Raw genomic sequence first — 56,174 nt, 5'->3', positions numbered from 1 at the left:
TGTATCAGGTCTTCCGCTTCCGAGACTGCACCACGGATCTCTGCCAGTGCGCCGTCTTCGGTGCCGCCGTTCTCTTCGAGATGGCTGTCCAGCCATTGCACCGATTTCAGGGCGGTGCGGATCAGCTGCTTTCTGTCGCTGCCCGAGCCGCCCTGCAAGGCCTGCCCCATATTGCGGCCCTGCGCGGCCAGGTACTCCAGCGCCTGATCGAAGGCCTGTCGGGTTTCCGGGCTGAGACCGGCGTCCTGCGGTTGTGCAGTGTGTACAAGAACCGCAGCGGGGGCCGCTGGTGCCTGCGGTTGTGCGGGGGCAGTACGTGCCGGTGCAGGGGGTTTTTCTTCTTCAAGCCGAGCATTCGGCTCTAAGACATGGGGCACGACCGGAGAGAGCGGTGCGGCCGTGTCCTCTGCAGTGGCAGGAGCAGTGGCGTATTTTGCCAGCAGCATTCCGGCCTGGTCCAGCGCCCCTTGCCGACGCAGCTTCACTTCATGCATGATGGCCGAAATCAGCGCCTGCCCACCTGAGCGGCGCAGCCGGTCGCGGTCCACAGCGCCATCCGGCTGCCGGGCGGCCTGCGCCTCTATCGTGGCCAGCGGCAGGATACTGTTGAAATCCTCAGATGCGCTGTCCTGCATATCGGTCAGCGTGGACGCAAGCCGGTCCTGCGCCGACAGTTGATCTGCCTTGGTCACCAAAAGGAAGGCACCATCCTTCATCTTCTCTGGTGCGCGCGCCCATGCGGCTTTTTCTGAGGCCGTGAAGTCTTGGGTACACCACAGGGCAATGCCTGTCCGCTGAGCCGCCCAAGGCACTGCTCGTTCCAGAGAGGTGGCATCCGGCGCGGAAATCTCCAGGATACTGATCTGGTTGAGCGCGGGCAGTGGCAGATGCGCCTCTGCAAAGACCGCGCCCCGTGCTGTCAGCGCTCCGGTGTCGAAACCGGACAGGCCGAAGGCGCTGCCATCTGCCAGCACCCCGCTGCAGGCTGCGGTCTCGCCGCCGCTGATCTGCAGGGTGGGCAATGAGACGCCTGTCGGTATCACCGGGCTGCCCAGCAACAGGTTGGCGACGCTGGACTTTCCAGAACCGGGTAGGCCGAACAGCGTGACCGTTACCGGCTGTTCCAGCTGCTCCAGCAAAGTCCCGGTGCTGCCTTGCAGGCGTGAGGGGATCCTGCCCTCTGCCAGGGCGCGCCGCAGTGAAGCGACCGTTTCCGCTTGGGTCATGCCTAACGCCCCTTCCCTGCTAGCCGAACCACTTTCACATCCTGCTCCGGTAAGGGCGGGCCGTCATAAGAGCCTTTGTCAATGGCCACCACGCGGGTTGCGCTGGCGGATTGATCGCCTACCAGATCGACCGGCTTGCGGTGCATCTTGCGGGTGACCGGTTTGTTATGATTGAGCTTGATCACAGCAAAGGAAATGTTGTCCTGATCCGGATCCGCCAAGTTATCCAGCGCAGAAAGCAACCGTTCGACGATTTCCGCGCTCTTGCGACGGCGGTACTTGTGCAGGATCTTCTCGATCCGCTCATCCTCAAGGAACTGCAACCCGTCGCTGGACACAATCACAAGGTCGCCGACTTCCAGGCGGAACGGGGTCTTGGGGCAGTCCGTCCGGGTAACCCGGTCGCCCAGAATTACAGAGGTCAGGCAGTTGCGGTCGGGATGGTTGCGGCCGGCTTCGGCGTCTAAAAGACCCGCCTTGACCATCATATCGATTTGCGGCGCCATCGAGTGGTCCTCGTTCAGCTGCTGCAGCTTGCCGCCGCGCATCAGATACAGCGGCGAGTCGCCGATCGACAGCCAGTACATCCGGTCCTCGATCATCACCAGCGACACAAGTGTCGCGCCCATGCCGCGGACGCTGGGATTGTCCTGGACATACTCCTGAACACAGATGTTGGCCTCTGCTGCGGAGTGGGTCAGGTGATAGGGGATCTGCTTTTCGTGTTCTGCGAAGTTGACGCTTTCGAACTTCAATTTGCTGAAGGCCTCTGTCACCACCATCTTTGAGGCGACATCCCCGGCCGCGTGGCCGCCCATGCCGTCCGCGAGGATGGCCATACCGATGTCGGTGCCTGCTGGAAAGTCGGTGATAATGGCGTCTTCCTGGTAGTCGCGCGCGCCCTGACAGATCGCTGCGGCAACGTCAAAGCGCGGTTCAGGCGATTTCCACATGTTCCGCCTCCTGCCCGCCAGAGCTGTTCCAGTTGAAGTCTTCACCGCACAAGGCCATGAAGCGCAGGGTGGTTTCGCCCATACGGATCTCGTCGCCGCTTTTCAGAACCTCGTTGCTGATCAGGGGCTGGCCGTTCAGGCGAACGATATTGCTTTTGCCGCCGTGGCCCAGAAAGAACTGCGAGGTTTCGGGATCAAAGACAATGGCAGCATGGTTGCTGCGGGAGATTGCGGTGTCGCCGAAGTCCAGTGTAACGGCCTGATCCTCGCCGCGGCCAATGGCCGACATGCCGGCTTTGAGAGCGAAGCTCTCGCCGTAGCCGGGACCTTCTGCGACCACGATCCAGCCGACCGGGAATTTGGCGTCGCGGGCCGGGGCGCCGACACCAGAGCTGTCGAACAGGTTAACGATATCGCCTTCAGAGGTTTCAAAACCCAGGAGACGTGTCTTTGCTCGGCGCTTACGGGCGGGTGCGGCGCTGATATGTGCGGTTAGATCGGGCAGTTCGCCGCCAGGCTGCGGCATCTGAGCAGCGGTCCCTGTGGGCGGGGCAGCAGCGGCCGCCGCGGCGGCGGCAACCGGGTCCAAATCCCAAATACCGGCGGCCGGATCTGCGGCGGGCGCAGTGGTGGTGTCCAGCTGCGTGTCTGCAGTTTGATCCGCCTGCGTATCCAGATCCAGTTCCACAGAACGCGCTTGCTGCGCGACGGCCTTCAGCACATCCTGCTGCATCGCCCCTTCTTCAGCTTGCAGCTTTTCCATCGGGGCGGGTTCAGAAAGCTGGCCCTGCCGTCCGATAAGTTTTCCGAAAAATCCCATGTCGTCTGCCTTTTTGTTGTACGGGCGTTCGTGCGGTCTCGGCAAGCGCCCGGTTGTCCCTATCTATGAAGTGTCGGCCCTTCGCGGCACGTGTGGCCCGCGATGCCCTCGGATCAGGGCATCGCAGAAGCGTGAATTAGCTACCGATCTTATTGAAAGCGGCCAGGCTGTCAGCGATGATCGCGTACCATTCGCCGCTTTCACGCATCTCATTCAGGCCCTTGTTCAGCAGAGTCAGATAGACACGGCCGCGGGGATTGGTCTTATGGGCCACGAAATGCATCGACTGCAGCTGCGACAAGTTGGGGTTCAGCTGTACCTTGTCTTCTGCGCCCGCAACTTCGCGTACTGCGGCATTGCTTCCTTCGAGGTCCAGCAGAGCCATGTCGACCTCGCCGTTCATCAGTTTTTGGACGCATTCTACCGTGGTTGATGGATAGACTATGGTAACCACTGGATCAACGAGACCTGCGTTTGACAGTTCGAACACGGACCAGCCTTCGGGGCGGCAGATCTTGGCACCGGCGTAGTCTGCATAATCCTTGATGTCCGCATAGGGATTGTCGGCCATGGTCAAGTGGGCAGATACTGATTCATAGACCGGCAGAGAGAAGTCCAGCTGGGTGCAGCGGTATTTGGTATCCGCGTCGAGGTTTTCGAGGTCGGAGCAATCGCTAGGCTTGTACCATGCGATTGATATGTCGAAGGCACCGAGCGGCAGCAGCGTATCGAAATGGGACTGCCAGTCGTTTACAAAGCTGAGGTTGTATTCGCGGTTGTTGCCGCCGCGGTTCAGCGCAGTGGTCGCAAGGCGCACCAGCATGCCGCCGCCCTTGAGGTTTTCTCCGGTGAAAGGCTCCCAGCCGTTGCCCGAAACCATTTTGATCGGGGGTTCGTAGATGTTGGATTTGGCCTGATTTGTTTGCCGTGCCTCTTCCCGGGCGATAACATCGGTGACACTGCTGTCTGCGGTCAGACGGCCGTCCTCGCAGGGGATCTGCAGTACGGTGCCAGCTTCCAGGCTGTTGGGGTTGGCAATGGCGTTGCGGTTTGCGTTGAAGATCATCTGATAGTCAAACGAGCCATAGGCGGCCTGGGCGATTGAGCCGAGGCTGTCGCCATCCTGTACGGTGTAGGGGGCACATGCCTCCTGTGCGGCTGCTGAGGTGGAGACGAGCAGGGCGGCGGTAACGGTGGCTGCGCTGTATTGAACCAGGGATTTGATCATAGACATGAAAGTTAGTTCCTTTTCAATGGGGCACCGCCGTTGCGCAGGGGACTGCTGGCAGTGGGTCAAGGTTTCAGTTGAGGGTGGGTCAGTTGGTTAGGGTTCTGATTTCGCGTTGCAGGGCCTTTGAGACGATGGCGTACCACTCGCCTGAGACGGACATGTCCTTCAGCCCTTTGTTGAACAGGTCCAGGGCTTCCTGGGCCCGGGGGTGATCTTTGTGAACGATGACGTGCAGGGATTTCACTTCGCCAAGGTTCGGGTTCTCCGTGATCTGGCCAGCCAGGCCCATGGTGGCGAGCGTGTCGCTGGCAACCAGGGTGTCGAGGGCGACCACATCCACCGCGCCGGCTACCAGGGCGCTAAAACACTCTGCAATCTGGACCGGTTGGTAGAATTTTACGGTTTCCGCTGTAAGGCCCGCAGTATCCAAATGCGCCATCGAATAGCCTTCGGGCCGGCAGATCCGGGCGCCCTTCAGCTCGCTATAATCATAGGCTACGGCATAGGGGCTACCGGTTGCGGCAAAAAAGCCGTCGACAACTTCGTAAAAGGGATCGGAGAACCGATAGTTGTCGCAGCGGAACCTGTCGACGGCGGACAGCAGGTCGTAATCGCCGCAGTTGGGCTTCAGCCACGGGAAGGAGCCTTCGAACGCCATTGCCGGCAGCAAGGTTTCCAGATGCGATTCCCAATCGTTTACAAAGGTCACCGAGACCTCGGTCTCCGGTGCGGCGCGCTGTGCGGCGGTTTCGACCAACTGGGTGAACATACCGCGGCCGGGCAAATCCTCGCCGGTAAACGGTGGAAAATCATTGCCGGTGATCAGAACCATCGGTTCTGCGGTGGCTGGGGTCGTCGGGGTTTCTGCGGATAGGGTTGCTTCTGCAGCGGTTTCCCCGACGGATGTGTCCTGAACGTTGGCAACCGCGCCATTGGCTTCTTGTATACTGGTTGCCTGTTCATCGGCGTCCTGGGCTTCGGTGTCCTGGGCCTCAGCCGTTACTTGCGGCAGGCTGCCATCGGCGCAAGGCAGGGCCAGCTGCATGCCAATTTCGATGATGTTTGGGTTACGACCGATCACAGCCCTGTTGGCGTCATAGATTACGCGGTACTTGGAGTGACCGTACACTTTCTCGGTGATTTCGCGCAGGTTGTCGCCGGACTGGACCTCGTATACCTGGCAGGCTTCCTGAGCCTGGGCAGATTGCCCGGCAGCCGCAATGGCGATCAGGGAAGCACCCATAAATTTAGCTGTATTGCGCATTCATTCTGTCCTTGTGGGTCAGAGAGGCAAAGCTCTCCCGGGAGCGGCCACCGGTTGGGGCTGACCGCCTGATGTCTGAGTTTGGATGAAAGGGTGGCGGGGTTAGTTACTTCCCGCCAGTTCCAGGCTGGCTGAGGCCGGCGCTCCGTCGCGCAGTAGGTCAAAGGTTGCAGTTGCAGCGCCTTTTTCCTGTAGCGCTTGTATGATTTCCGCCAGAGAGTCTGCTTCGGTCAGGCTGGTGCCTGTCGAGGTTTCGCGCAACACTACGTCACCGAGCCGAAGATCCGCGGATCCCTGATCAGTCTGCTGAATGACGGAGGTGACCCAGACGCCGTCTTGCATCCGTGCTTCGAAGTGCAGGCCACTGTTCAGGCCAATGCGGCGCACAACCGGAACCGCCAGGAGGCCCATCTCAAACTGCTTGGTTTCAGTGTCTTTGTAGCGGATAGAGGCGCGGGTGTAGCCGTCCGGGTCGATCTGCATCTCGGTCAGCAGCTGTGACGCAAACTGCGCGGCCGAGGACAGCGAGTGATTGTTGACTGTCAGGATTTCGACTCCCGGTGCAATCCAGCTGCCTGTCTTGCTGAGGTCAGTGTTTTCCCCGGTCCCGGTGATGGACACCACCTGCGCCTTGCGGACGGTGATTTCCTCGTACTCGAAAGGGATTGAGACATCCCAGAGTGCGTAGCTGACTTCATGGCCTGCAAAAGGCGCGGGCTCAGCTACTGCCGGTTCAGCTTGCGCGGTTGCGGTAACTTCTGCAGTTGCAGCACCCTCTTCTGCGACTGTTGCAGGCGCTGGCTCAACGGTCTGCGCTGCGGGTTTTGCAGGTGCCGGCTCATCGGTTTGCGATGCGGGTTCTGCCGGTGTCAGCTCAACGGTTTGCGCTGCGGGTTCTGAAAGTTCGGCGGGTACTGTCGCCTTTGGAGCTACAGCTTCGGTGCTGGCCGACGCAACTGTCGCGCTGTCTGCTGTTTCTCTCTTCGCTGGATCCGGTTCCGCAGCTGCTGGGGCCGCGTCCGCAAGAGCCGCAGTTTCAACCGCCGAAGGGAGCTGTTCAGCCGCCGCATTTGTCTGGGGGTTGCCAAAGTAGATATAGCCGCCTGCACCCAAACTTGCCAGAATAGCCAGAGCAGAGACCGAGGGCAGACGGCGGCGCTTCTTTTCCTCATGGGGGACGGGTGCTGCAATCTTTTCGGGCGCTTTCTCCGGCTGCTGCTCTGCGGCTGTCTTTCTGTCCAGTATCGCCAACCATTCCTCAGCGGACTGCAGGCGCATGGAGGGCTTGGTGTTCATCGCAATGTCAATGGCTTCCAAGAAGCCTTCGGGGTAGCCGTCAACTGAACCGGCCAAGGGCACATAGGGGTCGCTGCGTTGTTCCGCGATGGCGACCAGGCGGGCCTGGCTATTCACAGGCGCTTCACCCTTGATCACATGGTAAAGGGAGGCCGCCAGCGCATAGAGGTCACTCCACGGGCCCTGATTGCTACCGGCAATATAGAATTCCTGCGGTGAGTAGCCGTCCTTGACCACCCGCAGCGCGGAATGCTTGCGACCGTCATTGCTTGTGTCTTCGCGGGCGGCACCAAAATCGATCAACACCGGCTCGCCCTCGGCGGTCAGCAGGATATTGTCCGGGGAAATGTCGCGGTGCAGCAGTTTGGCACCATGTACATACCCGATGGCGTCCAACAGTTTGCAGGTCATGCTGGTGATCCGCTCTGGTGTCAGAACGGCTTTCTCATCATCAATGATGTCCTGCAGGTCGCGGCCGTCAACAAAGTCGATCGCCATATAGGCGGTGTCGTTGTCCTCGAACACCTGATGAACGCCGACGATGTTCGGGTGCTTCAGCTTGGACAGGCTTTGGGCTTCTCGGATGAAGTGGCGGATAATCGACTTCAACTCGCCCTGATGCGCCCGGGACCTGGCGCTGACCAGGGCGTTTGTCCGGCGGCAAAAGGCATCCGCAAAACATTCCTTGATCACCACTGTCCGGTCCAGGCTGTCCTTGGCAAGATAAGTAATGCCAAAACCGCCATTGTTCAGAAAGCGTGTGATTGTGTACTGGCCATGAAGGAGAGTCGTGCCCGGCTGCAGATCATCCTGTTGATCCGCGTCAACTGAAGTCTCAACAAGCGAATTGAGTGCCATTTTGTTGTTCCCGTCTCAATGTTGTCTGGCCGCCGCGTCTGCCGCTGCCCGGTTTGTGCGTTAATTCTTTGTTAATTTGATCTGTTGAGAAACCGGCAACAATAAGGCGCAAAGAGGGAATATTGGCGAAACGGGATTTTTCGAATTTCTTAAACGGACAGGGAAACCTGAGGTTTGCAAAAAACTGATTAAATCATACATGCTTTCAATATCTTATCGAGGAGACCAGCTTTTGACCATTGCGTCACATTGACGGTTAATGTGTTCCCGAACCCAGCAGCGGAGCAGTTAGGACATGTGTTTTGGGGCCTGAATCGGGCGCAATTTGACGCAGAAACAGCTCGCTGCCATTCTATCTGAATCGTAAGCGATGCATGAAATCAGCGCTTTTAGTTAACGCAACCGCAACAATATCCGGCTGGCGTTAGTCCCATTACGTGTTGGGCTGCACCCGCTAGGGGAGCACTTGATCAGCGCCATAACAAAGCCCGAACGCGTGCTGTCACTTGAATGCCTGACGCTATTTGACAGATTGAACCATGAGGCTCAGTGTGCGGGCAGCAGGATGCCGTCGAAGAAGGCTGACAGCGCGTCTGTCGCACCCAGTGGCAGGACATTTGCAATATACTGATCCGGGCGCACGACAATCATGCACCCCTGATCCCTGTCGATGCCGCGCATCTCGTAGATGTCACCGCACCCCTTATGATCGAGACAGAAAACCTTTTCAAAGTCGATGAGCCCGAGTTTGCCGGTTTTGGGTTTCAGCAGTGACGGTATATTGCCATAGTCCACCAGGTCAAAGGTGCGCGGGAAGACTGCGCGCAGGTCGATCACCGCGTCGATGTCCTCTTCGGTGCGGGTATGCTTTACAACGGGCGAGTTTGCGTCCTTTTCCAACCAGTCGGCCAGATTTCGCAGGTCGGTATCATCCTTGCCAGCAAAGGCATAGATGCGCCAGCGACCGTCGGCCTCGGCAATATGTCCCAGCTGCATTTGTTTGGCGTCGCTCACGCGTACAACTGGAGCCGAATGAAAACGGCGGCCAATCTCTTCTCCGCGCGCAAGGGCTTGGTGCTTTGGCGAAGCAATCAAATTGCTCTCGCCATATTGCACTGCCAATCCGCCTGTGAAATCCAGGTTTTCTTTGAACAGGCGCATGAAGCGCGGTTCGTCGCCTTTGTCGAGATCCGAGGAGCCTGGAGGGGCGGACATGATACGTGCCCATTCATGGTCGGTTTCGATCAGCCGTTTGGCTTCTGCCCGACGCTCGGTCGAGTAGCTGCGCAAAAGGCTTGCGTGGGCACGCCCCTGCAGCACATGCGCCAGTTTCCAGCCTAGGTTGAATGTGTCCTGCATAGAGACATTCATGCCCTGCCCGGCCTTCGGGCTGTGGGTGTGACAGGCGTCACCAGCGGTAAAGACACGCGGATTGCGGTCCTCGCTTTCGTCGGCATCGTCGAAACGATCTGTCAGTCGGTGCCCGATTTCATAGATCGACCACCAAACAACCTCTTTTACGTCGATCGTATATGGGTTCATGATCCGGTTGGCTGCTGCAATCATGTCTTCCTGGGTAAAGCCGCGTTCAGCAACCCGCTCACCTTCCTTGAGTTTGTCGAGTTCGACATACATGCGAAACAGGTAGCCCCCTTCGCGCGGAAGGATCAGGATGTTGCCCTCCTTGGCCGAAGTGATCAGGCATTTCTGCCGCACATCAGGGAAATCGGTATTGGCCAGAATGTCCATCACCCCCCAGGCCTGATGAGCGGCATCGCCTTCCAGCTTGCCACCGATTGCCTGTCGCACTTTGGACCGGGCGCCGTCGCAACCGACCACATATTTGGCGCGGATCGCTGTGGTTTCTCCCCAATTCACGCCGGTATCTTCCAATATCACGGTTACCGGATAGTCGTGGTTGGCCTGATCCACGGTCAGCTCTTTCAGGGCGAGGTTATAGTCAGGTGCAAGACGCGTTGGTGCGTTTTCCATAACCTCAAGGAACAGCTGGTGCATGCGGCCCTGGTTGATCAGAACATGTGGCATTTCCGAACTGTCATCGGTCACGTCCTGCACCCGACCGATGCGTTTGATGTTTTCGGGCCGGTCAGGGTCGGGCATCCAGAAGGTGGTCTGGTTGACCCAATAGGTTTCGCGCTTCACTTTGTCAGCGAAGCCGAAGGCCTGGAACATCTCCATCGTGCGCGTGTTGATGCCGTCGGCTTTTCCTTTGACGATATTGCAGGGGCTGGCTTCCACAATCATGGTGTCGATCTCCGGAAACTGCGCCAGTTGCGCAGCCAGACACAGGCCCGCCGGGCCAGTGCCGACGATCAACACGTCGACTTGCTCGGGGAGTGGCGCATTCAGATGCCGATCCCGCCGGTTCGGCGCGGCGTTCTTGATGTCAGGGTTCCCCCCGCGAAATCCATCTTTGTAGAACTGCATTGCATATCTCCCATGTTTCGCCGCGCATAAAAGTAATACCTATACGTATTACTTTGCGTCAATAAAAATGTGTATACAGTTTAACCTCTGGAACCTATTGTTATTCATGAATTTATTGTGCGAAAGAACGAAACAGAGGCCAAATATGAACATTACCAAGATGGCTGGGCATTTGATTAGGCGTATGAATCAGGTCTCAACACATGTCTTCACAAGGCGCATTCAGGAAGTTGGTATTGATCTCACGCCGGTTCAGTTTGCAGCGTTGGATGCAATTTCGGCCCATCCGGGGATCGACCAGGCGGGTGTCGCGGCCAAGATCGCATATGACAGGGCCACGATTGGTGGGGTCATCGACCGGCTTGAGCAGAAAGGCTATGTGGTTCGGACTGTGTGCAAACATGATCGCCGCGCGCGGGAGGTTCGGCTCACCCAGAAAGGACAGGACATGTATGGTGAAATCCTGCCCGTGGTCACGGCGCTGCAAGACGAAATTCTGTCAGGGCTTGATGCTGGAGAGCGGGTCAGGTTTCTGGAACTTGCTCATAAAGCCATTGGAACCTTGAGCGATCCGAAGATGTCGGACACCCCCTGACCCAGAGGCAGAGCGCCTTGCCACGCAAGACCCGTAACGTGTGGGAACTGCGTGACACACTCTTTTTGTTTTCGATGCGTTCTTTGGCGTTCCGAAACCTCGAAAAAGAGGTTTGTTTTAGGACGCGGGGATCAAAAGCCCTCTGGATCTGGCAAACCCAACGCACGGTGGCACGCCGTTAGTGTATTGGACAAAAGGCAGGCAATTGTCATAGGGCCTACGCCACCGGGAACGGGGGTGATGGCGCCTGCAACCTCTGCACAGCTTGGGAAATGGCAATCCCCGACCAGTTTTGATTTGCCCTCGCCCCTGTCCGGCGCTGGAACCCGATTGATGCCCACGTCAATAACGGTTGCGCCAGGTTTGATCCAATCTCCGGGAACCATCTCTGGTCGCCCCACTGCGGCAACCACAATGTCGGCACGTCGCACGGTTTCTGCAATATTGCGGGTACGGGAATGGGCAATTGTGACCGAACAGCTGTCGCCCAGCAAAAGCTGAGCCATGGGTTTTCCAACGATATTGGACCGCCCCACAACCACTGCGTCCAACCCGGAGAGCGATCCCAGATGCTCACGCAGCATCAACAGGCAGCCCAAAGGCGTGCAGGGAACCAAGCTCTTTTGTCCGGTTCCCAAGAGACCCACGTTTGAAATGTGAAACCCATCCACATCCTTGGCAGGATCAATCGCATTGATCACCAGATCCGAGTTCAGATGATCCGGCAATGGGAGCTGCACCAGGATGCCATGCACCTTTGGGTCCTGATTGAGCTTTGCGATCAGAGCCAACAGATCGCCTTCGGTTGTGGTGGCATCCAACCGGTGCTCAAAGCTAGCCATGCCAACCTCGACCGTCTGTTTGCCTTTGGACCGGACGTAAACTTGGCTGGCAGGGTCTTCACCCACCAAAACCACTGCCAAACCGGGGGTAACCCCATGTTCGGTCTGCAGGGACTGCACATAACCCGCAACTTGTCCCCGGATTTTTGCGGCAAAAGCCTTCCCATCGATGAGCGTTGCACTCATGCGTTTCTCCTTCCAGATTTTTGGTTGGCCACATTCTTGGTTGGTTGAGGCTGCCCGCTTAGAACAGCCCCTCGACCAGACCATCCGCATTCAGATGAATGGCCTCGGCAGACGGCTGTCTGGGCAGGCCGGGCATAGTCATGATGGATCCGCAGATGGCGACAATGAAACCGGCACCTGCGCTCAACCTCACTTCACGCACCGGAATGTCAAAACCGGTTGGAGCCCCCCGTTGACTGGGATCGGTTGAGAACGAATACTGCGTCTTTGCCATGCAAACCGGTAAATGCCCGTATCCCTGATCTTCCCACAGGGTCAGTTGGTCCTTTACCTTCTTGTCCAGAACGGCCCCGTTTGCGCGGTAGATCTGCTTGCAAATGGTGTCAATTTTCCGCGCCAGTGGCATATCGTCGGGATAAAGTGTCTGGAACTGGCTTGCACCGGCCTCGATCACCTCAACCACTTTTTCAGCCAGCGGCGCAGAGCCTTCCGACCCCAGTTCCCAATGGCGAGACAACACCGCTTCGGCCCCTTGGCCCGCGACATAGTCTTTGACCGCCTGAACCTCGGCCTCGGTATCGGTCACAAAATGGTTGATCGCTACCACCACAGGAACACCAAAAGATTTGACGTTTTCGATATGGCGACCGAGATTGGCGCAGCCTGCCTGTACAGCCGCTACATTTTCAGTGCCCAGATCCGCCTTGGCGACACCACCGTTCATCTTCATGGCCCGCACCGTTGCCACAACCACAACAGCCGAAGGTGCAATCCCTGCCTTGCGGCATTTGATATTCATGAATTTTTCGGCCCCAAGATCAGCGCCAAAGCCCGCTTCGGTCACCACATAATCCGCAAGTTTCAGCGCGGTCTTGGTTGCGATGACCGAATTGCAGCCATGGGCGATATTTGCAAAAGGGCCGCCATGTACAAAGGCCGGGTTGTTCTCGAGCGTTTGCACCAGATTGGGTTGCATCGCGTCTTTCAGAAGAACGGTCATTGCTCCGTCGGCCTTGATGTCCCGGCAATAGACTGGCGAACGGTCCCTGCGATAAGCTACGATCATATCGCCAAGACGCTTTTGCAGGTCCTCCAGATCCGTTGCGAGACACAGGATTGCCATCACCTCGGACGCCACAGTAATGTCAAACCCGCCTTCCCTCGGGAAGCCATTGGCCACCCCACCAAGGCTGAGCGTTACATTCCGCAGCGCTCGGTCGTTCATGTCGACAACCCGACGCCAGGTCACCCGACGCAGATCAATGTCCAGTTCGTTGCCCCAGTAGATATGATTGTCGATCATCGCAGCCAACAGCGAATGGGCCGAGGTGATGGCATGGAAGTCACCCGTAAAATGCAGGTTCATCTCTTCCATGGGCACAACCTGAGCATAACCACCACCGGCGGCGCCGCCCTTCATGCCGAAATTCGGACCCAACGATGCTTCGCGAATACAGATCATCGCGTTTTTACCAATCCGGTTCAGCCCGTCGCCCAAACCCACAGTGGTGGTTGTCTTGCCCTCGCCCGCCGGGGTTGGGTTGATCGCGGTAACCAGGATCAACTTGCCATCAGGTCGGTCAGCGAGTCCGTTGATGAAACTTTGACCCACCTTTGCCTTGTCATGGCCATAGGGCAGAAGATCCGCAACCGGAATGCCAAGGCGTTCCCCGATTTCCTGGATCGGCTTCTTCTGCGCTTCGCGGGCGATTTCAATGTCCGATTTGTAGGACATGGTATTCCCTCCCTCTGTTCAATCGTCTTTTTCTTGCCAGCGGGTCGCTGACAAAATTGGCCAGATCAAAGGCCGGGATACATGGGGAAACGGGCGCAAAGCTCGGCGACTTCGGCCTTCACCTTGGCCTCGATGGCATAGTTGCCGTCTTCACCATTTTCGGCCAACCCGTCGACCACTTCGTTGATCCAGCGGCCAATCTGGCGGAACTCGGCTTCGCCAAATCCGCGGGTGGTCCCGGCCGGTGATCCCAAACGGATACCAGAGGTCACGGTTGGCTTTTCCGGATCAAAGGGAACGCCGTTTTTGTTGCAGGTGATATGTGCGCGGCCAAGCGCTTTTTCGGTGGCGTTTCCTTTCACGCCCTTTGGCCGTAGATCCAACAGGACCACATGGGTGTCGGTCCCATGGGTCACCGTGTCCAGCCCGCCTTTCATCAGCTCATCCGCCAAAGCCTGAGCGTTGGAAATGACGTTTTGAGCATAGGTCTTGAACGAGGGTTGCAGGGCCTCGCCAAAGGCAACCGCCTTGGCTGCGATCACATGCATCAATGGTCCACCTTGAATGCCGGGAAAGATGGAAGAGTTGAACTTTTTCGCCAGCGCTTCATCATTGGTCAAGATCATGCCACCACGAGGTCCACGTAGGGTTTTGTGGGTTGTAGTGGTGACAACATGGGCATGCGGAAACGGCGAAGGGTGTTCGCCAGCGGCCACCAGACCGGCAAAATGCGCCATATCAACCATCAGATAGGCCCCGACACGATCCGCAATCTCACGCATTTTGGCGAAATCGATCCGTCTGGGAATGGCTGAACCGCCCGCAATGATCAACTGGGGCTTATGCTCCTCGGCCAGCTGGGCAACCTGTTCATAGTCCAAAAGGTTATTCAGCTTCCGCACGCCATATTGAACCGCATTGAACCATTTGCCCGATTGATTGGGGCGCGCACCGTGGGTCAAATGTCCTCCCGCGTCCAAGCTCATCCCCAAAATCGTATCGCCGGGTTTCAACAAGGCCTGAAACACACCTTGGTTGGCCTGGCTGCCGGAATTTGGCTGAACATTGGCGAACGCGCAGCCAAACAACTGACAGGCCCGCTCAATCGCCAGGTTTTCGGCGACATCGACATATTGGCACCCACCATAGTAGCGCCGACCAGGATAACCTTCGGCATATTTGTTTGTCATGACAGAGCCTTGGGCAGCCAACACGGCCCGGGACACGATGTTTTCTGACGCGATCAGCTCGATCTCGTCGCGTTGACGTCCCAGCTCATCGCCAATTGCCGCAAAGATTGCCGGATCAGACTCAGCCAATGAAGCCGTGAAGAAACTGGCTTGGGGGTCGTGTTTGTTCATGTTTTCCTCCATGTATTTTGGGGCGGACCTTGGTGTTAGCCGGTCCAGCCCAGAGCCGCTGAGATCGAATTGATCGATTGCAAGAGCGGCACAGAAACGGGATCCGCGCTTTTGCCGCGCGACATCCTCAACAGCGAAATCTGAAGCGCGTTGATCCGGTCCAGATCACTGCGACGTGCATCAAACCGGGCACAGAATTCGGGTGCGCCAACGCCAATCGGATGGCCTGTCAGCAGCGTTACCTCATCGCAGGTGGTCTCATATTCCCGTCGGATCTTGTCAAAGATCTGTTGCCCCACCCGCGTGTCGACCACCAAGGACGCATAGGCTTTGGCGATTTCCATATCTGCCTGATAAAGCGTCTTTTCGATTTCAGTAATTGCCAGTTGAAACAGGGGCGAACTTGCAAACATGGCCTCCAGAACCTCGGCTCCGGCTTGCCCGCGGAACCGGCGAAACGCGGACAGGGCAGAACCGACACCATACCATCCGGTAATCAGGTGGCGGTTTTGAGACCAGGCAAAGACCCAAGGGATCGCGCGCAGATCGTCCAGGCTGGCCGCCCCAAAACGACGCGCAGGGCGGGATCCGATTTTGAGGTTAGCCAGTTCCTCCACCGGGCTTGCCTCTTGAAAGTAGGACACAAACCCCGGTGTTTGCAGCAGCGATGCATAGGTCGTCTGAGAGAGCGCCGACAGGGTTTCAAAGGCATCTTCGAATTCTGTCGACGTCACCGAACGTTGTTCCATTGCGGCATGCGCCAATGCGCTGGCTGCAAGCCGTTCCAGATGTGTGGCAGCGGTCCCGCGATTTGCATAGCGCGCCGAGACGACCTCACCCTGTTCCGTGACCCGCATCTGGCCGCCAACTGTTCCCGGCGGCTGACATGCAATGGCGCGCCCTGTCGGAGCGCCGCCACGGCTGACCGATCCGCCTCGTCCATGGAAGAACACCGGGCGCAGATCCAGTTCGGCAAGAGTACGATGAATCTTGCGCTGCGCCTGATTCAGTTCCCAGATTGAGCACAGGAACCCACCGTCCTTGTTGCTGTCAGAATAACCCAGCATTATTTCGACACGACCCCGACGCGCGGCTTTGTTTCGACGTGTCAGACTTTGATCCAGATATTGCGCCAGGATCTGAGGGGCATTGCGCAAATCCTCGATTGTTTCGAGCAAAGGCACCACGGTCAGATCTGCGGCGTCGCGGCCGTCATTGGCATATTTTGCCAACAAATGAACCGCCAACAGGTCATCGGCTGACCGGGTCATCGACAGGATAAAAGGCCCCATCCGATCCGGGTCCGCCCCCTGCCGGTTTTCCTCCATCAGGCGCATCAGGGCCAAAAGCTCACGGGTGTCGTCCGAAAGGCGCTCCTCTTGCGGCAGGTGCAGCTTGGCCTCGGCCAGATCGCTGCGCAAACGCTGGGACCATTCTGCGCTGCCAAATACCGGGCAGCCACCCGTGCTTTGTGTCCAGATATCGGCCAGGACATCAGTTGTGACAGTGGAGTTCTGCCGCACATCCAACGTCATGGTTCGAAAGCCAAACACCGAAGCCTTCCAGCGCAGGGTGCGCACATAGCGGCGTGCCAATCCTTCGGCGTTGATTGCGCACAGCGCGCCGTCCACAATGTCCAGATCCCGCAGGAAATCGGACAATTGGGTGTATTCTTCTTCTGCAACCCGTCTGCGGATCGCGGATAAGGCACGTCGAAACAGCTCGTTCGGGTTGCGGGCCTGCGTGTCCGCACCACCGGCAATAGGTTCCAACGCCTGAACCTGCTGAACGGGCAAGTCCACAATCAGATCGCTGATGCTCAGCCGGGCGGCTGCCTGATCAAGACCTTCCACATAAAGGGCTTTTGCAGTATCCGCATTGCGTTCCAATGCGGTCCGGGTGCGGTCAACGGTTACATTCGGGTTGCCGTCACGGTCGCCTCCTATCCAACTGTGAAAGCGTAGGAAGGGTTTGATCTCCGCTTTGCCACCATGGTCCTGAGCTGCGCGTTCATAGCTTTCGATGACCTGAGGAACTGCGTCAAACAGACCGTCACGAAAGAATTGCAGACCCCATTCGATCTCATCCTCGATTGTGGGGCGCGCCAAACGCAATTCGCCCGTCATCCACAACAGATCGATTTCACCTTCGATCTCATCCAGGATCGCCTGTCGTTCCCGCGGGGTCCAGCGCTCTGTCTCAAGCCGTGTTAACGCGCGATAGATGCGGCGGTGAATCTCCAACACCGTGACCCGCTTTGCTTCGGTGGGATGCGCTGTCAGCGTCGGCCCGATGGACAGATCCCGACCCGCCTCTGCCAGAAGGGAGCCGTATTTTTCGAAGATTTCTGCAAAGCTCCCCGAAAGTGCAGCCGGGCCTGCTTCGGTTTCCGTCTGTCGCCGGTCGCGGATCGCGACGTTTTCATCCACGATCCGCGACAATTGAAACCGGATCGTTAAGGCCTGAAGAAAGGGGACAGCTTCACGCCCCTCAGGGATCGGAGCGCACTGCGGCGCTTCGGCCCAACGCGCCACATGGGGGGCGCGTCGCTGGATCACCTTGTACCACAGCTCAGCAACATCCTGGCGCAACTCGTCAGAATAATCCTGGCCATAGGAGGCGATTGGTTTCACGGTGTTCAACATGGTTAGATCACGCGATCACGTGGTTCGCGCCCTGCAAAAAAGTCTTCGAGATTATCAAGAACCCGGAAGCCCATGGCCTCTCGGGCCTCACGCGTGGCAGACCCCAGATGTGGCAAGGTCACCAGATTGTCGCATTGCAAGAGGTCCGGATTGATCCTCGGCTCCCCGTCATAGACATCCAGAGCGGCCCCACCGATTGTATTGAACATCAGGCCCTGGATCAGCGCTGCCTCATCAATCACCTCACCCCGTGCGGTATTGATCAGGAAAGCACCAGGGCGCATCAGATCCATACGGGCTGAATTTATCAGATGCCGATTTGCTGCGCCGCCAGGACAATGGAGCGAGACAAAATCACAGTGCGGCAGAAGATCGTCGACTGTTCCGACCTGCTCTGCCCGGCATTCTGCCAGCACTTTTGGATCCACGGCGCTGCGGTTCTGAACGAGAATCTTCATCCCGAACCCATGATGCGCACGTTTGGCCATTTCCTGACCAATCCGCCCATATCCGATGATGCCAAGGGTTTTGCCTGAAACCTTGGTGCCCACCAGATGCGTGGGCCGCCAGCCGGTCCACCGGCCTTCGCGCACCTCACGTTCGCCTTCACCGGCGCGACGGGCCACCATCAACAAAAGCGTCATCGCGATGTCAGCCGTGCATTCCGACAAGACATCGGGCGTATTGGTCACGGTCAGCCCCAGACTGCGCGCCGAGGACTCGCAAATATGACTGTAGCCGACACCGTAGTTGCCCAGAATTTTGGTCTGCGGGGCCGAAACATCCAATGCTTCGGGCCCGATGGCATCCGTCACCGTTGGCAGAACCGCATCAAAACGGGCCACGGCATCACGGATTTCTGCAGGGCGCAGTGGTGTATCACCCGTGTTGAGCGTCAGCTCATAGCGTTCGGCCAGTTGCGCCTCGACCGCTGGCGGCCAACGGCGTGTTACAAATACTGAAGGTTTAGCCATTTCATGACGCCTTTCCCATCACATCCGCAATCGTCTGGCCGATCAGGGATGGGTTTTCTGCCACATGCACTCCGGCTGCGGACAGGATCTCAACCTTTTCGGACGCGCTTTCGCCAAAGGCCGAGATAATCGCCCCCGCATGCCCCATGGTCCGCCCTTTGGGTGCGGTCAGACCCGCAACATAGGCCACCACCGGTTTGCTGATGTGATCCTTGATATACTGTGCCGCTTCCGCTTCCTGGGGGCCGCCGATCTCACCAATCATGGCAATCACTTCAGTGTCTTCATCCTGTTCAAAAAGCTGCAGAATGTCTTTGAATGAGGATCCGTTGATCGGATCGCCGCCAATCCCGACAGAGGTTGAAACACCTATTCCCAGTTCTTTTAACTGCGATGCGGCCTCATACCCCAAGGTACCGGAACGGCCGATAATGCCAACTGTGCCCTTCAGGTAGATATGGTCGGGCATAATTCCCAAAAGCGCCTTGCCCGGGCTGATCGTGCCTGCGCAGTTCGGTCCTGTCAGAACCATCCGGCGTTCGCGGGGGTAACGCATCATATAGCGCTTTACCGCAATCATGTCCTGCGCGGGGATACCGTCAGTGATACAGACACAGTACCGAATGCCACCGTCCGCAGCCTCCATAATACTGTCCGCTGCAAAGGGCGGGGGTACAAAGACCAGACTTGCTTCTGCTCCGGTTGCGGCCACGGCGTCCTTTACGGTGTCATAAACCGGTACGCCTTCGACTTCATCTCCGCCGCGTCCCGGCACCACACCGGCGACGACCTTGGTTCCGTAATCCAACATCTCGCGGGTGTGAAACCGAGCCATCTTGCCGGTGATGCCCTGCACGATAACCTTGGTGTCTTCGTTCAACAGAATGCTCATGATACAACCCTCACGTTTACGCCCTGGGCTTGGTCATTTTTCCACGAGGTCACAGCGCGTTCCGCCGCCTCGCTCAATGTGGTGGCACGGATGATCGGCAGCCCGGATTGGGCAAGGATCTTTTGTCCCTCGGCCACGTTGGTACCGGCCAAACGCACGACCACCGGGACGTCCACGGGCTGCTCTTTCAGAACCTGAACGACACCCTGTGCCACCCAATCACACCGGTTGATCCCGGCGAAGATATTGACCAGAACCGCCTGTACCTTTTTGTCTGACATCACCAGACGGAAGGCTTTGGCCACGCGCTCGGGAGAGGCTCCCCCACCGATATCGAGGAAATTCGCAGGCTCCCCTCCGGCCAGTTTGATGGTATCCATCGTGGCCATAGCAAGACCTGCCCCATTCACGATGCAGCCGATATTGCCATCCAGCCCGACATAGGACAGTCCGCGATCTGCTGCCCGGCTTTCGCGCGGGTCTTCCTGGCTTTTGTCGCGCAGCTCAGAGATCTGAGGATGACGGAACAAAGCATTGTCATCAAAGGTGATTTTGGCATCCACAGCCAGCGCGCGACCATCGCCGGTAATAACAAGCGGGTTGATCTCGACCATCGTTGCGTCAAGCTCGGTAAAGGCGCGGTAGCAGCCCAGAAGCGTGCGTACGATCTGCTGTGTCAACTCCGGTTCAATGCCAAGGGTAAAGGCGATCTCCCGCGCTTGGAATTCCCGCAACCCCACCGCTGGTTCGACGGTTGAGCGTACGATACTGTCGGGGCGTTCGGCCGAGATATCCTCGATCTCCATCCCACCTTCGCGGGAGGCAACAATCATGACCCGTTGGCTGGAGCGGTCCAGTACAAAACCCAAATAGATCTCTCGGTCGATCTGCAAGGCGGATTCGACGTAAACGCGATAGACGCCTTTGCCTTCGGGGCCGGTCTGGTGAGTCACCAGCTTGTGGCCAAACATCTCTTCGCAGACTTCCTGAATCTCCTGATCACTGGAACAGACTTTCACGCCGCCCGCTTTACCGCGGCCGCCGGCATGCACCTGCGCTTTGACCACCCATTTATTTCCACCCAGCTCACGCGCCCTATAGGCCGCTTGTTCAGGGCTATAGGCCAACGCCCCCTGGGGTACCTCCACGCCAAATTTCGACAGGACTTCCTTGGCCTGATACTCATGAATATCCATTTTCTTCCTCCTCCCCTTTATGCCTGGCTATTGTGCTGCAATCGCCTGAGCAAAATGGTCTTCCAAAGCAGCGTCCAACGCGCCCTGATCCACGTCCAAACCAGCCTTGCGCAAGACAGCGGCAAAACGGTTTGCGATGTCTGTGATATGCGCGGCGCTCAGCAGGTTCAGGATGCCGATGCGGATCTGCACCGGCTCTGACAATGTGGGCCAGATACCAAAATTCTCCGCCCGGCAGGTCTGCACGATCTCCATTTCGCGCCCCGCCAATGCGGGCGGCAGGTTCAGCACAACAAGCGACGTCATATTTGACGTGATGTCGCAGCCCATAACCTCCAATGCTTTGCGCAACCCGGCTTCGTGGAAACGATAGCTTTCGGCACGTTTGGCAACAGTGTCTTGCAATGCGATCCGCAATGCCTCGTGAAAGGCGGCCACGGCATAGGCTGAATGGGTCCGGTGATAGGTTCCCTTTTCTACATCCTGACCGTCGATAATCCCCCAATGGCGCGCTTCCATGATCGCGTGATGGGCAAAGCTGCGGGTCCCCGTGGCCTTGAGCGAGTCAATATAGCGATCCGAAAGCGACACGGGCGCATAGGTCAGCGGCAAGCAGCAGATGCCTTTTTGCGGACAGGAGGCCCAGCCGACGATGCCTGGATAGTCATCAATCGAAAAGTCCTCGACCCCGAGTGATGAGACCGCATCAACAAGCCCCATCGCACCATGCGCTTCACAGGAACGGGACAAGGCCTCGACATCATTGATCCGCCCGGAACCGGTCTCCCAATGCGCCATTACTGCCCATTTCGGCTTGTGCTCGGACAAGGCGCTTTCGATCACATCAGCCGTAACCGATTGGCCATGCGGGACATTGATTGTCACAACGCTTTCTGCCTGGGGATCTGTGGAGTTCGCGGCCAGCTCAGCTGCCGTTGCGGCCTTCATCCGCACGGTCAACCCGTCAATGCCGGAGAAGGTACCATTGACGAAAACAACCACTTTGTCACCGGCCTGAATAGCGTTGAGCAGCACATCAAGCCCGCTCCAACCGGTTCCGGCCACACCAAACGTATGGATATTCTGGGTTCCCATGATCGCACGCAACATCTGTTTGCACTCGATCATGCCTTGCAAAACGCTGGGGTGCATATGGTCCGCAATCCCAGCACTAGAGAACGCGTGAAGCACCCTCTTGTCTGTGTTTCCGGGGCCCGGACCCGCGGCTATAGTTTCGGGAATTGAAAGCGGTGGAAATACATTGGCGACCATAAAGCTGCCTCCCTCTTCAGCCAAATTATCGGATTTGACTAGAGAAGCGGCGTTTTGAGAATCGCGCAACCTACGATACTCCTGCTTTTGGGCATCCATTTGGGTGGGGGATCGCCCACCCGTTTGGGTAAGTATCCCGGTGTATACCGCATATGACCCTACCTATATGGGTAGGTTTCTGTGATTTATGGCTTGTTGACAGGGGGTTAACGAAAATGGACAAACCGATTGGGATCATTCTAGCCGACAGCAACCCGCTGGTTCTGTCCGCCATGTCTGAGATTTTTGAAAAGGATCCGCGCTTCTCGGTCCTGGCCACCAGCGCTACGGCCGAGGGGTTTCTCTCTGCCTTCCTGCGCATGCCCGCAGAGGTCGGCGTGGTCGAATGGAACTTGCCCGCGTTGGGTGCCGCCAAGCTGGTGGATGTTCTGCGCGAACAGGAAGCCGCGCCCAGACTGGTGGTGTTTGATGATCACACTGGCGACTACCCTCGCCTTGCGATGGCCGCTGGTGCGGCCGGCTTTGCGCCGCGCTCGGGTGAGGTGAACGGGCTTTTGACCACCTGCATCGATGTTCATGCGGGCAAGATGGTTTTCCCTTTTGTCGACATCCGCGACCTGCAAACCGACCCGATCCAATCGCTGTCTCGAAAGGAGCGCGTGATCCTTGAAGCGTTGTCCAAAGGGCTCACCAATCGGGAGCTCTCCAAGGAGCTGGGGATATCCACCAACACGGTGAAATTTCACCTCTCGAATCTCTTCGAAAAACTGTCGGTTCGAAACCGTGCCCAAGCCATCGCGTTTTACTATGCGTCACGCCTGCCGCTGGAGCGCAAAACGAACCGATAGATCGCGCAATTTTCAGTCTTTTGCATACCGTAGTGCGCAATAAAATTTCTTGACTTTTGAAGAATCTCTTCCCCTGTCTGGGGGCGAGTGGCAGCCCGATCTGGGCGCCACAAGACCCTCAAAACTCATCTGCAGGAGGAGCAATCAATATGAGTTTTCACGTCATCGAACAGGCCCCCGGTCGTCTGAATCGCAGCGAGCTGGCCGTTCCCGGATCGCAACCTCAAATGTTTGAAAAAGCAGCACAATCTGATGTCGATGTTATTTTTCTTGACCTTGAGGACTCTGTTGCGCCGGATGAAAAAGAACAGGCGCGCAAGAACATCATCGAAGGGCTGAACACCATCGACTGGAACACAAAAACCATGTCGATCCGGATCAACGGTTTGGACACGCATTACATGTATCGCGATGTGGTTGACGTCCTTGAACAAGCGGGAGAACGGCTGGATCTGATAATGATCCCGAAGGTTGGAACGGCCGCTGATGTCTATGCCGTGGACATGCTGGCGACACAGGTTGAAGACGCGACCGGACTGACCTCGCGGGTGGGGTTTGAGCACATCATTGAAACCGCTTTGGGCATGCAGAATGTCAGCGAAATTGCAGCCGCCTCCAAGCGCAATGAAAGCCTGCATTTCGGGGTCGCGGACTATGCCGCGTCCATGCGCGCACGGACCACTGTCATCGGGGGTGTAAACCAGCATTACTCAGTTCTCACGGATCCAGATGCCACAGGTGCGCGTGAGGTACATTGGGGGGATATGTGGCACTCTGCTTTGGCCATGATGGTGGTTGCGGCCAGGGCAAATGGCTTGCGTCCAATCGACGGTCCTTTTGGTGATTTTTCCGACCCTGACGGCTATCGCGCAGCGGCCCATCGGGCGGCTGTTCTGGGGTGCGAGGGCAAGTGGGCCATTCACCCCTCGCAGGTGGCATTGGCCAATGAAGTCATGAGCCCCTCGGACGAGGAAATCACCAAGGCAAACCGCATCCTAAAAGCCATGGCAGAGGCCGAAGCGGCCGGCAAAGGCGCTGTGTCTCTGGACGGCCGTCTGATCGATTATGCCTCTATCCGCCAAGCCGAAGTCCTGGTGGAAAAAGCCAAACAGATTTCGGGCGCATAAAAACATCCACGCCCCTGAGCCATCTGTGTTTCAGGGGCGTGCCAGCGTGGCGGGAGACCCTTCAAGGGTCAGAATCCGGTCCGCCAGATACTCTGCTTCGGTCCGGGCATGGGTGACAAACACGGTAGAAGGCCGCACTTCGGCGATCAGCCCCTGTGTCAGATCCATCATGTCTTCCGCCATGTCCTGATCCAACGAGACAAAGGGTTCATCCAGTATCAGCACCTCAGGGCGTCCGACAAAGGCCCTGGCCAGCGCCAGTCTCCGCTGCTGCCCCAGGGACAATTGCCCAGGAAACCGCGCGCCTTTTCCCGCCAGCCCAACCCGTTCGAGCATCGCCAGCAACTGCTGCTGTGGCACATTTGGGTGGACCAGTCGCAGATTGTCCAAAGCAGAGCGCCAGGGCAGCAGGGTTGGCTCCTGAAACACGACCGCAAGGTTGTCAGGGCGCCGGACTGCCCCGTCAAAGGTCCCGTCAATCCCCGCAATGATCCGCAGCAAAGTGCTCTTCCCGACGCCGGAGGGCCCAAGAATTGCAACTGTCTCCCCATCCGCGACGTCAAACGTCAGCTGCGACAAAACCGGCGTCGCTCCATAGGATTTGGACTTTATGTCAACTGCGATCATGCGCTGCGCCACCGCCGGACCCGGCGCTCAAACGGTTGCAAGCACAGCCATTCCACGGCCAGCATAACCGCAATAAAGCTGAGCGCGTAAACCAGCACCATCGCCACATCAAATAACTGGAAATAAAGGTGAATTTGGAAGCCAATGCCAGACGATCGACCCAGAAATTCCACCACCAGAACGATCTTCCAGATCACCGCAATCCCGGTACGGGCCGACCCGGCGATATAGGGGGCCAGCTGGGGCAACATCACATGACGTATTCGCGTTCCCAAAGGCATCCGATAGACCCGCGCCATGGCGTCAATTTGCGGATCCAGCGCACGCGCGCCTTCGCGGATGACGGTGGCCACATTGGGGATCTTGTTCAAAGTTACGGCCAAAATTGCGGCTGTCTCTGTCAGGCCAATCCAGAGGTAACACAGGACGATCAGCACCAGCGCCGGAAGGTTCAGAAAGATTACAAGCCAGGGATCCAGCCAGCGATTGATATGCTCATACCGCCCCATTATCACACCCAGCGTAGTGCCAACAAACATCGCAAGCCCAAAGGCCCAGACAACCCGGACCAACGTTGCCAGCAGATGTGTGACCAACTCACCCGAGGCGAGTTCTTGTTGCCACAAAGGGATCAACGCCCAAGGTTGCGGCAGCACTTGCGGATCTCCCCCAAAATACGCCGCCACAATCCAAAGCATCAACAACCCAAACACCGATAAAACCGGCACATACCGCTGGGCAGCGCCGGTTTCCCTTTGGCCTTTGGTGTTCTGCACCTCAGTCAAGCGTGGCAAAGAGGCCCTCCGGCACAGAAGTCGCCTCACCTACAAGCTCGCTTCCACCCAGCTCATACATCAGGCCCAGCATCTTGTTTGCCCCATCCAGATCAACCGCGCCGCGCGCGGGGATGCCAGCCACCCAATCTTTGCGCAGCTGTTCGAACTGGGCGTCGGTCTTGGCATTCATCCGTGGCCGAACAGCATCCCAGGCGGCGTCAGACTGGGCCAGCATCTCCTTGGCCTCACGACTTGCGTCATAGAAAGACTGCGCCAGATCCGGATGTTCCGCCAGAAAGCTCTCTTTGAAATAATACCCCAGCAAGGGCGTGTCCGTATTGAGCCCCAAGGCCTGCCCTGCGGTTTCAACCGAAATCAGCTCGCGCATGCCGCTGGCTTTCATCTTGGCCAGGAAATGCCAGAAATTGATGGCCCCCCCTAGGTCACCGCCCAAACCCGATTTGAAAATCAGCGGAGGGGCGCCAAAGACCTGTTCGGTTTCGGCCTTGAGGTCAAAGCCATATTCCTGTTGCGCATAAGCCCGCAGGATCAGCCAGCTTTTGTCCAAAGGGCCGCCGGCTATTCCAATTTTGCTCCCTGCCAGATCAGGAAGTGTCACCGCGTCACTGTCTTTGGGCACCACGATACTGCCCACCGCCTTGGAATAGGGAACAAAGACGTAATCCTTGCCCGCCGCGCGTTGACGCGCCACCCAGATCCAGTCGGCAACGGCCATATCGGCCTCATCTCCCTCTACTGCAATCCGGGTGGCCCCATTATCCGCATAGGGCTGTATATCCAGGGTAAAGCCGTATTTCGCGTCCAGCCCGTTTTCGGTAATCGTGGCCAATTCCCAATTGACCGTTCCGATTTTCAGCACAGCCGCGCGTATGATCGGCGTCTCCGCCAGCGCGGCACCGGCTGCAACAACCGCTGCCAATGTCAGTGACAATAGCTTCATGGCATCCTCCCAAATGCAGCGGTATGACCGCTTGTCCTATTCAGCCCGGCGTCTCACTTCGTTCAGGTCTTTATCCAGTTCAATATCGAACTGTTTGCCGCCCTTGCAGATCACGTCGTCCAATTCATAACCGTCCTCTTCGACCTCGATGTCATCAGGGTCCATCTGACACTCCATCGCGGCCAGCATGGCTTCGATCTTTTTCACAGTCTCGGCGTCTACATGACCATCCGCCAGAGCCGGACTTGCCGTTAAAGCCAATATCGCAAACCATTTTTTCATATTCTATACTCCTTTTAGCCTAGTCATCACTGGATATTAAAGGTCACCTGCTGCGATGCGCCGCTGGTGCCCGGAATGCGCAGCACATGGCTGCCGGGTTTGATCGCGATAAACGACAGCTCCACCACGCCAGCCTTGTCGAACTCGATTGAATCCACGGCCATGGGGCGGATCTCGATCTTGTTGATGACGATTTCGTTCATCCAGATCGCGCGAAAGAAGTCTGCGCCTGAAACCGCCAGTTCAGCCGAGCCATCCGCCGTGATCTGCAATTTGTAATAGGCTCCGGACTGCAACATAACGGACCCGGTTTCATGCAGTGGCTGACCTGAGGCCAGCGTCAGCTCTATTGTGTCGCCCCGGTTGCACTTTGCCAGAAGCCCGGCAAATCCCAGATCGTCACATAAAGGCGCTGCTGCCAAAGGCGCGGCCAGAGTGCTTGCAAACACAGCCGCCAAAAACGTTCTCATTTCAGGTTTCCTCCCCTAGTTCGGCTGGGTGACAACGCCCCAAGGCTGATCGCCCACCTGCACCGATTTGATGGCCTTTTCCCGGGCCACGTCGATGATTGTGATGTCGTTTGAATTGCCGTTGGTGGTCAGCAGGTATTTCTCATCCGGTGTGAAATCCAACTGCCAAACCCGCTGCCCCACGATGATATAGTCCAGAACTTCCAAAGTGTTGCCATCCACCACAGCAACCCGGTTTGCAGGCCCAAGGGCAACAAAGACCCGGCTGCCGTCTTTGGTGACCTTGACACCAACGGGCTGTAGCCATTCGGGCAAGACACCCGGCACCTCGAAACCGATTTTCTTGATCAATGTGGGCGCGCCATCAGGTGCAATATCCATCACACTGACGGTGCCCCCGATCTCTGAACTTACATAAAGCCGTGTCCCATCCGCCGTATATTGCGCATAGCGGGGACGCTGATCGACCAGCACATTGTGTTTTATTTTGTAATCCTCGGTCGAAATGAAATGCGCCATATTTGTGGTCTCGGAGGTATTGACCACCCATTTTGCGTCCGGGCTCATCCCCATGCCTTCGGGCTCCACACCAACCGGCACCTCGGCCAGAACCGTGCGGGTTTCCGTATCGGTCACGGTCACCAGATTGTCGTCTTCGTTTGCAATGTAAAGCCGGGTGCCGGAGGGTTCGATAATGAACAGTTCAGGATCCGGGCCAGAGGGCAGCGACGGCAGCTCCTCATAGGTTTCCGCATCAAAAACACGCACAAGATTATCATCCGAGGCGCAGACATATAACTTGCTGCCATCCGGACTCATGGTAATGCCCCGTGGGCGGTTGCCTCCGAAAAATTCCGCCGTGACTTCCCATGTGTTGGTGTCAACCACGGTGATGGTATTTCCACGCTCGTTTGAGACAAACGCCTTCCCGGCCCATGCTGCGCTGCCCAAGAGGACCAGTGCAGTTGTCAGTACTAATGATTTCATGATCATCCTCGTATCAGTTGAAAGCAGTGCATTTGGATTCCGGTTCATCTAGCCCCAGCGTGTCTTGGGGGCTGCGGCGGTGCAGAAAACCGTCCTGCGGGCTGACACTTACGGTGATGCGATCATCAAACAGGATCACCTGCTGACGCATCTGCCCATTCCAGGGGCGAAACGACATGCCATGCCCTTTGAAACCGGCCAGTTCGAATTCATCCGATAATAGATATGCCTTCACGCCGTCAGGCTCTGCCGTATTTGCGCGTGTCACCGCTTCGCCCACAGCGCGCAGTGCAATCCAGCTGTTGTAATCCTCGTCCTGCATGTACCGGCCTGCGATTTTCTCAAACCGGTTCTGAAACTGCGTCGCACCATAGGCTTCGTGACCTCCATGCATCTGAACCGGGCGCAGCCCCGCCGAGCCCATCACAGGGCGCGGCGTCCACAGATGATAAGGAAGATAAGCCGCGAAATAGTCATTGCCATCCGCCGCAATCACCACGTCATGTTCTGCCGTATCCTGCATAAAAACCGGCAATTGGCGCTGCACCAGAACGTGACCTGAATCCGTACGTCGCGCGCCGCCGGTGTCCTCGAACACGCGCTCTTCGACGATTTTTGCCCCGAACTTGCGCGCCGCGTGGCGATAGGCTTCGGCAATCGCGAGATCTTCGGGGTTGGAGCCAGAGACCAACAGCCAGCGGTTCCATTTCTTCCAAAGGGCAAATTGGGCAATCGCATCCGCCTGCTGACCGTTGCTGGTCGCTGTGTGCAGCAGATTTGCCCGACACTGGGAACTGCGCAGATCGTTTTCCGGCGCCATTGCGTTGAACACCAGCGCTCCTTGTTCAGCGGCCTGATCGGTGAGACGCAGCAGATCATCACGCCGCGCGATCACCACGATCAGGCGGATGCCATCGGTCAGGATCTTCTCCATCGCTGCGGATGCCTGATCCGGCGCAGAGGCCATGGTCACGGTGGAAAACTGATGCCCCAGAAAAGAGCCGGTTGTGTTGTTGTCCGCCTCCGCAAGCGCCGCCCCGGCAAAGCCAAGATCCTTGGCTTGGTAGTCAAACCGTGAAATGGGCAGCTGCGTTTGATAATCCACCCGCAATACTGCAGCCCGCACCTCCAAGGCGTGGACGGATCCCGCAAGGGCAATGCCTTGGAGAATCGCAAAAAAACTCAGCACAAGCTGTCGCACGTTCCCTCCCATCGCGGCGCTTACCTTCAGTTCGGAAAAACCCAAACCGTCCTCTCCATCAGCACGCGCCACACATAAAACCGTAGCAAGTGACGGAGCTCTTACGATTCTTATTTCTTAAGAATGGACAGTTGTGGCCGGACGTCCTTTGCTGGTGCCAAGGAGAGAGACACCTTTATTCGCGCGCGCGAGGCGGGTGGAAAAACAACATGGGAGGAATTATGCACCGTCGTATATTCATTGGAAGCTTGGCCTTGGCCGCGGCAATTCCTGGGCTTGCACTGGCCCACGGGCCGACACGGCAAAAAGTCACCGAAACAGTAGAAGTCGCGGCAGATCCTGCAGAGGTCTGGGCAGCCGTTGGCAATTTCCAGGATATGTCCTGGCACCCGGCCGTTCACAGTTCGACCGGCGAAAACGGTAACGAAATTGACGCAACCCGTGTGCTGACACTGGGTCAGGAAGGTGGACCAACCATCGCCGAAGTGCTGTATAAATACAGCGCCGAAAAGATGAGCTATTCCTATCGGATCACTGATGTGGCCGTGGAAACATTGCCGGTGACCAACTACTCATCCCATCTCACGGTCAAGCCCCGCGACGGCGGCGGATCTCTGATTGAATGGCGCGGCGCGTTTTATCGGGGCTACCCAAACAATGATCCGCCAGAAAACCTGAATGACGAGGCCGCAAAAGCAGCGGTCACCGGCGTTTATCAATTGGGTCTTCAGGCGCTTCAGGAACGTTTTGGTGCACCGGGGTCTTAATCCATTTGGAACCATTGCTGCGGCCTTCGCCCTTTGGGGCGGGCCGCTTCTTGCGGATGTGGCATTTGTCACCTGTCAAAGCGGGGATAGGCTGACAGTTATCGATCTGGACAGCGGCCAAACCCGCGACTGGGCCTTGCCCGGAAAGCCAGCTGGTATCGCAGTCAGTTCTGGCGGCGTCTTTGTTGTATCACCTGACACGGCCACGATCACCCGTCTTGATCCGCAGTCCGGAGAGATCCTGGCACAGGTCAAGCTGGAGGGAGGCCCAAACGGCATTGCCCTTGATCAAACCCGCAACCACGTCTTTGTCTCGGATTGGTACAACGCTCGGATCTGGGTGTTGGCGGCAGAAACACTTGAGCCCGTCGCCGAGCTGACCACTGGTGCCGCACCCGCCGGGCTAGCGCTTTCTGATGACAACCGTTTCCTTGCCTCGGCTGACCGTGACGCTGATCAGGTCTCAATCTTTGATGCAAACACCTTTGAACTGGTCGCGCGATACCCCACGGGTATGCGTCCCTATGGTCTGCGGTTTGCACCGGATGGGCGACTGTTTGTCGGCAATGTCGGCTCCGACGATCTGACTGTTTTATCGCCACAGACCGGCCCAATTGCGACGGTTGAGGTTGGAGATCGACCCTATGGTGTGGCCTTTGCCCAAGGGCGGGCCTTTGTCACCAACCAATATGAAAACACCCTCAGCGTGATTGACCTTGAAACCCTTGAAAGCCTGGCCACGATAGAGGTCGGAGAATACCCGGAAGGGATCGACACCACCAGCGACGGCAGCGCTATTCTGGTTGCCCATTGGTTCGACAACACTCTGGCGCGGGTTGATGCGCTGACCTTTGAAATAACACAGGCGTGGGACACCGGAGATGGACCGCGCGCCTTTGGGACTTTCCTTTTGGAAAGCCCCTAACTGGCTTAGGCCCGATCACTCTGCGCAGAGATAGCTGAAAGTCGCGGCGCCATCGTCGATCTCTTCAACCTGGACTCCGCAGGTTTCGGATGTTGGGAACAGATCACGGACTTCGCCAGAAACCACCTTCTGTCCATTGATCGCCACGCGCAAAGCGCTGTCATCCTGGATCGAGGCCACAAACACGCGCGCCGCGCCATCGCCCAGAACCACGGTTGATCCCGGCGCAACCGGTTCAGACAGGGCCAAAGACGCATCGCAAACCGCGCTGACTGTCATGTGACCACGATCCACCGCCTCAAGACTCACCCGGCAGGGGCCATCCTTTCCTGTAACCGGAACGGACCGGCCCACATCCAGCGTCATGAGATTGCCGCTTACAGAGATCTGCGCGGCATCTTCCTCTACCCGCGATGCAAAAACCCGCAGCGCCCCATCCAGTAAGACCGCCGTCTCCCCGGCGCGCACCCCTGCCGGCGCGGGTAAGTCATCACCGCATAGGGCCGTCAGAACTGCACCCTCAGCATTGAACCCATCCAGGGTGACCCCGCAATATTCCTCACCTACCGCAAAAATCTGCCGTTGTCCCAGGCTCAGCTCTTTCATCTCGCGGGCGACGCTGACCCGTATGGCCTCATCTTCGGGCATCAGTCGCGAGATGAAAATTCGTAGTCCACCATCTGCAAACACAGCCGTTTCCCCCGGAGACACGCCAGCAGCATCCACGTTTATGACTGCGCCCTTCGGAGCGCCGCCGGAACTTTCGGCACCTGACACAACAGGGGCTGCGCGTTTTGCGACTTCTTCAACTGAGGCAACCGCAGTTTCCGCCGCCGCTTCCGCTCCAGCCAGCCTGCTTTCCATGGCAGACAGTTGGCTTGCCAGATCCGCAGTCCCGGCGCTGGCTTGTGTCAGATCTTGCAACCGGGATTGCGCGTCTGCCAGCTCGCCCTCAAGAGCAGAAACCTGCGCCGAAAGTTCAGCCGATCCTGCCTCTACACTGTCCAGCCGCGCCTCCAGCGCCTGAACCTGGGTCGCTGTATCGGCAACGGCTGCGTCTGCCAGCTCTTTGACCGCATCCATATTGCGGCCCGGCGTAAACAAGCCAATCAGTGCCAGAACAGAGACCCCCGCCAGCATCCCGCCAAAAACAACTGTCTTTCCCATGACTTCCCCCCAATGAAATGTGAACCATGTCCAGGTTCGAAATTAGCATGAATCTGTGACAGCCAAGCACCGCGGCTGCATCAACGTTGCGGCAAACCTGCCAGCGGTTGGAGTTCCTCGGTTGGCAACCCTTGCTCTGCCCATCCGTCCGTTCCAGCCGGAAACCAATGCACGTTGGAATAGCCCAGTTCGACCGCCCGTTTGGCCGCATTCCAGCTCATCCAGCACTGCGCCTGGCAAAAAATCACCAAAGCCTGCGTGTGATCCCCTGCCGTGATCAGGGTCAAGCCGTCCTCGAAATAGGTCTGATAGACAGGTGCAAGTGTCCCATAACCGGTATTTGGCATCCACGCGGCCCCCGGAATGGAGTAACGGGGCTTGTCCCGCCACACCGTTCCATCGGGCAAATTTTCAGGGCGTGGCGGACGTGGCAGAACATCCACAAAAAAGGCCGCCTTCTCTTGCCAGAGAACAGCGGCCTGTTCGGCGGAGACAACGCGGCTTCCTGCCAGCGTGTCCGGGACCGGTGCCCGGTATTCCCCCTGCCGGTAGCCCTCTGGTTCAGGCACTGGTTGGCTGACCCCAACCACAGGAGGTGCCAGAAGGATTGCAGCCAGAGCAAGTCTTTTCAGATGTCGCCCTGCCCGCCCCCTCATGGGTTGACCTCCAGAACCGCATCGCCCAGATCAGAGACCAAAGGCACGCCCGCCTCGATCAATAGGGCGTTGATCTCACCCTGATTACGGCGAATGATCGAATTGAGCCGCCGCTGCCAGACTTTCTCTCCGTGGCGTACACCCATTGTGATCCGATAGAACAGGCGCGGCGGCAAGGTTTCCTGGATCAGCGGAACCACTTCCATTTCCGGATAATCCGCCTTGACCATCGGGCCACCCAAAGGCCCCCAAAGGATCGCCGCGTCGATATCGCCTGCTTTCAGATCCTCCAGCATATCCACCGCCGGGCTTTCGACACGTCGGTCCACAAACAGGTTATAGCCTTTGGCATTTGCGATCAGCCCGTTGCGCGCCATATGAGTGGCCGGAGGGCTGCCGGCTACGATTCCGATCCGTGCTCCCTTTAACCGTGCATCACCGAGCGATGCTACTCCGGACAGCGCAGAGCCTTCGGGCAGGATTAAAGTGTAAACGGAGGTAAAATAGTGATTGGTGTTCTGCACCAGCTCATGTCCCTGGGCATAGGCCATGATCACATCGCATTTCTTGACCCGTAGGGTCTGACGAACAAAGCCGGTCGCCTGTGGAAACCAGGTGTATTGCACCGGCAGCTCCAGTTTTTCGGCCACCAGATCAGCCATTTTGTTTTCCCATCCCGAGCCGTCTTCCATCGACATTGGATAGTTGGCCGGATCGGCGCAGACACGGAGTGCGGTGCTGGACACCAAATCCGAAGTCTGCGCCGAGAGTGCCCCGCCCAGCACGCAAAAAATAAGGGCGAAGGCAAATCGATAGACTGAGTTAAGTCCCGGATCAGATCCCAAGGCAGGCATTTTCATCCTCGCGGATCACGTCGGATTTGGCCTCTTTCTTGCCCGGTCGTCCTCGTGGAACGTCACCAGCGCCGCGCGCCTTGAGATACACATAAATATCATCGAGATAGCACATCACGTTCGCATTATCGCCAAAGTGCGGCATGACAGAGTCCTGACCACCCGGTGTCACAACCTTGCGCCCGTTGGTTACCACATCGACAAAATCGTAATAATCCATGTTGTTGGCAGAAACCTTCAGCGCGGGCGCATAGGTCGACCCTTCGCCTTCCGGCCCGTGGCACACGTGGCATTCAGAGTGATAACGGCGGAACCCGGAATAGGTCAGCCAATCCACCGCGCCTTCGTCATTTATGTTGTATGTTGGAATATCGTCCGCCGTGTAATACCGACCGTCTTCGGAATAGGCGGCCTCCAGATTTGCCGGGTCCAGTTTTACGTCTTCCGCCTGTACTGGCAGAGTAAGGCTGCTCAATAGGCATAGTCCAACAAAGGCATGACCTGTCTTGCGCATAGTGTGTCACCTGTTTTTCCTAGAAGCGGCGGGCGCAGCTGGCGCCCGCCAGTGAGTTCAGTTTTGGTTAGTTCGGCAGTTTGAACACGGTCAGCTGACCACCCAGCGCGGTATAGTCGCTCAGCGCAGCATAGCCGCCCACAGCACCCAAACCATCGTTGGGGTTGGTCAGACCAGCCGCCAGACCAATACCGGCCCAGCCACCAATGCCCGACAGAACCGATACATACTGGTTGCCGTCATGTTCATAGGTCATCACGTTGCCGATGATGCCGGACGGCGTTTTGAACCTGTAAAGCTCTTCACCGGTTTCGGCATGGATCGCTTTCAGATAGCCCTCAAGCGTGCCATAGAACACAACGTCTCCCGCAGTGGCCAGTGCACCGGACCAGACAGAGAACTGCTCGGGGATCGACCATTCGATTTCACCGGTCACGTTGTTCCAGGCAATGAAGTTACCCATACCACCATGGCTGTCCGCCGGCGGGTACATCGCCAGGGTCGCACCGACATAGGGCTGGCCGGCCGTGTAAGACACGCGGAACGGCTCATAGTCCATGCAGACGTGGTTGGTCGGAACATAGAAGATCTCGGTCTTGGGTGAATAGGCCGCAGGCTGTTGATCCTTGGTTCCAAGCGCCGCCGGGCAGATACCGGTCGAGTTCACGTCTTCGCCGTTCTGCTCGGTTGAATACTGGGACACCACATAGGGGCGGCCATAGTTTTCGTTCGTCGGATCCATTTCAACACCGGTGGTCCAGTTCACAACCGGATCGAATTTCTCGGCGACCAGAAGTTCACCGGATACGCGGTCCATCGTATAAGCCAGACCGTTGCGGTCAAAGTGGGTCAGAAGCTTGCGCATCTGGCCATCAATTTCCTGCTCCGTCAGGATCATTTCATTGATGCCGTCATAATCCCACTCATCATGAGGGGTCATCTGATAGAACCACTTGGCAACGCCAGTGTCGATGTCGCGCGCCATGATGGTCATGGACCAGCGGTTGTCACCAGGACGCTGCGCCGGGTTCCAGGTGGACGGGTTGCCCGTGCCATAGTACATCAGGTTCTCTTCAAGATCCGCGGAATACCAGCCCCATGTGGTGCCGCCACCGATCATCCACTGATCGCCTTCCCAGGTATTGGTTCCGGAATCCACGCCCACCGGGGTCCCCAGGTGTGTGGTGTTTTCAGGATCAACCAGAATATCGCTGTCCGGTCCCATGGAATAGGCCCGCCAGGCCTGTTCACCGGTATTGATGTCATAGGCCGTTACAGACCCGCGCACCCCAAATTCACCGCCCGAGATACCAACAATCACTTTGTCTTTTACTGGCAGGACGGTCGCGGTATTGGTTTCACCTTTGGACGGGTCACCGTTTACAACCTCCCAGACAACAGCACCGGTTTTGGCATCAAGCGCCACAACCTTGGTGTCTGCCTGATGCAGGAAGATTTTGCCTTCTGCATAGGCCACGCCACGGTTAACCGTGTCACAACACATGACCGGGATAACATCCGGATCTTGCTTGGGCTCATACTTCCAGATGATGCGCCCGTCTTCATTCAGATCCAGCGCATAGACGATGTTCGGAAACGGCGTGTGCACATACATCACATCGTCAATCACCAGCGGTGAACCCTCGTGACCGCGCAGAACACCGGTCGAGAACGTCCAAGCGACCTGAAGGTCTCCGACGTTATCCGCATTGATCTGGTCAAGCTGCGAATAACGCTGGTTCTTATAGTCGCCAGTTTGAATGGCCCATTGGCTTGGGTCTGCGATTTCGCTGACAAGATTGTCGTTTGCAAAGGCAGCCGTCCCGGATGCCAAAGCAATCCCAGACGCCAAAAGCAAAAGCTTCTTCATCTCTTCCTCCCAAAGATTGCGGTTCCTCGTCCCGCAGTTTCGCATCCCCCTCCTGCGAAGGATGCTTACAAGTCCGGGGCTTTTCCCTCTCTCCTTGAAAAAGCCCCGGATCACTCCGATCTCACTCGTCTGTGAACGTCGCGAGATAGGCAATTACGTTGGCGCGCTCTTCCTCTTTGCGCAGGCCAGCAAATGTCATTTTAGTGCCTTTGGCGTAGGTTTTGGGCTTCTCCAAAAACGCGGCCAGCTCTTCTTCGGTCCAAACTGTCCCTGCGGCGCCCAATTCATTAAGCGCATCGGAATATTCAAAACCGTCATGTCCCGCGATCTGGCGGCCAACAATGCCATTCAACACCGGGCCTGCCTTGTTCTCAGCACCATCCCCGACTTCATGGCAGGCTTTGCACTTGCGAAACACCTTTTCCCCTTTGGCGGCGTCGCCTTCAGCCAAGGCCGCCATCGGGACCAAGATCATGCCGATTACGCCGAGTAGTCTCATCTTCATTCCTTTTCCTCTCCCTTGCGTCTACCGCACGCTCCATTCCATGCGCCAAAAACGCAGCCCAAGTCGTGCAACAGAAAGAAACTCATACAAAACGTTCTGACCGGTTTAACCAGTTCAGTGTACATCCTCACGCCAAACGAGCGGCGTGCCATGCTACGTGATCTCCAGCAAAAGAGTTCACAAAGAAATACGAATGGTCATACCCGGGCTGTATCCGCAGAACCGCAGGCTGGCGCCGTTTGGCAATGGCACTTGCAAGCGCCTCCGGCTTCAGCAGGTCCAAAAACTGGTCACTGGCCCCCTGGTCGATCAAAATGTCGCCCTTCCAGCCATTTTCGGCCATCAGAACAGAGCTGTCATGAACTGCCCAACCTGCTTCGTCGTCCCCGAGATAGGCGCTCAGCTGTTTACGCCCCCAATCTGACTGGCTTGGGTTTGCAATTGGCGCGAAGGCCGACAGGGACGTGAACTTTTCCGGATTGCGCAGCGCCAGTGTAATCGCACCATGCCCGCCCATGGAATGTCCCGTGATGCCGTGGTTGTCCGCGATCGGTAGCTTCGCGAGTATCAGATCCCGCAGCTCTTCCAGCACATAGTCATACATGTTGAAATGCGCCGCCCAGGGTTCCCGCGTGGCGTTCACATAAAACCCTGCGCCTTGTCCCAGATCATAGGCCTCGTCATCAGCGACTCCTTCACCACGCGGTGATGTGTCGGGATAGATGATCGCCAGCCCGTGCTGCGCCGCATGCTCCTGCAAACCCGCCTTGGTCATCGCGTTTTCATGGGTGCAGGTGAGCCCCGACAGATACCACAACGCCGGAACTTTTGACTGAGCAGCCTGAGGCGGCAGATAGACCGAAAAGACCATATCGCAGTTACAGACATGCGAAGTGTGGCGGTAAACGGTCTGGTTGCCCCCAAAGCTGACGTTTTCAGAGATCACCTCAAGGGTCATGGCTCAGAACTCCACGACGGCGCGGATGGATTGGCCCTTGTGCATGAGGTCGAAGCCCTCGTTGATCTGATCCAGGGTGAGCTTGTGGGTGATCATCGGGTCGATCTCGATCTTTCCATCCATGTACCAATCGACAAAATGCGGCACATCGGTGCGGCCCTTGGCGCCGCCAAATGCGGTGCCTTTCCAGACGCGGCCGGTGACCAGCTGGAAGGGGCGGGTGGAAATTTCGGCTCCTGCAGGGGCCACGCCGATGATCACCGACACGCCCCAGCCCCGGTGCGAACATTCCAGCGCATCGCGCATCACCTTCACATTGCCGGTGGCGTCAAAGGAATAATCCACGCCGCCAAACTGGTCCTGCTCGGTTTTGGTGAGCGCGATGATCGCCTCGGTCACAGTCTGACCGTCCAGCTTGGACGGGTTCACAAAATCGGTCATGCCGAATTTTGTGGCCATCTCTGCCTTGTCGTCGTTCAGATCCACACCGATGATCTGACCCGCGCCCGCCATCCGCAGACCCTGGATCACATTCAGCCCGATGCCGCCGAGGCCAAAGACCGCCGCCGTTGCGCCTTTTTCTACTCCGGCCGTGTTGATCACCGCACCGATGCCGGTGGTGACGCCGCAACCGATGTAGCAGATCTTGTCAAAGGGCGCGTCCTCGCGCACTTTCGCCAGTGCAATCTCGGGCAGGACCGTGTGGTTGGCAAAGGTCGAACAGCCCATGTAGTGATAGATCGGCGTGCCATCCAGCATCGAAAACCGGGTGGTGCCATCGGGCATCAGACCCTGACCCTGCGTGGCGCGGATCGCCGTGCACAGGTTGGTCTTGCCCGATTTGCAGGCATGACAGGTGCCACATTCCGGTGTGTAGAGCGGGATCACGTGATCGCCCGGCTTCAGCGTGGTGACGCCTTCGCCCACTTCCAGCACAACCCCCGCGCCTTCGTGACCCAGAATACAGGGAAAGATCCCCTCGGGGTCATCGCCCGACCGGGTGAATTCATCCGTGTGGCACAGGCCCGTGGCTTTTACCTCGATCAGAACCTCGCCCTGTTTCGGGCCCTCAAGGTTCACTTCCATGACTTCCAACGGTTTACCGGCCTCAAGGGCAACGGCCGCGCGTGTCTTCATTCTATATTCCTCCCTCGCTGGACAGTGAGCTGTCTTGGCGTTGGACTAAAGTATCGACTTCCCAGCCAAACCGGACAACTAATACAATGGTGGGTGTTCCGTGGTCGACAGTGTCAACGGTAGGTCTGTTCCATCAGAAGTTGCGGCCCAACAGGGAGGGAATGTCGAATGTTTCAAAGGATGAAGACACCGATTCGCGGCTTAGGTTTCGGGGTCATTCTGGCTCTCGGCGCAGGAACCTCCTGGGCAGCGGATTTTTCTGACCCGACCTGGCCCTGCGTCCAGCGTAAGGTAGAGCGCCTGTCGCCGGCGCTCATGTGGCCACATCCGTTGGCCGAGGATCTGGACCTTGCGCCCGAGGTCGAAACCGCCGTCCGCGCCTTGGCTGAAAAGGCAGCCCTGCGGCGCCTTGACCCCGCCAGCCTGCAACCAGATGTTGCAACATTTACCGCGACCTATGGTCATGACGTTGAATTATTGGGACATGTTTTTGAACGCAGTTTCAACACCTTATCCAGCCGTCGAACCAAAGTCATTGGCGGCATCGGACGTTTCTCCCTGAGCCAGATTGAACTGGCCAAAAAGATCGACGGGATGCGTAATCAGATGACCGCCGAAATGGCAAAAGACGCGCCTGATTTCGATCTGGTAGATGATCTGGAAGAAAAACTTGACTGGGATCAGCTGATCTATACCGACCGGCAGCAGTCGATCACATATCTATGCGAAACGCCGGTCCTTTTGGAAAAACGCCTGCACGCGATTGCACGTCTGCTGATCCAGGAGGTTGAAGGATAGGTCTGCCTCAGTCCCATTCCATCTCGGTATAGGCAACGGTGGCATTGCGCGGGTTAAATGCGTCAAACAACTCCCAATTGGGTGCTTCTTCTGCTGCGATATGGTCCACGGCTTCTCCTAACCGTTGCCCCGATTGTATCGCGGCGGTCGTGTCACGGCTCAGAACATTCAAATAGCGTTGAACGGGTGTGCCCCCATCCGGCCAGGGCACCGTAGCGGCCCCATGGCCGGGCACCACTTGGGCTACAGGTCTTTCAGACAGCTCCGCCAATACCGCCTGCCACCCCCTCAAGGATCCATCCAGCGCAGGTAAATGCCGGTCAAACACCAGATCCCCGGCAAAGAGTGTCCCTGTAAAGGTATCAAATACCGTCAGATCATTGCCGCTGTGTGCTGTGGGCCAGCTTTGAAGGGTGATCACCCGGTGACCCAGATCAATCTCCAGCTGGCCATCCACCTCGAGTGTCACCTCCGGCGCTGTCGTGCCCAGCAGGGACATTGGGCCAATCAGCTCGGCAAGGGACTGCAGGTAATTGGCCTGTCGATCCGCAATTGCCCGCGCAAGCCGCGTGTGACCCACAACCGTGGCCCCGGACTGCTCCAGAACCGAGGCCCCAAAGATGTGATCCGGGTGCATATGGGTCAGAATCACATGGCTGACCGGCAAATCTGTTGTGGCTCGGATTGACCGCCACAAAGCCTCCCCCAGCCAGGCCGCGCCACCGCTGTCGATGACGGCCACGCTTTGCTGACCGACGACAAAGCCAAAGTTTGATATATCGCCCCGATTGCTCCGGTTGGCCTCGGCGATTTTGCCCGTGTGCACAAAAACCCCAGGCGCGACTTCGGTGACGGTCAGGACCTCTCCCACCCTTTGGCAGCCGGCGGCCTTTAAACGTGCCGTCTCCAAAGATGCGGTGCAGCCCGCCAGCGTTTCTGCTTCGTGACCGGGGACCAGAGCCGCCCGGCAGACCTCGGCGTCTTCTTCCAAAATAGCACACAGCATAATCACAGCTTCAAACATGTCGCCCTCCTGTCCAATGCAGACTATCGGAAAACCCCAAGATGTGATGACCGATACCTTTGGATGATCTGGCCAAAAAGCCGCCAATATGGCACCCTCTGGGAGCTGGCCGCGCTCCTGAACTGATGACCCCCACGATCCCACGTATCGGAGGATGAATTATGACGTTCAAAATCATTGCAGCCCTGACCGCGGCCCTGTTGTGCAGCACGGCTGCTCCACCCCGAGCGGTTGCGGACGAGCGCCCAGACAATCCGCTGCAACAGGGTCTGACCTGGCCAGAATTGCGTGCGGATGTGGTTGGCGATGCGCAGATACAGGATGGCCGCGCAGTGTTTGATGTGACCGCACCGTTTCGCGCCCATGATGCGGCCACCGTTCCGGTTATCATCCGCCAAACCGATGACAGTGTATTTATCAATGCTGCCACCGTGGTGGTGGATGAAAACCCCGCACCGGTTGCGGCAGAGTTTGACTTTTCCAAAGCCATGGCCCCTCTGGATTTTGAGTTGCGGGTCCGTGTGAACGCCTATTCCAACGTCCGGGTGATTGCCGAGACAGAGGCAGGCTTGCATATGACGGGTCGCTTTGTGCGCGCATCCGGGGGGTGTTCTGCCCCTGCGTCCCGCGACCCCGAGCTCGCGCTGGCCAGTATGGGCAAGATGAAGCTGCGCCTGTTTGGAGAGCCTCCGCAGATCTCGGGCACCCGGCGCGAGGCCCAGATCATGATCCGCCATCCGAATTACTCCGGGCTGCAACGAGACCAGATCTCACAGCTGTTTATCCCCGCGCATTTCATCGACACAATCGAAGTCTGGCAGGGCGAAGAGAGCCTGTTCACCATGAGCGGCGGCATCTCGATCTCTGAGAACCCGGTGTTTCGCTTCAGCTATCAGGACAATGGCGCGTCGAATTTGCGGGTGCGTGCCACCGACACCGACGGCAATGTGTTTGAACAGCTGCTGCCCAAGGGGCTTCCAAGCTGAGAACGCCCCCTATTTCAAAATCCGATCGGCGTTCTTGGCGATGGAAAGCGTCGCGTCATCCAGACCAGTGGCACGATTCACTCGGGTTGAGGTCAGGTCGGCGTCCTGCAGATTGCTATTCGTAAAATCCGCCCCGCTCAGATCTGCTCCGCCCAAGGTCGACATGCTGAGGTCCGCCCCGGTGAAAAGGGCTCCGGGCAGTTTGGCAAATTCCAGATCGGCCCGGTTCATCATGGCACCTGTGAAATCCGCACCCGTGCCCCTGGCGGATTTCAGCACACCCCGCATCAGACCCATGGATTGGTTGCGCATATCCGCTGAAAAATCCGCGCCGCGAAATATTGTACCGTCTACCCTTGCCTTGGTGAAATCCGCCGCCAGCCGCGCATCGGTAAAATCCGCCTCGCTCAGATCGGCACCAATCAACTGGGTCTGAAACAGCTCGGCACCAATCAGGGTTGCACCGCTCAAATCGGCCTCTACCATCCAGGCCTGGCTCAGCACACTGTCATCCAGATTGGCCCCGGACAGGTCGGCATTGTTGAGCGACGCCGCGCGTAACACGGCACCGCTGAAATCAAGCCCCGACAGATCCAGCCCATTCAGCCACATGCGGGTGAAATCTGCGGGCATATCGGGTGTTGCCGAGGCCAGACGCGCCTCTACCTCTGCGCGGGTCATCTGGGCTTCGGTCATCTTTGGCAGTGCCATATTGATACCTGCCATGCCTTGAGCCCGGGCGGGATCCGTCGCGAACAGGCAGCACAGTCCCGCCATTCCCCATGCGAGTCTCTTCATAATGTGATCCCCAGCTTGCCCGACAGTCCGTTCCCCAATTGAACTTCGGGTGGTGATTTCTAGTTAAAGCAAACCAACTCTGCCTCGGCCTGGGCACGACGCAGATCCGCCACAAAGTTCGACGCCTGCGCGGCAGAGCGAAAAACCGCCATGCGCTCGCCCCCGACACGCCGCATGGACAAGACGGTTTCTCCCTCCACATAGGCCTCATAGGGCAGGATCGCGGCGATCTCATCGATGGAGCAGGCGCATTGTTCCAGTACCCGCCTGGATTGGCCATTGGCCGCCATACAGCCAAAGATGTAATCCGCCCGCGCCACCGTCGGGTAATCATTCAACCGGTCAGCCAAGCTTTGAGCCTCTGCGCCGGCGGTCAGCATCATGGAAACACAGATCGACGCCAGAGCCCGTTTCATTGCAAAACCTCTGCTCCGTCAAACCGTAGCTCCGAGCGATAGACACCTTCGGCTTCGGCCACCAGGCTCAGATACCAGCCCGGCACGTCTTCGGACATGGTGACACGCAGCTCAAGATCACCAAACCCCTGCATCCGGGCGCGGTTTGGATCATCGGCAAAGGGGCGGATACGCACCACCTGGGTTTCGATTGTTTCGCCAGCAAACAGAGCCGACCCGATTTCTACCTCATTGGGCTTTATCAACGCTTCTTTCACACGGTTGCGGATGTAAAACGGGCTGCCGCCGGCCGCCTCGGCCATGTCACGCACTGTGATCTCGTAGAAATACATGATCATCGGATTGCCCACGCTTGCCGGAAAGCTACCAAGTCCGCGGTGACCGCCGTCCTGGCGAAACTCCAGCGCGGCCTCTTCCGCCGGATCGCTTTGCTCAATCCGCAACGCAATCTGGCCGGTGTCGCGTTGTTCGGCATCCGGGTTCAACCGGCTTTGGACTTCGCGTTCATAAACAAGTTCCCTGTCCCTTGAGACGCTGTCCAAGGTGCCTTCACGAAACAACAGATCATAGGTTTGCTGTCCATCCAACGGCAACGCCTGCGCTGATCCAAAGCCAAGACCAAGCAGAGCCATCACCAAGACCAAAATGCGAATGCTCATTTGTATTCCTCCACCAGCTGAACAGGATCACTCTGCGCCACATCCTTGCGCGCTTTCCATTCGATCAAAGGTCGTAGTTGTGACGGGCGCACCGGTTTTGTCATAACAGAGATATCCTGCGCCTTGGCCCGGACAACCAATTCGTCGCTCAGGTTGGCCGTGATCAAGATTGCAGGCACCTGTTGGCCGAACAGTTCACGTACGCCCGTGATGGCCTTTACGCCTGTGTCATCATTGTCCAGATGGTAATCCGCTAGAATAATATCCGGTGGAATGCCCATCGCGCGGACATGGACCAACGCTTCCTCGGTTGAGGAGACAGGCAAGACAATCGCGCCCCATTGCTGCAGGATACGCACTGTCGCCAACAAGACATCCTCGTCATTTTCGATGACCAGCACAATCAGATCCATATCCTGCTGGTCTTCTGGTGCGGACAAGGTAATCGGTTCAGGCGGCGGCAGCGAGCGGGCGACAAAATCCATCTCGATGCAGAATGCAGAGCCTCTGCCCAGCTCAGATTGCACCCACAGCTTGTGCCCCAGATGTCGGCAAGCCCGCTCTACAACCGAAAGCCCCAATCCAACACCCGCGCCGTTTGAAGCGCCATCGCCACGGGTGAATTCTTCAAAAATGCGGTTCTGATCTTCGGGGCTGATGCCAATCCCGTTGTCCCAGATTTGCAACAGCACTTTGTTGCCCTTGCGGCGACAGCCGACCAGAACCCGGCCGCCGGGCCGGTTGTACTGGATCGCGTTGACCACAAGGTTCTGAATAGAGCGCAGCAGGAAAACCGGGTCAGACCGCACCCAAACCGCGCAGGGAACCACACGCAGCTCCACCTGTTTTTGTTCAGCAACGGCCAGTTGGTCTTCAAAGACACCTTCCATCAAGCTGCCCAGACACACTTCGGTAGAGGTGATGGTACTCGGATCCGCGCTTTCAAGGCGCGACAGATCCAACAGCGCCTGCAGCAGTTGTTCTGCCGAACTGAACGCGCGGCGCAGGCGTACAACGCTGGCGTGGATCGGCGTATCCACACTGGCCGTCACCAGAGAGGCCAGCGTCAGCTTGGCCGCGTTGATGGGCTGCAACAGATCATGGCTCGCAGCAGCAAGGAACCGTGTTTTGGAGGAGACCGCAGCCTCTGCCTGCTCTTTGGCCAAACGCAGCTCTTCTTCCACACGGGCCTGTTCTTCGGATTGGGCCACCAACCGCGCATTGGCTTCTGTCAGCTCGGCGGTACGTTCCGCAACGCGTTGCTCTAGCGTGGCCTTTGCGCGGCTTTCGATCGAGACGTCTTTGAGCTCGACCAGAAAACCACCATCCGGCAGCCCATTTGCCTGCAGATCCAGAACATCACCAGACGGCAGATCCAGCCGCGTCTGAAAGACACCGCCGGCAATCCGCCCGTTGCACCAAGTCTGAATGGCCTGGGCGGTTTCCGGCAGCATCACGCCAGAGCCCAACATCGCCGCCAGAATGTCCTGCAGCGGTGTCCCCTGGTGCAACACCCGTTTGGGCAGGTTCAGAAGATCGCGGAACGGACCATTGTGCATGATCACCCCGCCGGAGCTGGAAAAGGTGCAGACCCCCGAACGGATGTCTTCGAACACCGCCTGGAGATACATGGCCTGGGCGCCGATCAGGCTTTCTTTTTCATGGCGGTTCTGGCGCACGATGGCGGTGATCTCGGTTGCCATCAGGACCACGCGTTCCGCACTCATCCTCTGCGCGCGGAGCTGGAACCAGCGGTCCTCAACCAACTCTAGCACCAGCGAAAGAACTGAACGATCCTTGTCCCCGGCCGCCTCGCTTTGTCGCAATCGGCGATCTGTCGACACAAGATGGCGGCTGTTTGCCATCAGGTCGAAATATCTGTTCAGGCTCATCCCTTGTTTGATGTCACCCGAGATATCCGGCAACAACTGGCGGAACAGATCATTACAGACAACAAACTGGCCATCTGTGAACAGGGCAAACCCCCCCTCCATCGCGGCCAGTGCATCATCCAGATTGGCGCGCATGCGGATCTGATCAAAGCGCAGGCTTTCCAGCTCATTTGCCGCGATCTCAAGGTCGCGTGTCTTGGCCGCAACCTGCGCGCGCAGTTCAATAGCTGTGTGAAACGCGCTGTAGGCGGTGCCGCCCATGTCATGTTCCCGATCGGCACGGTTGATCAACGCTTCAATCACCCGCGCCTGCCGCGCCAGCTGTTCCTCAAGATCCTGGCTGCTGTCGACGATACTCAGAACATTTCCTCCTGGCTGGGATCAAAGAAGGCCACGCCCACAAAGGTCTGGTTCATGTGAACACCAGCGTGCTGTTCACCGTAAGTGCTGAACCCCAGCACTTGCCGTTCACTCAGGAGGGCGGACGCCGATCCCAGCAACTGCTTCTGTTCAAACTCTAGCTTGCGAAAGATGCAGTCAAACCCAAGGATGAAATCCGGCGTTTCTCCATCCGGCCCGGTCACATCCAGCGCGGTCCTCATCGTGGCGATCTGATCCTGCCCCTGCCCAAGCGTCAGGATCAGTCCGTCATCAATCGCTGCCATGATCTGCAAAGCGCGCCCGTCCACAACGCCATAAATGCCGCGCACATAATGGTTCTGACGATACAGGATCAGCAGCGGGTTTTCCGCAAACACCTCCGGTGTCAGATCCTCGACCTCACGCCCCAGCACGCGGGCATATTCCACCGCCGCCGGCGCGCCGTTGATCTCATGAATCAGCCTCCGTTCCGGGTCCGCACGCGTGACGACCATCCGCGTATCCGTCGGCAGGAAATGGTCGAAGTTCAGCCCAACAAACCGTAGGTCGGTTTCCAACAGAAGCAGCACCGCCGCATTGGTGTGAAACGCGCCGTCATGCAGAACATAAGTGGGGCCAAAGTCCAGCCCGTCGCCCGCGGATCCCCCAAACAGAGGCAGATCACCCAACACCGTATCAAGGGTAAACGACAGAACATCAACTTGGTGTGAGGCGCCATCAGACAGTAACAATCCCAGACGCTGCCATCCCGCGGTCCTGCGAAATCGTTCCGCATGGCGTTCGGTCCGATTGGCGATATCCTCAACCGAGGTTGAGGCCAGATCGTCAATCAGAATAGAGGCGCAGCGAAAATGCGCCTTTGGGAATGCGATGATCATCATGCCATCGCTCTCATACCCTTGCCCGTTGATTTGACCCGCAGTTGTACAGCCAAACGCGGCAATACCGTTCATTTGTCGCGACAAAGCAGACGACAAGGCTGCGCGGTCATATTGGGACGAGACCAGCACCAGGACGCAACACACATCCCGCAGGTCAAATTTTTCTATACATTCAGAAACCGCCGTCGCTGCGTCCAAGGCAGACGAGCTGCCATAGCACACATGACGGGGTCTGATCAGTTCGTCGCGCATGCAGCCCTCCCAAACTGCAGCAACCTCGATGGCGTGATCTGCCTATTTGGCCAAAAACGCGCTCACCTCGGGCTGCGCACTGTTTCCCGCCCCATGCATGGCCTCAAGCAAGACCGCCGCCTGGGTCCGATTTTTCACCCCAAGACGGCGCAATAAAACGGTGATATGGGCCTTGACCGTGGCTTCAGCCAGGTCGAGCTCAAAGGCGATCTGCTTGTTCGGCTTTCCCGCGCAGATCAGGCGCAATACTCGTTTTTGCTGAACCGTCAGCGCTTCCAACCGGTTGCGCAGATCTTCGGGCAAGGCCGACGTGGTCACGGCGCGTGGCTCGGACTGGCGGAAATCACGTGGCAGGAACTTTTGACCATCCATGATATCCTGCAGCATGGTCTGAACATCCTTGGCCGAGTGATCCTTGGGCATAAAACCAGCTGCCCCCTCGTCCATCAACGCATGCACGACCTCGTGGGAGGCCAGCGACGAGATCACAACAATGGGACAGTCAGGGATCCGCTTTCGCAGATTTACAAAGCCCGAAATGCCGGCCACATCCGGCAATTTCAGGTCAAACAGAACCAGATCGGGTTTAAAGCCCCGTTCCAGCTTTTCCATGGCCGCATGCAATGTGCCTGCGGTTTCGATTTGGGCGTCTTCAAACATGCCTTGCACGGCAGATGCCAGTGCATCGCGGTAGAGCGGGTGATCGTCAACAATTAAGACATGCGCAAAAACCACCCGTGCAGCTGCACAGGTTTGATGTTTCATCCAGTCTTCCTCCCCTTATTGCAGGCTAGCGCAGCTTTTTCGACTCTCAAAGCACTTAGTTTAAGCACACCCCCTCTAACGCGACGAACCGCCATGCAACTTACGCAAGGTCAATGGGTTTTGGAGTTTGCAATATGCGTCGCGATGGCATCCATCAGGGGCGGCGACAGGCAGTCATAAGGTGTAAGCCCGATTTCGCTCAGGCGGCCGCGGATCCCCTCCATCTGATCCGGTGCAACCCCGGTTTCAATGATGGACGAGACAAAAGCGGCGAACTCCGGCGCTGCCCACCCGCGCTGCGCCGAAAGCTCGGTATGGACAAAATCCAACCCGTAAAACGGATGCGCTTCGTTTTCGATACGGCCAACCATATGTACACCACATTCACGGCAAGCATGCCGTTGGATCGCCGCGTCCGGATCCACGATCTCCAGTTTGTCAGCGTTCTTTGTGATCTTGACCGCGTCCCGTCCCACAACGGCGATCTGGCTGAATATTGCCCCTTGAGGTTTCCAACATTTTGAACAGCCGCAAACGTGATTATGGGCCGTTTGTGATGAGACGTCGACCTCAACCGGGTCTTGTGCGCATTTGCACTTTAACGTGCCGCCGGAAAAGCCCGCTACCGTCTCTGGAATTTTAGTATCCACCTGCGGGTGAATTTTAACATGCGTATATTTTGGCGGTGCCACTCCTTCGGCTGCCCCGCCACCAAATAGGCGTCCAATTAGTCCCATCATAACCTCCCCTGAAACACGTGCCAGAACCCACGCAAAACAAGCGTGAAAGGGGGGGCGGATTCGCACAAGCTAACCGATGGTCTTAGTTCTCCCGCCGCGTCGTTCCGGGCGCTTTTGCCAGGAAATCGCGGAGAAACTGCTGCAAATCCGGCGCTTGATGAACTCTGCCAAACAGGCTCTGATCCAACCGAAAAAGCGCTGTTTTCCTGTCCTTTATGCCCTCCGGGTCGCTTTGTGCTCTTTTCTGCATCACAGCAACCGCACGTCTTCGTACGTCCGGCAAATCCTTGCGCCAGACCGCCCACCAAAGCGCCCAGACCTGCGGATCCAACCAGATCGGGCACCTTCGTTCGATCCTGAACCTGTCGCCCCGCAACAGAGCCAGAACCGCCAGCGCCGCCACGCCAACGGCCGTAGCCAGAACCCCGAACCCCGGCAGGCTTCCGTTGGCAGGGCTGGGCGCGTCTGCCAGTTTACCTTTGGGCGGGGTCTGCGCCAAGAACGCCACCCGTTCAGGACTGATCCGGGCAACCGCCTCTTGCCGGGTTGTGGTGTCGAAATATGGAATTTCGATTGGCTCAAGGATGGTGGATACATCATTGGACGGCTGGATCGTCCAACGCCAGAACGCATGTGTGATTGGTCCTTCCGGTGATAATTCCACCAGTCGTTTCTCTGGATGCGCAAAGATCAATGCCGAAGGGGACGTCAGGTCTGGCATGGGAGGGATCATTTCCGGCGTCGCGCCCACCGCCTTGACCCTGATAATGCGCAACACCCCTTGGCCCGGTTCCAACTGATCCGGCGCATTGGACCATTCATCGGATATCTCCAGCCGCCGGACAGGAAACCACCAATTGTCAGAGGAGGTTTGCAGCGTTGGATCGACCTGCACCTGCAATGGGTCCGATTGGATCTCATGCTCAAACCAATCATCCCCTTCGTCAGTCAATGTCAGCTGGTGGCGAAAGCCATCGATGGTCAAAAGCCCGGACTGGGTCGGAAACAGAGCCATGCGCCGTTCCATAACCTTGACACGCTGCCCGTCGATCCATTCCTCATGCCAGTCGTCGACACCCATCTGGCTCCAGTTGAACCCGTCCAGGCTGGGCTGCACCAGATGTTCACGCGTTATATGGCGGCGATAGATGCCGCGAATGGTAATCAGGACCATTTCTCCCACGCGCGGCTTGATCTGTGGATCCTCTACAATAACGTCGAGCTGCAGCTCATTTGCAGTGACCTGAGTTGTCTGGGCTCTGGCCAGAGGCACCCACAGCACAGCGATCAGCAGCCCGATGGTGATCACAGCTTTCATCGCGGGTCCTTCGGGTCCGGCGGGGTCAGCCCCAGGGCTTTGCGCCGTTTGTGCTCATGCTGGATCCGCGCCCGCAAATAGTCACCCGGCACGTCGCGCAACTGCTGCAGCCAGCGGTCGTCCGCCAGCATATAGGCATCGTCAAAGATCTGCCGCACGCCCGTCTGCCCATGGCTGTCCAATGCCGCCAACCCCAGCATCGTATTGGTATTGGTCACCGCATCGCCAGTGCCCGACGCCCGCGCATTGCCCTGCGCCACTTCTGCTTTTTCGACCGTGCCCCCCTCACGTTTGTCAAAATAGGCAATCGAGTCTGGATCCAGCGCGAATCCCGCATAAAGCCGTGCAATTATGTCGAAATTCTCCCGCGCGCGCGGATCGGGCTGCGTCGCCATTGCAACATCATATGCCTCCAGCGCCGCCGCATAGTGTCCCTGCTGGGCCTCAGCATTTCCTAGATTGAACCAGACCTCTGCCTGAAGAAATTCCTTGGCGGCCCGGTCCATATCACCCGCCCGATAGGCCGCAACTCCGCGCCAGTCGGCGGTCTGAAACAGTGCCTCCGCCATGCCGGGCCAGCCCACGGCAAGGGCCAGTCGGCCAAAGCTGCCCGCCCCACCCAATACAACCGCAGCCAGTACTGCTGCCAGAGAAAACACTGCCAGCCCCCGCATCAGCTGATCCTTCGGAACATCAGCAAGAACGGCAGCGCCGCCAGGCCCAGGACATATCGCCCCAGATCCCGCCAATACAGGAGCGGAATTTCCTGCTCTTCGAGCACCCGCCGCGCATCCCGCTGTAAAAAGCGAACCAGATCAGAGGGCGTCTGTGCCGCAAATCCACGCCCCTGCCCCGCCTCCACAAGCTGCAAAGCCGCCTCCGAAGGTGCCCCCGGCCCCACCATCGACAGCCGTGCCCCTGTCGCGGCAATCTCCTGTGCGCGGGCCACGGCAGCAGGTCCAAGCCCGCCGCCGTCGCTCAGCAAAATCACATCTCCCGTCAGGATCTGCCCGCGCTGCAGGATTTCCAAAGCCAGCGCCAGCCCTCTTTCCGGCCGCGATCCGGGATCTGGCACTGTCTCGCCATCCAAAAGCCCCACGGTCTGGCTGATGGCCAGCGGGTCGTGGCTCAGATCCGCTGCCACATAGGCATCCCCGGCAAAGACCACCAGCGCGCTGGGTCGGCTTTCCAGCGCGGACAGGGCAAACTGCGCGCTATGCTGCATCGCCTGCCAGCTTGCGGCCTGCACCGCGCTGGGGGAAACATCCACAACCAGAATGACCGCGTCCAGATTGCGAAAGGTCGGCCTGTCCCGCCGCTCCACTGCAGGACCCGACAGCGCAAACACCATCACCGCCATAGCGCCCGCAAACAGTCGAAACGGAGCGCGTGCAAACGTCTCCTGCACATGCCCCAACCCGGCCATAACCCGCAGCAACTCGGGTCGCGCCACCTGATCCCACCCTCCCAGCCCGCCACGCCGCCGGGACAACCAGAAAACCGCAGCAGCCAAGGGCACCCAAGCCAATAGCCATTCCGGTCGCAACAGGGTCACAGCTGGCATCACCAGACCTCCCGCCGTTGCAGAACAAGGGCCAGAGCCAGCGCCACGGCTGCAGGCCAGATCCACAAGTCACGATAGACCTCAGCCGCCAGCCCGGCACGATCTGTGGCTTCAAGCCGATCAATGGCGCGGGCCACCTCTTCCAGATCCTGGGTGGTGCGCACCCGAAACGCCTCTCCACCGGAGAGTTTCGCCATCGCCTGCAGCGTCGCCGCATGGACCACACCGCGCTCGCCATGCGCTGCCGTGGTTTCATCCTTTGGCCCCAATGCAATTGTATGGACCCGAACTCCCTTTTCGGCGGCCAACCGGGCCACAGCCAACGGATCCGCTGCACCGGCGTTATTGGCCCCGTCCGACAACAGGATTACCACCCGTGTCTCGGCGGTGGACTGCTCCATCCGTTTCAGCGCCAGTCCCAACCCATCAGAGATATTGGTGGCCCGTCCCGGAATGCCGATCACCGCCTGTTCAATCCGCTCTGCAACCGCCTCCACATCATACGTGAGCGGCGCTGCAAAATAGGCGGAGGAGCCAAAGAGGATCAGCCCCACGCGGTCCCCGCCACGCCGCCGCACAAAAGCCGCCCCGACCTTGGCCACCGCATCCAGCCGCCGCACCTGCTGACCGTCCAGCACAAAATCCTCGCGCACCATGGACCCCGACAAATCCAGCGCAATTGCCAGATCCCGGCCCGAGACCTGCAAGGCCCGCACCGGCTCCGGCATACGCGGCCCGGCCAAGGCCAGTACAATCAGCCCCCAAAGGAGCGCAGGCGCCACAAGCCGCCGCGCTGTTCCCCCTCCAAAGGATGGCGCCCCCTTCCCGCCTGCCATCATCTGTTGCGCGACCTGCGCCGGGACCCGCAAAACCCGCCCGTGTCCCGACATCGGCTTGAACAGGATGCGCACCAGAAACGGCGCGAACAACAGACCAAATGCCCAAGGGTCGGCAAATTCAATCACGCAGCACCTCATTGGCCAGCCGTTCTGCCGTCGGCAAGCCGCCCGTCCGCGTCTCGTTTGGCCGGTATAGGGCAGGTCGCAGTTTCGCAAACCGGTTGGGGTGGTGTTCTTTGAGCAGCGCCAATAAAGCCAGCCTCTGCTGAGCCTCTGGAAGGGCAAGCGCCGCGGTCACCTTTTGGGGCAACAAACCTGGTGCTGCGCGCCGCATGCGCAACAGCCCCAGACCGCGCCCGACCCCCACCAGCGCCAGGACCAGCACTCCGGCAATTCCAGCCGCTGCAAAATAGTCCGCCAGCCTTTCAGCCGTCGAAACATCCGGCAGCCGAATATCGCGCAATGACGCAGTGACATTGGCTATGCTTGCCTCATCCATCCGCCTCTCCCTGGTGACTGGATAACCCGTCCGGCGATCTTAGACCGGCCAAACGGGCCAGCCGATCCGGCGTTTCAGCAGCATCGCAGGTCACAACGGAATGCCCGGCGATCAGCCTTGCCCCTGCAGTCTCGCCCCCAGACCATTGCACGCGCTTTTGTGTTCCATCAGCCGTCTCGATCGGATAGACACCACGCGGCAGTCTCAGCGCGTCTGTGACATGGAACAGCCGCAGGTTCCGGTGGCGCTCCAACTGGTTCAGCCGATCCGCCAGATCGTCTCCGCACTGGTCAAATCCCGATACAACAACAATTTCGCTGCCTGTCGGACAGATGCGTTCAACAGGCACTAATGCTTGCTCTAGGGTCTGTTCTGACAGATGGACATCCGGATCTTTATCCGCCGCGTGCCGTGCCGCCTGGAGCGCGGTATCATGGGCACGCACCAGGCCGGAAATCACATCCAGCATGCCACGCACTCGCCCCCGGGCCATAACGGCCACAGGATCGGCAGGCGTAATCGCCCACAAGGCAACTCGCCCGCCATGCGCAATTCTGTCCCAGCCCAGCAAGGTCAGGATCTCGGCTGCGGCAACCGACAGCAAAACCCGTGAAATGCCCCACAGCATGGGTCTGCGAAAGTCAGCCACCAACAGCGTGACTCGATCGCGATCTTCCTGGAACTGACGGATATGAGGCCGTCCGGTACGGGCCGTGGCGCTGCGGTCCAGGTGGCGCAGGTCATCGCCGGGACTATATTCGCGAAGCTCCGCAAATTCCTGTCCGTGCCCTTTTTTTGACGATCCAATTCCGCCCGGCACGTTTGCCAGTGGCCAAGCCGTGTCAGGACAGATGACATATGCGCGCAAAGCGATCAGCGCCGGGGCCGAAAGCCTCGCGCCGTCTTGGTGGATCAGATCTGAGCCTTTGCCGCGTTCCCCCATCACAACGGCTCAACTTCTTTGAGGATATCCGCCACCACAGCCCGGTTTGTGCGCCCTTCTGCAACTGCCCGCCATCTTAGGACAAAACGATGCGACAGCGTATCAGCTGCAAGATCCTCCACGTCTTCCGGCAGCGCATAGTCACGTCCATTGAGATAAGCTCTGGCCTTGGCCGTGGCCGCCAAAGCGAGACTGCCACGGGGGGAAACAGCATGTTCGATGTGCTCAGCAATCGGACCAACCCGCGTGGCCATGACGAGCCGAACAATGTAATCTTTCAGCTCGGGTGACAGATAGACACGCATGGCGCGCGCACGTATGGCCATCAAGGCGTCGATGGGAATTCGGTCCTGTTCTGGCTTCCTCTCAATCGTTTCAGATTCAACCAAGTTCAGAATTTTCAGCTCGTCTTCGGCCTCTGGCAGGCCAAGCGAAACATGGAACAGGAAACGATCCAGTTGCGCCTCGGGAAGGGGAAAAGTTCCTTCGTGTTCAAAAGGGTTTTGCGTGGCCACCAGCATAAACGGGTCCGGCAGGCTATGGCTTTTGCGGCCGATGGTGACCTGTCGCTCGGCCATCGCTTCCAACATCGCGGACTGCACTTTTGGCGGTGCTCTGTTCACCTCATCAACCAAAACCAAGGAATGGAAAATCGGTCCAGGTTCAAATCGGGTGGTTCCCTCCTGCGGCAAGAATATCTGCGTTCCGGTGATATCAGCAGGCATCAAATCCGGAGTGCATTGTATCCTTGCAAACCGACTGTCGAGTGCTTGTGCCAACGACTTGACCGCGCGGGTTTTCCCCAGCCCCGGAGCCCCCTCGATGAGCACATGTCCCGATGCAAGAAAGGCTTGGAGCAGGCGATCAATCAGGCGTTCGTGCCCGATTAAATCCCGCGTCAGATGGCGGACAATCGCGGTGATTTCTGGTGCATTACTTGGGGCCTTCGTGTCCATCGGATACCTCAGCCAGGGGAATGAGCCTCCGAGTTTAATTCAATCGCCCGTAGTCGGGAACACAGCCCTAAGTATGGTTGCGTCACGCCGCTAACGCCGTGAACAAAGGGCGTGATGGATCAAAGGCCCTGCGGGTTCGGCGTTCCCCTATCCGCGTTCCACCACCTTTAGCTGTTCACTAATCCCTCTAAATTGTGCAGATCGGCCCCTTCACAGTCCCATTCACCCGGCCCCTGTTCCGGCAGGATCACCGCGACAGGCCCCTGTGCCGTCGCCAATTGGGCCGAATGAACCCACGCCACCCCTTTGCGTTCTTCGGTTTCCAAAACAATGGAGGTCAGCAGCCTCAATTACCCGAGGTTCCCAAAGACATCATTCCAATCCAGGGCTTATCCGGGTCGGGCTTCCCCCTCATGCGCGACGGTATGTTTGGAAAAATCCGTAGGGTGTCAGGGATTGCCCAAAACAGAGACATCCATCGTCAGAACAGTACCGCCTTGGTCGTTGCGTCGGCACCGTCATATGTATTGACACCAAGCACCGGCCATGCAGACCTGTCCTGCATTACGGAAGATCCCTGCTGCGGCCACCTTGGCCGCTTCTTCCAAATCGGGCGCATCTGCAAACACGATCTTGGGAGACTTCCCAACAAGCTCCAGATAGACACGTTTCATGTTGGAACACGCCGCATATCCCATCAGGCGGCGCCCGGTGCCTCCCGACCCTGTGAAAACCAGAACATCAACATCCATCGACAGGCCCAGCGTCTCTCCTACGACGGCGCCTTCGCCTGTGACCGCGTTCAACACGCCTGGGGGCAGCCCGGCCTCCAACGCAAGTTCAGCCATACGCATCAACGACAAAGATGCAGTTTTCGAAGGCTTCAAAACCACCGAATTGCCCATCGCCAAGGCCGGGGCCAGTTTCCACGCGCCGATCATCATGGCACACATCCAGAACCGCAAGGTCCAGCGCATGGGCGGTGCTTCTGTCAACGGCAATGCAAATTTCGGCACGGCCTATGAACCACTTTTGCCTGGCTGCTACCGCATTCCCACACCCTATACCTATCGCGACACGTTCAACGAGACGGAGCCCGAACGTCTGGCGCCACTGTGTGTACAGGCACTTGACGATGAAATTGCATTCCAGGGCGCCGGAACAATTGCCGCGAGCGATGATCATGGAGCCAATTCTCGGCGCCGGTGGTGTTATTGTCCCACACAAGAGCTTTGCCCCCATGGTTCAGCAGGTGTGTAACCGCCACGGTATTTTGCTCATCACAGACGAGGTCATCACCGCATATGGCCGGACCGGTGCGTGGTCCGGTGCGCGTCTTTGAGGCATTCAGCCGGACATTATGGCCACCGCAAAAGCCATTGCAAAATAAGGGATCAAATCAACATTTCCAGCACGTAAAGGGTAATTTAATATTAGGTTTTTTATTCGATCCAGTTGTCATCTTTATGATCTAGGAAGGAGAAAACCATGCTGAAGTTCTTTCTTGCCACCGCCGTCGCAGGCGTGTTGGCTACTTCTGCTATTGCACGTGACGTCTACTACCCGGTTGAAGATGGCAGGGACACAAAGTCCTCTCTGGAGTATCAAATCCTTGAACTGGCGCTGTCAAAAGCGGACGGCGACTGGGCGCTTACTCAGTCGCCGGTAAAGGGAGGAAATGAAATTCGCCAACGTGCGATGCTGCGGGAGGGCAAAAATCTGCACGTGGCATGGTTTGGAGCAACGCCTGAGTTTGAAAAAGAACTCAAAGCAGTCTACGTCCCGATCAGCGGCGGCCTTTTGGGCTGGCGACTGATGCTGATCAACGGCAAGGAACAACCTCGTTTCTCCGCAGTGCAATCCCTTGAAGATCTGCGCGAAATTGTTGTTGGGCAAGGGGCAGGATGGGGCGATGTTGCCATTCTTGAAGCGGCAGGTCTTACGGTAAAAACCGGCGAATACAGCAACCTCTTCAAAATGGTCGTTGGCGGCCGCTTCGACGCTTTCCCCCGCGGCGCGGCTGAGGCCTTTGCAGAG

General features: G+C 57.8%; 55 protein-coding genes and 1 pseudogene (2 of these 56 running past the window's edge). 9 read left to right on the top strand and 47 right to left on the bottom strand.

Annotated elements, in window-relative coordinates; genetic code table 11:
- From ACXAEW_RS21705 to ACXAEW_RS21675, 7 genes are all read right to left on the bottom strand, one after another.
- Positions 1-1,226 carry the 5' portion of a hypothetical protein gene (locus tag ACXAEW_RS21705; RefSeq protein ID WP_474943423.1) on the bottom strand. The gene continues 97 nt to the left of window position 1, outside the view, so only the first 1,226 of its 1,323 coding nucleotides appear in the window; it begins with the start codon at positions 1,224-1,226; the stop codon falls past the left edge of the window.
- Positions 1,227-1,228: 2 nt separating this feature from the next.
- Positions 1,229-2,179 carry a PP2C family protein-serine/threonine phosphatase gene (locus ACXAEW_RS21700; RefSeq protein ID WP_474943422.1) on the bottom strand — a complete coding sequence of 317 codons (951 nt, stop codon included), beginning with the start codon at positions 2,177-2,179 and terminating at the stop codon, positions 1,229-1,231.
- Positions 2,163-2,999: an FHA domain-containing protein gene (locus ACXAEW_RS21695; RefSeq protein ID WP_474943421.1), complete on the bottom strand. Its 837-nt coding sequence runs from the start codon at positions 2,997-2,999 to the stop codon at positions 2,163-2,165. Before ACXAEW_RS21695 ends, ACXAEW_RS21700 begins: the two co-directional genes overlap by 17 nt.
- A gap of 136 nt (positions 3,000-3,135) precedes the next feature.
- Positions 3,136-4,233 carry a LysM peptidoglycan-binding domain-containing protein gene (locus ACXAEW_RS21690; protein ID WP_474943420.1) on the bottom strand — a complete coding sequence of 366 codons (1,098 nt, stop codon included), beginning with the start codon at positions 4,231-4,233 and terminating at the stop codon, positions 3,136-3,138.
- Between the two features lie 82 nt (positions 4,234-4,315).
- The gene (locus tag ACXAEW_RS21685) at positions 4,316-5,494 is read right to left on the bottom strand and encodes a peptidoglycan-binding protein LysM (RefSeq protein ID WP_474943419.1); all 1,179 of its coding nucleotides are present in this window, start codon (positions 5,492-5,494) and stop codon (positions 4,316-4,318) included.
- Between the two features lie 102 nt (positions 5,495-5,596).
- Positions 5,597-7,648, bottom strand: coding sequence for a serine/threonine protein kinase (locus ACXAEW_RS21680; RefSeq protein ID WP_474943418.1), 2,052 nt, complete (start codon positions 7,646-7,648; stop codon positions 5,597-5,599).
- Between the two features lie 546 nt (positions 7,649-8,194).
- The gene (locus ACXAEW_RS21675; RefSeq protein ID WP_474943417.1) at positions 8,195-10,096 is read right to left on the bottom strand and encodes an FAD-dependent monooxygenase; all 1,902 of its coding nucleotides are present in this window, start codon (positions 10,094-10,096) and stop codon (positions 8,195-8,197) included.
- Between the two features lie 145 nt (positions 10,097-10,241).
- Between ACXAEW_RS21675 and ACXAEW_RS21670 the strand changes: the two genes are divergently transcribed.
- Positions 10,242-10,691 (top strand): MarR family winged helix-turn-helix transcriptional regulator, encoded by a 450-nt coding sequence (locus ACXAEW_RS21670; RefSeq protein WP_474943416.1) that lies wholly within the window; start codon positions 10,242-10,244, stop codon positions 10,689-10,691.
- Positions 10,692-10,822: 131 nt separating this feature from the next.
- Here the strand turns inward: ACXAEW_RS21670 and folD are convergent, their stop codons facing one another.
- From folD to ACXAEW_RS21630, 8 genes are all read right to left on the bottom strand, one after another.
- Positions 10,823-11,719, bottom strand: a complete 897-nt coding sequence (gene folD, locus ACXAEW_RS21665; RefSeq protein WP_474943415.1) for a bifunctional methylenetetrahydrofolate dehydrogenase/methenyltetrahydrofolate cyclohydrolase FolD — start codon at positions 11,717-11,719, stop codon at positions 10,823-10,825.
- A gap of 58 nt (positions 11,720-11,777) precedes the next feature.
- Positions 11,778-13,454, bottom strand: coding sequence for a formate--tetrahydrofolate ligase (locus ACXAEW_RS21660; RefSeq protein ID WP_474943414.1), 1,677 nt, complete (start codon positions 13,452-13,454; stop codon positions 11,778-11,780).
- A gap of 65 nt (positions 13,455-13,519) precedes the next feature.
- Positions 13,520-14,815, bottom strand: coding sequence for a serine hydroxymethyltransferase (glyA, locus tag ACXAEW_RS21655; RefSeq protein ID WP_474943413.1), 1,296 nt, complete (start codon positions 14,813-14,815; stop codon positions 13,520-13,522).
- 35 nt (positions 14,816-14,850) lie between these two features.
- On the bottom strand, positions 14,851-17,460 hold the full coding sequence (locus ACXAEW_RS21650) for a phosphoenolpyruvate carboxylase (RefSeq protein WP_474943412.1): 2,610 nt from the start codon (positions 17,458-17,460) through the stop codon (positions 14,851-14,853).
- Between the two features lie 2 nt (positions 17,461-17,462).
- A complete protein-coding gene (locus tag ACXAEW_RS21645) occupies positions 17,463-18,434 on the bottom strand; it encodes a 2-hydroxyacid dehydrogenase (RefSeq protein WP_474943411.1) in 972 nt (323 codons plus the stop codon).
- A gap of 1 nt (position 18,435) precedes the next feature.
- Positions 18,436-19,326, bottom strand: a complete 891-nt coding sequence (sucD, locus tag ACXAEW_RS21640) for a succinate--CoA ligase subunit alpha (RefSeq protein ID WP_474943410.1) — start codon at positions 19,324-19,326, stop codon at positions 18,436-18,438.
- Positions 19,323-20,522: a malate--CoA ligase subunit beta gene (locus ACXAEW_RS21635; RefSeq protein ID WP_474943409.1), complete on the bottom strand. Its 1,200-nt coding sequence runs from the start codon at positions 20,520-20,522 to the stop codon at positions 19,323-19,325. Before ACXAEW_RS21635 ends, sucD begins: the two co-directional genes overlap by 4 nt.
- A gap of 27 nt (positions 20,523-20,549) precedes the next feature.
- Positions 20,550-21,794 carry an aminotransferase class V-fold PLP-dependent enzyme gene (locus ACXAEW_RS21630; RefSeq protein ID WP_474943451.1) on the bottom strand — a complete coding sequence of 415 codons (1,245 nt, stop codon included), beginning with the start codon at positions 21,792-21,794 and terminating at the stop codon, positions 20,550-20,552.
- A gap of 215 nt (positions 21,795-22,009) precedes the next feature.
- Between ACXAEW_RS21630 and ACXAEW_RS21625 the strand changes: the two genes are divergently transcribed.
- Positions 22,010-22,642 (top strand): response regulator transcription factor, encoded by a 633-nt coding sequence (locus tag ACXAEW_RS21625; RefSeq protein WP_474943408.1) that lies wholly within the window; start codon positions 22,010-22,012, stop codon positions 22,640-22,642.
- 149 nt (positions 22,643-22,791) lie between these two features.
- Positions 22,792-23,769 (top strand): HpcH/HpaI aldolase/citrate lyase family protein, encoded by a 978-nt coding sequence (locus ACXAEW_RS21620; RefSeq protein ID WP_474943407.1) that lies wholly within the window; start codon positions 22,792-22,794, stop codon positions 23,767-23,769.
- A gap of 30 nt (positions 23,770-23,799) precedes the next feature.
- Here ACXAEW_RS21620 and ACXAEW_RS21615 read toward each other — a convergent pair whose 3' ends face one another.
- The 7 genes from ACXAEW_RS21615 to ACXAEW_RS21585 all read right to left on the bottom strand — a co-directional run bounded on the left by ACXAEW_RS21615 (position 23,800) and on the right by ACXAEW_RS21585 (position 29,085).
- Positions 23,800-24,396 (bottom strand): ABC transporter ATP-binding protein, encoded by a 597-nt coding sequence (locus ACXAEW_RS21615; protein WP_474943406.1) that lies wholly within the window; start codon positions 24,394-24,396, stop codon positions 23,800-23,802.
- Positions 24,393-25,094 carry an ABC transporter permease gene (locus ACXAEW_RS21610; protein ID WP_474943450.1) on the bottom strand — a complete coding sequence of 234 codons (702 nt, stop codon included), beginning with the start codon at positions 25,092-25,094 and terminating at the stop codon, positions 24,393-24,395. Before ACXAEW_RS21610 ends, ACXAEW_RS21615 begins: the two co-directional genes overlap by 4 nt.
- A 79-nt stretch (positions 25,095-25,173) precedes the next feature.
- Positions 25,174-26,133, bottom strand: coding sequence for an ABC transporter substrate-binding protein (locus tag ACXAEW_RS21605; protein WP_474943405.1), 960 nt, complete (start codon positions 26,131-26,133; stop codon positions 25,174-25,176).
- Between the two features lie 36 nt (positions 26,134-26,169).
- Complete coding sequence (locus ACXAEW_RS21600; RefSeq protein ID WP_474943404.1) at positions 26,170-26,415, bottom strand: PepSY domain-containing protein; 246 nt, start codon at positions 26,413-26,415, stop codon at positions 26,170-26,172.
- 26 nt (positions 26,416-26,441) lie between these two features.
- Entirely contained in the window at positions 26,442-26,885 is a 444-nt protein-coding gene (locus ACXAEW_RS21595) for a cupredoxin domain-containing protein (RefSeq protein ID WP_474943403.1), read from the bottom strand.
- Between the two features lie 15 nt (positions 26,886-26,900).
- Positions 26,901-27,872, bottom strand: coding sequence for a YVTN family beta-propeller repeat protein (locus tag ACXAEW_RS21590; protein WP_474943402.1), 972 nt, complete (start codon positions 27,870-27,872; stop codon positions 26,901-26,903).
- Between the two features lie 13 nt (positions 27,873-27,885).
- Positions 27,886-29,085, bottom strand: coding sequence for an ABC transporter substrate-binding protein (locus ACXAEW_RS21585; RefSeq protein WP_474943449.1), 1,200 nt, complete (start codon positions 29,083-29,085; stop codon positions 27,886-27,888).
- Between the two features lie 209 nt (positions 29,086-29,294).
- Between ACXAEW_RS21585 and ACXAEW_RS21580 the strand changes: the two genes are divergently transcribed.
- Positions 29,295-29,840 carry an SRPBCC family protein gene (locus ACXAEW_RS21580; protein ID WP_474943401.1) on the top strand — a complete coding sequence of 182 codons (546 nt, stop codon included), beginning with the start codon at positions 29,295-29,297 and terminating at the stop codon, positions 29,838-29,840.
- Entirely contained in the window at positions 29,824-30,765 is a 942-nt protein-coding gene (locus tag ACXAEW_RS21575) for a YncE family protein (protein WP_474943400.1), read from the top strand. Before ACXAEW_RS21580 ends, ACXAEW_RS21575 begins: the two co-directional genes overlap by 17 nt.
- 15 nt (positions 30,766-30,780) lie before the next feature.
- Here the strand turns inward: ACXAEW_RS21575 and ACXAEW_RS21570 are convergent, their stop codons facing one another.
- From ACXAEW_RS21570 to ACXAEW_RS21535, 8 genes are all read right to left on the bottom strand, one after another.
- Positions 30,781-31,932 (bottom strand): hypothetical protein, encoded by a 1,152-nt coding sequence (locus ACXAEW_RS21570; RefSeq protein WP_474943399.1) that lies wholly within the window; start codon positions 31,930-31,932, stop codon positions 30,781-30,783.
- An 80-nt stretch (positions 31,933-32,012) separates the two neighbouring features.
- Positions 32,013-32,588 carry a PQQ-dependent catabolism-associated CXXCW motif protein gene (locus tag ACXAEW_RS21565; RefSeq protein WP_474943398.1) on the bottom strand — a complete coding sequence of 192 codons (576 nt, stop codon included), beginning with the start codon at positions 32,586-32,588 and terminating at the stop codon, positions 32,013-32,015.
- On the bottom strand, positions 32,585-33,448 hold the full coding sequence (locus ACXAEW_RS21560) for a substrate-binding domain-containing protein (protein WP_474943397.1): 864 nt from the start codon (positions 33,446-33,448) through the stop codon (positions 32,585-32,587). The genes ACXAEW_RS21565 and ACXAEW_RS21560 overlap by 4 nt, the downstream gene beginning before the upstream one ends.
- A complete protein-coding gene (locus ACXAEW_RS21555) occupies positions 33,423-33,956 on the bottom strand; it encodes a c-type cytochrome, methanol metabolism-related (RefSeq protein WP_474943396.1) in 534 nt (177 codons plus the stop codon). Before ACXAEW_RS21555 ends, ACXAEW_RS21560 begins: the two co-directional genes overlap by 26 nt.
- A 67-nt stretch (positions 33,957-34,023) precedes the next feature.
- Positions 34,024-35,826, bottom strand: coding sequence for a methanol/ethanol family PQQ-dependent dehydrogenase (locus ACXAEW_RS21550; protein WP_474943395.1), 1,803 nt, complete (start codon positions 35,824-35,826; stop codon positions 34,024-34,026).
- Positions 35,827-35,947: 121 nt separating this feature from the next.
- Positions 35,948-36,331, bottom strand: a complete 384-nt coding sequence (locus tag ACXAEW_RS21545) for a c-type cytochrome (protein WP_474943394.1) — start codon at positions 36,329-36,331, stop codon at positions 35,948-35,950.
- A 127-nt stretch (positions 36,332-36,458) separates the two neighbouring features.
- Positions 36,459-37,289, bottom strand: coding sequence for an S-formylglutathione hydrolase (gene fghA, locus ACXAEW_RS21540; RefSeq protein WP_474943393.1), 831 nt, complete (start codon positions 37,287-37,289; stop codon positions 36,459-36,461).
- A gap of 3 nt (positions 37,290-37,292) precedes the next feature.
- Positions 37,293-38,426 (bottom strand): S-(hydroxymethyl)glutathione dehydrogenase/class III alcohol dehydrogenase, encoded by a 1,134-nt coding sequence (locus ACXAEW_RS21535; protein ID WP_474943392.1) that lies wholly within the window; start codon positions 38,424-38,426, stop codon positions 37,293-37,295.
- A gap of 168 nt (positions 38,427-38,594) precedes the next feature.
- Here ACXAEW_RS21535 and ACXAEW_RS21530 point away from each other — a divergent pair, with 168 nt between their 5' ends.
- Complete coding sequence (locus tag ACXAEW_RS21530) at positions 38,595-39,224, top strand: hypothetical protein (protein WP_474943391.1); 630 nt, start codon at positions 38,595-38,597, stop codon at positions 39,222-39,224.
- A gap of 7 nt (positions 39,225-39,231) precedes the next feature.
- On the opposite strand, the gene ACXAEW_RS21525 is transcribed toward ACXAEW_RS21530, so the two are convergent.
- The gene (locus ACXAEW_RS21525; protein ID WP_474943390.1) at positions 39,232-40,248 is read right to left on the bottom strand and encodes a quinoprotein relay system zinc metallohydrolase 2; all 1,017 of its coding nucleotides are present in this window, start codon (positions 40,246-40,248) and stop codon (positions 39,232-39,234) included.
- 161 nt (positions 40,249-40,409) lie between these two features.
- Here ACXAEW_RS21525 and ACXAEW_RS21520 point away from each other — a divergent pair, with 161 nt between their 5' ends.
- Positions 40,410-41,234: a quinoprotein dehydrogenase-associated SoxYZ-like carrier gene (locus tag ACXAEW_RS21520; RefSeq protein ID WP_474943389.1), complete on the top strand. Its 825-nt coding sequence runs from the start codon at positions 40,410-40,412 to the stop codon at positions 41,232-41,234.
- A 9-nt stretch (positions 41,235-41,243) separates the two neighbouring features.
- Here ACXAEW_RS21520 and ACXAEW_RS21515 read toward each other — a convergent pair whose 3' ends face one another.
- From ACXAEW_RS21515 to ACXAEW_RS21440, 16 genes and pseudogenes are all read right to left on the bottom strand, one after another.
- A complete protein-coding gene (locus ACXAEW_RS21515; protein WP_474943388.1) occupies positions 41,244-42,032 on the bottom strand; it encodes a pentapeptide repeat-containing protein in 789 nt (262 codons plus the stop codon).
- Between the two features lie 59 nt (positions 42,033-42,091).
- A complete protein-coding gene (locus ACXAEW_RS21510; protein WP_474943387.1) occupies positions 42,092-42,448 on the bottom strand; it encodes a hypothetical protein in 357 nt (118 codons plus the stop codon).
- Positions 42,445-43,107, bottom strand: coding sequence for a hypothetical protein (locus ACXAEW_RS21505; protein ID WP_474943386.1), 663 nt, complete (start codon positions 43,105-43,107; stop codon positions 42,445-42,447). Before ACXAEW_RS21505 ends, ACXAEW_RS21510 begins: the two co-directional genes overlap by 4 nt.
- Positions 43,104-45,302 (bottom strand): hybrid sensor histidine kinase/response regulator, encoded by a 2,199-nt coding sequence (locus tag ACXAEW_RS21500; protein WP_474943385.1) that lies wholly within the window; start codon positions 45,300-45,302, stop codon positions 43,104-43,106. The genes ACXAEW_RS21505 and ACXAEW_RS21500 overlap by 4 nt, the downstream gene beginning before the upstream one ends.
- Before the next feature lie 53 nt (positions 45,303-45,355).
- Complete coding sequence (locus tag ACXAEW_RS21495) at positions 45,356-46,513, bottom strand: FIST N-terminal domain-containing protein (RefSeq protein ID WP_474943384.1); 1,158 nt, start codon at positions 46,511-46,513, stop codon at positions 45,356-45,358.
- A gap of 42 nt (positions 46,514-46,555) precedes the next feature.
- On the bottom strand, positions 46,556-47,278 hold the full coding sequence (locus tag ACXAEW_RS21490; protein ID WP_474943383.1) for a response regulator: 723 nt from the start codon (positions 47,276-47,278) through the stop codon (positions 46,556-46,558).
- Positions 47,279-47,388: 110 nt separating this feature from the next.
- Positions 47,389-48,015 carry an S-(hydroxymethyl)glutathione synthase gene (gfa, locus tag ACXAEW_RS21485; RefSeq protein ID WP_474943448.1) on the bottom strand — a complete coding sequence of 209 codons (627 nt, stop codon included), beginning with the start codon at positions 48,013-48,015 and terminating at the stop codon, positions 47,389-47,391.
- A gap of 85 nt (positions 48,016-48,100) precedes the next feature.
- The gene (locus ACXAEW_RS21480; RefSeq protein ID WP_474943382.1) at positions 48,101-49,336 is read right to left on the bottom strand and encodes a hypothetical protein; all 1,236 of its coding nucleotides are present in this window, start codon (positions 49,334-49,336) and stop codon (positions 48,101-48,103) included.
- Positions 49,333-50,010: a tetratricopeptide repeat protein gene (locus tag ACXAEW_RS21475; RefSeq protein ID WP_474943381.1), complete on the bottom strand. Its 678-nt coding sequence runs from the start codon at positions 50,008-50,010 to the stop codon at positions 49,333-49,335. Before ACXAEW_RS21475 ends, ACXAEW_RS21480 begins: the two co-directional genes overlap by 4 nt.
- Entirely contained in the window at positions 50,010-50,900 is an 891-nt protein-coding gene (locus ACXAEW_RS21470) for a vWA domain-containing protein (protein WP_474943380.1), read from the bottom strand. Before ACXAEW_RS21470 ends, ACXAEW_RS21475 begins: the two co-directional genes overlap by 1 nt.
- On the bottom strand, positions 50,900-51,865 hold the full coding sequence (locus ACXAEW_RS21465) for a VWA domain-containing protein (RefSeq protein ID WP_474943379.1): 966 nt from the start codon (positions 51,863-51,865) through the stop codon (positions 50,900-50,902). The genes ACXAEW_RS21470 and ACXAEW_RS21465 overlap by 1 nt, the downstream gene beginning before the upstream one ends.
- Positions 51,858-52,238 (bottom strand): hypothetical protein, encoded by a 381-nt coding sequence (locus ACXAEW_RS21460; protein WP_474943378.1) that lies wholly within the window; start codon positions 52,236-52,238, stop codon positions 51,858-51,860. Before ACXAEW_RS21460 ends, ACXAEW_RS21465 begins: the two co-directional genes overlap by 8 nt.
- Positions 52,231-53,181, bottom strand: a complete 951-nt coding sequence (locus ACXAEW_RS21455) for a DUF58 domain-containing protein (RefSeq protein WP_474943447.1) — start codon at positions 53,179-53,181, stop codon at positions 52,231-52,233. The genes ACXAEW_RS21460 and ACXAEW_RS21455 overlap by 8 nt, the downstream gene beginning before the upstream one ends.
- Entirely contained in the window at positions 53,181-54,137 is a 957-nt protein-coding gene (locus ACXAEW_RS21450; protein ID WP_474943377.1) for an AAA family ATPase, read from the bottom strand. Before ACXAEW_RS21450 ends, ACXAEW_RS21455 begins: the two co-directional genes overlap by 1 nt.
- A gap of 167 nt (positions 54,138-54,304) precedes the next feature.
- Complete coding sequence (locus ACXAEW_RS21445) at positions 54,305-54,487, bottom strand: hypothetical protein (RefSeq protein ID WP_474943376.1); 183 nt, start codon at positions 54,485-54,487, stop codon at positions 54,305-54,307.
- Between the two features lie 186 nt (positions 54,488-54,673).
- Positions 54,674-55,093 (bottom strand): annotated as a pseudogene (locus ACXAEW_RS21440) (aldehyde dehydrogenase family protein); the annotation flags it as partial.
- Here ACXAEW_RS21440 and ACXAEW_RS21435 point away from each other — a divergent pair.
- On the top strand, positions 55,003-55,479 hold the full coding sequence (locus ACXAEW_RS21435) for an aminotransferase class III-fold pyridoxal phosphate-dependent enzyme (protein WP_474943375.1): 477 nt from the start codon (positions 55,003-55,005) through the stop codon (positions 55,477-55,479). The pseudogene ACXAEW_RS21440 and the gene ACXAEW_RS21435 sit on opposite strands and share 91 nt — an antisense overlap.
- A gap of 146 nt (positions 55,480-55,625) precedes the next feature.
- Positions 55,626-56,174 carry the 5' portion of a hypothetical protein gene (locus ACXAEW_RS21430; RefSeq protein ID WP_474943374.1) on the top strand. Its footprint extends 309 nt past the window's final position, so the window shows 549 of its 858 coding nt (coding positions 1-549); it begins with the start codon at positions 55,626-55,628; the stop codon falls past the right edge of the window.

It is taken from the genome of Epibacterium sp. ABZ3_068 (genome assembly GCF_056159265.1).
This window is presented reverse-complemented; position numbering and strand designations above follow the sequence as displayed.

Coding starts and splice junctions, on each gene's coding strand:
- ACXAEW_RS21700 (WP_474943422.1), bottom strand. CDS start 2,179: ATGTGGAAATCGCCTGAACCGCGCTTTGACGTTGCCGCAGCGATCTGT.
- ACXAEW_RS21560 (WP_474943397.1), bottom strand. CDS start 33,448: ATGAAAATGCCTGCCTTGGGATCTGATCCGGGACTTAACTCAGTCTAT.
- ACXAEW_RS21660 (WP_474943414.1), bottom strand. CDS start 13,454: ATGTCCTACAAATCGGACATTGAAATCGCCCGCGAAGCGCAGAAGAAG.
- ACXAEW_RS21570 (WP_474943399.1), bottom strand. CDS start 31,932: ATGGGAAAGACAGTTGTTTTTGGCGGGATGCTGGCGGGGGTCTCTGTT.
- ACXAEW_RS21530 (WP_474943391.1), top strand. CDS start 38,595: ATGTTTCAAAGGATGAAGACACCGATTCGCGGCTTAGGTTTCGGGGTC.
- ACXAEW_RS21685 (WP_474943419.1), bottom strand. CDS start 5,494: ATGCGCAATACAGCTAAATTTATGGGTGCTTCCCTGATCGCCATTGCG.
- ACXAEW_RS21555 (WP_474943396.1), bottom strand. CDS start 33,956: ATGCGCAAGACAGGTCATGCCTTTGTTGGACTATGCCTATTGAGCAGC.
- ACXAEW_RS21615 (WP_474943406.1), bottom strand. CDS start 24,396: ATGATCGCAGTTGACATAAAGTCCAAATCCTATGGAGCGACGCCGGTT.
- ACXAEW_RS21460 (WP_474943378.1), bottom strand. CDS start 52,238: ATGGATGAGGCAAGCATAGCCAATGTCACTGCGTCATTGCGCGATATT.
- ACXAEW_RS21435 (WP_474943375.1), top strand. CDS start 55,003: ATGCAGTTTTCGAAGGCTTCAAAACCACCGAATTGCCCATCGCCAAGG.
- ACXAEW_RS21470 (WP_474943380.1), bottom strand. CDS start 50,900: ATGCCAGCTGTGACCCTGTTGCGACCGGAATGGCTATTGGCTTGGGTG.
- ACXAEW_RS21625 (WP_474943408.1), top strand. CDS start 22,010: ATGGACAAACCGATTGGGATCATTCTAGCCGACAGCAACCCGCTGGTT.
- ACXAEW_RS21505 (WP_474943386.1), bottom strand. CDS start 43,107: ATGAGCATTCGCATTTTGGTCTTGGTGATGGCTCTGCTTGGTCTTGGC.
- ACXAEW_RS21590 (WP_474943402.1), bottom strand. CDS start 27,872: ATGAAATCATTAGTACTGACAACTGCACTGGTCCTCTTGGGCAGCGCA.
- ACXAEW_RS21495 (WP_474943384.1), bottom strand. CDS start 46,513: ATGCGCGACGAACTGATCAGACCCCGTCATGTGTGCTATGGCAGCTCG.
- gfa (WP_474943448.1), bottom strand. CDS start 48,015: ATGGGACTAATTGGACGCCTATTTGGTGGCGGGGCAGCCGAAGGAGTG.
- ACXAEW_RS21650 (WP_474943412.1), bottom strand. CDS start 17,460: ATGTTGAACACCGTGAAACCAATCGCCTCCTATGGCCAGGATTATTCT.
- ACXAEW_RS21510 (WP_474943387.1), bottom strand. CDS start 42,448: ATGAAACGGGCTCTGGCGTCGATCTGTGTTTCCATGATGCTGACCGCC.
- ACXAEW_RS21690 (WP_474943420.1), bottom strand. CDS start 4,233: ATGTCTATGATCAAATCCCTGGTTCAATACAGCGCAGCCACCGTTACC.
- ACXAEW_RS21630 (WP_474943451.1), bottom strand. CDS start 21,794: ATGGTCGCCAATGTATTTCCACCGCTTTCAATTCCCGAAACTATAGCC.
- ACXAEW_RS21620 (WP_474943407.1), top strand. CDS start 22,792: ATGAGTTTTCACGTCATCGAACAGGCCCCCGGTCGTCTGAATCGCAGC.
- ACXAEW_RS21535 (WP_474943392.1), bottom strand. CDS start 38,426: ATGAAGACACGCGCGGCCGTTGCCCTTGAGGCCGGTAAACCGTTGGAA.
- ACXAEW_RS21670 (WP_474943416.1), top strand. CDS start 10,242: ATGAACATTACCAAGATGGCTGGGCATTTGATTAGGCGTATGAATCAG.
- ACXAEW_RS21450 (WP_474943377.1), bottom strand. CDS start 54,137: ATGGACACGAAGGCCCCAAGTAATGCACCAGAAATCACCGCGATTGTC.
- ACXAEW_RS21580 (WP_474943401.1), top strand. CDS start 29,295: ATGCACCGTCGTATATTCATTGGAAGCTTGGCCTTGGCCGCGGCAATT.
- ACXAEW_RS21525 (WP_474943390.1), bottom strand. CDS start 40,248: ATGTTTGAAGCTGTGATTATGCTGTGTGCTATTTTGGAAGAAGACGCC.
- ACXAEW_RS21520 (WP_474943389.1), top strand. CDS start 40,410: ATGACGTTCAAAATCATTGCAGCCCTGACCGCGGCCCTGTTGTGCAGC.
- ACXAEW_RS21600 (WP_474943404.1), bottom strand. CDS start 26,415: ATGAAAAAATGGTTTGCGATATTGGCTTTAACGGCAAGTCCGGCTCTG.
- ACXAEW_RS21680 (WP_474943418.1), bottom strand. CDS start 7,648: ATGGCACTCAATTCGCTTGTTGAGACTTCAGTTGACGCGGATCAACAG.
- ACXAEW_RS21455 (WP_474943447.1), bottom strand. CDS start 53,181: ATGGGGGAACGCGGCAAAGGCTCAGATCTGATCCACCAAGACGGCGCG.
- ACXAEW_RS21480 (WP_474943382.1), bottom strand. CDS start 49,336: ATGAAAGCTGTGATCACCATCGGGCTGCTGATCGCTGTGCTGTGGGTG.
- ACXAEW_RS21635 (WP_474943409.1), bottom strand. CDS start 20,522: ATGGATATTCATGAGTATCAGGCCAAGGAAGTCCTGTCGAAATTTGGC.
- fghA (WP_474943393.1), bottom strand. CDS start 37,289: ATGACCCTTGAGGTGATCTCTGAAAACGTCAGCTTTGGGGGCAACCAG.
- ACXAEW_RS21675 (WP_474943417.1), bottom strand. CDS start 10,096: ATGCAGTTCTACAAAGATGGATTTCGCGGGGGGAACCCTGACATCAAG.
- ACXAEW_RS21695 (WP_474943421.1), bottom strand. CDS start 2,999: ATGGGATTTTTCGGAAAACTTATCGGACGGCAGGGCCAGCTTTCTGAA.
- ACXAEW_RS21490 (WP_474943383.1), bottom strand. CDS start 47,278: ATGAAACATCAAACCTGTGCAGCTGCACGGGTGGTTTTTGCGCATGTC.
- ACXAEW_RS21550 (WP_474943395.1), bottom strand. CDS start 35,826: ATGAAGAAGCTTTTGCTTTTGGCGTCTGGGATTGCTTTGGCATCCGGG.
- ACXAEW_RS21585 (WP_474943449.1), bottom strand. CDS start 29,085: ATGGGAGGGAACGTGCGACAGCTTGTGCTGAGTTTTTTTGCGATTCTC.
- ACXAEW_RS21610 (WP_474943450.1), bottom strand. CDS start 25,094: ATGCTTTGGATTGTGGCGGCGTATTTTGGGGGAGATCCGCAAGTGCTG.
- ACXAEW_RS21475 (WP_474943381.1), bottom strand. CDS start 50,010: ATGCGGGGGCTGGCAGTGTTTTCTCTGGCAGCAGTACTGGCTGCGGTT.
- sucD (WP_474943410.1), bottom strand. CDS start 19,326: ATGAGCATTCTGTTGAACGAAGACACCAAGGTTATCGTGCAGGGCATC.
- ACXAEW_RS21605 (WP_474943405.1), bottom strand. CDS start 26,133: ATGAAGCTATTGTCACTGACATTGGCAGCGGTTGTTGCAGCCGGTGCC.
- ACXAEW_RS21645 (WP_474943411.1), bottom strand. CDS start 18,434: ATGGCTAAACCTTCAGTATTTGTAACACGCCGTTGGCCGCCAGCGGTC.
- folD (WP_474943415.1), bottom strand. CDS start 11,719: ATGAGTGCAACGCTCATCGATGGGAAGGCTTTTGCCGCAAAAATCCGG.
- ACXAEW_RS21595 (WP_474943403.1), bottom strand. CDS start 26,885: ATGAGAACGTTTTTGGCGGCTGTGTTTGCAAGCACTCTGGCCGCGCCT.
- ACXAEW_RS21545 (WP_474943394.1), bottom strand. CDS start 36,331: ATGAAGATGAGACTACTCGGCGTAATCGGCATGATCTTGGTCCCGATG.
- glyA (WP_474943413.1), bottom strand. CDS start 14,815: ATGAACAAACACGACCCCCAAGCCAGTTTCTTCACGGCTTCATTGGCT.
- ACXAEW_RS21515 (WP_474943388.1), bottom strand. CDS start 42,032: ATGAAGAGACTCGCATGGGGAATGGCGGGACTGTGCTGCCTGTTCGCG.
- ACXAEW_RS21565 (WP_474943398.1), bottom strand. CDS start 32,588: ATGAGGGGGCGGGCAGGGCGACATCTGAAAAGACTTGCTCTGGCTGCA.